Below are 54,854 nucleotides of genomic sequence, written 5' to 3' on the forward strand. Positions count from 1 at the left end.
GTGCGGGCGAACCGGCCTACGCCGCGTTCGCCCGCACGTCCAGCCGGTGAATCAAGCCTTGGCGAACGCGTCGACCGCGCTCAGGAACAGGCCCAGCCCGTCGTCCGACGGGCCGGTCAGCGCGTCGATCGCGTGTTCCGGGTGGGGCATGAGGCCGACGATGCGGCCGTTTGCGCTCCGAACGCCCGCGATGTCGTTGCGGGAGCCATTGGGGTTGCCGTCCACGTAGCGGAACACGACGCGGCCCTCCGCCTCCAGCATGTCCAAAGTGGGCTGGTCGGCCATGTAGCAGCCGTCGTTGTTCTTGAGCGGGATGAGGATCTCCGCGCCCTTGTCGTAGCGGCTCGTCCACGCCGTGGTGTTGTCGTCGACGCGCAGCCACTGGTCGCGGCACACGAAGTGCAGGCCGACGTTGCGGATCATCGCGCCGGGCAGCAGGCCGGCCTCGCAGAGGATCTGGAAGCCGTTGCAGATGCCGAGCACCGGCATGCCCTTGCGGGCGGCGTCGATGACCGAGTCCATCACCGGGGCGAATCGCGCGATCACGCCGGCGCGCAGGTAGTCGCCGTACGAGAAGCCGCCGGGGACGACCACGCCGTCGACGCCGCGCAGGTCGGCGTCGGCGTGCCACAGGGGCACGGCCTCGGCGTCGGCGTAGCGGACCGCGCGGGCGGCGTCACCGTCGTCGAGCGTGCCGGGGAAGGTGATGACGCCGATGCGCGCGCTCACGCGTCCACCCGGCGGATGGTCCACTGCTCGATCACCGGGTTCGCGAGGAAGCCCTCGGCGATCTTGGCGAGCGTCTCGTCGTCGACGGTGTCGTCGATCTCGAGTTCGAAGTGCTTGCCCTGGCGCACTTCCGTGACGCCGGTGAACCCCAGCCGCGGCAGCGCACGGGCCACCGCCTGGCCCTGCGGGTCGAGGATCTCGGGTTTCGGCATGACGTCGACGACGACTCGGGCCACGGCAGGCTGCTCCTTATTCACGCAGGTCGTGGGGTACGGGCCGAGCGTACTTGACCCGCGGCCCCTGGCGCCCGTCCGGTGCCGCGCACAGAAGCGCAGGTCACAACTGGCCCGCGCCGCGCGGGGAGAGGATGCTGCTCGCGGGGCCTTTCCCCGGCCCGCGTGCTGGGCCATGATGAGTCGTTGACAGCACGCCAACATGAGCAGCTGGAGGCATCGTGGCCGGTCAGGACTCGTTCGACTACGTCATCGTCGGCGCGGGCAGCGCGGGCTGCGTGCTGGCGGCCCGGCTGAGCGAGGACCCGGCCGCTCGGGTGCTGCTGCTCGAGGCCGGCGGCGAGGACACCGCCGACGAGATCCACATCCCGGCCGCGTTCGCGTCGCTGTTCAAGACGCGCTGGGACTGGAATTACGAGACCGTCGAGCAGAAGCACACCGGCAAGCCCGCCTACTGGCCGCGCGGCAAGATGCTCGGCGGCTGCTCGTCGATCAACGCCATGATCTACATCCGCGGCAACCGCGCCGACTACGACGGCTGGCGCGATTCCCACGGCGCCACCGGCTGGGGCTGGGACGACGTGCTGCCGTATTTCAAGCGCGCCGAGGGCAACCAGCGCCTCGGCGGACCGCTGCACGGCACCGACGGCCCGCTGCAGGTCGAGGACCGCCGCTTCACCCACGAGCTGTCGAGCGCGTGGGTGGACAGCGCTGTGGCCTGGGGCTTGAAGCGCACCGACGACTTCAACGGCGACACCCAGGAAGGCGCTGGCGTCTACCAGGTCACCTGCAAGCGCGGGCGGCGCTGGTCCACAGCCGACGCCTACCTGCGGCCCGCGCTGACCCGGCCGAACCTCACTGTCCACACCCACGCGCAGGCCACGCGAGTCGTGTTCGAGGGCACGCGCGCGGTGGGCGTGACCTACCTGCACAAGGGCGTCGAGGTCACGGCGCGCGCCGACGCCGAGGTGCTGCTCTCCGGGGGCGCGGTGAACTCGCCGCAGCTGCTGATGCTGTCCGGCGTCGGGCCGGCCGAGCACCTGCGTGAGCTGGGGATCGACGTCGTCGCCGGCTTGGCGGGCGTCGGTGCGAACCTGCACGACCACCCGGCGGCTGGGATCATCTGGTCGACCAAGGGCACCACCGACCTCGTCGACGCGGCCACGCCGGCGGGCCTCATCCGCTGGCAGCTGACGCGGCGCGGGCCGCTCGCGTCGAACATCGGCGAGGCCGGGGCGTTCTTCCCGACGCGCGACGGTCTCGCCGCTCCCGACATGCAGATCCACGTGGCGCCGACGTTGTTCTACGACAACGGGCTCCGCGAGCCCACCGTCCCCGGCTTCACCTCGGCGGCGACTCTGGTGGACGTCGCCAGCCGCGGCCGGCTGCGGCTGAAGTCGGCGAATCCGTTGTGGAAGCCGGAAATCGACCCGGCGTACTACGCGGAGCCGATCGACCTGGACACCATGAAGGCGGCGCTGCGGTCGCTGATCGACATCGGCAAGTCGGGGCCGCTCGCGCGGTTCCTGGACAAGCCCTTCCTGCCCACGACCCACGACCTCTCCGACGACGCCCTCACCGACCACATCCGCGAGAACACCCAGACGCTCTACCACCCGGTCGGCACTTGCGCGATGGGCTCGGACGAGCGCGCGGTGGTCGACCCGTCGCTGAAGGTGCGCGGGGTGGAGGGCCTGCGGGTCGTCGACGCCTCGGTCATGCCGGTGGTGCCGCGCGGCAACACGAACGCTCCGACGATCATGGTGGCGGAAAAGGCCGCCGATCTGATCCGCGGCCGTTCGGCTTAGGTCGGGCCTCAGCGGTTGTTCCCAGTTGCGCGCAGTTGGGCCGGACCCAAGCAGGAATTCCCCACCAGGTCTGGGGCGGCCAGTTGTCCCCAACTGGGCTGAACCCAAGCAGGAATCCCCCGCCGGGTCCGGGTCGGCCAGTTGCCCCCAGCTGGGTCGGACCTAGGAACGTATCCCCCGCTGGGGCCTGGTCAGCCAGGTGTCGCAGCTGGGTCGAACCAAAGCAGGAGGAACCCCAGCGGGATCCGACTGAGGTGGTTGACCCAGCTGAGTCAGCCCTCATCAGTTGTCCACAGGTAGGCCCGGCCCAACGCGCCATCCATTGGCTGCGTCACACCCAAGCGCCTATCCACAGCTGGGTCGGTCATAGCGAGCTGTCCACAGGCCGTATTCACCGGTAATCAGGTTCGGCCCGAGTACTTGCCCCCAGCCTCCCTGGACCAAGCGGTTCCCCTGGCTGGGTCCGGCCCAAGCAGTCATCCCCACTTGGGTCGGACCCATTCAGCTGTCCCCCGCCAGGCCACAACTCAGGCTCGACCTAACCAACTTTCCTCAGGCTGTCGCGCGTGAGGTCGGCGAGCGTCGGGTAGCCGTCGACCGCCATGATCAGGTCGGCTTCGGCGAGGAGGCTGCGGAGGACGTGGACGGCGCCGTCCGCGCCGCCCAACGCGAGGCCCCAGACGTAGGGCCGGCCGACCCCCACGGCCCGCGCGCCCAATGCCAGCGCCTTGACGATGTCCGCGCCCGAGCGAACCCCGGAGTCGAACAGCACCGGCGTGTCACCGGAGGCGTCGACCACGCCGGCGAGGCAGTCGAGCGCCGGAAGCCCTCCGTTGGCCTGTCGCCCGCCGTGGTTGGAGCAGTAGATCCCGTCGACGCCGCCGTCGATGGCGCGGCGCGCGTCGTCCGGGTGCTGGATACCCTTCACGATCAGCGGCAACGACGTCAGCGAGCGCAGCCACGGCAGGTCGTCCCACGTCAGCGGGTTGCCGAAGAGCTGGGCCCACAGCCCGACGGCCGCCATCGGGTCCTCCTCGGGCGCCTTGCCGAGCAGCCGCCGGAACACGGGATCCGTGAAGTAGTTCGCGAGACAATGGCCGCGCAGCTGCGGGAAGTTCGCTGTGCTCAGGTCGCGCGGGCGCCACCCGGTCACCCACGTGTCGAGCGTGACCACGATCCCCTTGAACCCCGCCGCCTCGGCGCGCTGCACCAAAGACGCGGCCAGCTCGCGGTCAGTCGGTGTGTAGAGCTGGAAGAACCCCGGCGTTTCCCCGAACTCGCCCGCGACCTGGTCCAACGGGTCGACCGAGAGCGTCGACGCGACCATCGGCACACCCGTGCGCGCGGCGGCGCGGGCGGTGGCGAGGTCTCCGTGGCCGTCCTGCGTGCAGATGCCGACCACGCCCACCGGCGCCATGAACAGCGGCGCCGCCAGCTTCAGACCGAACAGGTCCACCGAAAGGTCGCGTTCCTTGGCCCCGACGAACATGCGTGGCACCAGGCCCCAGCGCGCGAACGCGTCGACGTTGCCGCGCTGGGTCGCCTCGTCACCGGCACCGCCGGCCACATAGGACAACACCGAGGGCGGAAGTGCCTGCGCGGCACGGGCTTCGAGCTCGGCGTAGACCATCGGCATGGTCGGGACGCGGCCGGTGAGCCCGGCGAAGTAGATCTCGTTCTGGAAATCGCCGTAACGCGTCATGCGGGCTCTTTCTGGGCTCGGGGAGGACCGCACCCCGGCGTTCCGGGGCGCGGTCCAGACCCTAGCGCTTGCCGTGCATGACCGTGATGAGCTTGGCGACCAGCGCGTCGGTGGATTCCTTGCGGCTGAAGGAAGTCAGGGTGATCGGAGCGGTGAAGCGCTGCCGCGCGACGGCCTTGGTGCGGGCGAACTCGCGCAGGCCCTCCGGCCCGTGGATACGGCCGAAGCCCGAGTCGCCGACGCCGCCGAAGGGCAGCGACGCGATGCCGGCGAAGGAGAGCGGCGCGTTGATCGAAGTCATGCCCGTGCGCAGGCGCGCGGCGAGCTCGACACCGCGGGACTTGGAGAACACCGTGGAGCCGAGGCCGTACGTGGTGGCGTTGGCTTTGTCCACAGCCTCGTCCATGTCGCGGACCTTGGCAATGGTGACGGTCGGGCCGAACGTCTCCTCGCGCACGGCTTCTGAGTCCTCCGGCACGTCGACGAGAATGGTGGGCTGGGCATAACGATCGCCGATGCTGTCCACGCCACCGAGCACCGCGCGGCCGCCCCGTTCGATCGCGTCGGCGATGTGGCGGCGGATCACGGCCAGCTGCGAGGGCATGGTGACGGGGCCGTACTGGGCGTCCTCGTCGGAGCCGGCGCGCACGTTCTGCGACTTTTCCACCACCTTGGCGACGAACTCGTCGTGCACGCGCTCGTGGACGTACACGCGCTCGACGCCGATGCAGGTCTGGCCGGAGTTGGAGAAGGCGCCCCAGACGGTGGCGTCGGCGGCGGCGTCGAGGTTGGCGTCGGCATCGACGAGCACGGGGTCCTTGCCGCCGGCCTCGATCACGACGGGGGTGAGCGTGTTGGCCGCCGCGGCCATGATCTTCTTGCCGGTGGCCGTGGAGCCGGTGAACGCGATCTTGTCCACGCCCGACGTCACGAGCGCGCCGCCGGTCTCGCCGAACCCGGTGATCAGCTGCAGCACGGGCTGCTCCGGCACGACCTCGGCGAACGCGTCGACCAGCCACTTGCCGACGCCCGGGGTGTACTCGCTGGGCTTGAAGACCACGGCGTTTCCGGCGGCCAGCGCGTAGGTGACCGAGCCGAGCGGCGTGTACACGGGGTAGTTCCACGGGCCGATCACGCCGACGACGCCGAGCGGCCGGTACTCCACCGTCGCCGCCTGGTTCGACATGAGCAAGCCGGCGCTGCGGCGCTGCCGGCCCAGGTACTTGCGGGCGTGCTTCGCGGCCCACGCGATGTGCTCGATGGCGAGCACGGACTCGAGCTGGGCGTCGGCGATCGGCTTACCCGTCTCGTCGCGCACGACCTGGCACAGCTGCGGCAGGCGGCGCGTGATCACGCCCTTCCACTGCCGCAGCCGGTCGGCGCGCCCCGCGAAGCCCAGCCCGTCCCACCACTCCGCCGCCACGCGCGCCCGCTCGACGGCCGCGCGCACGTGTTCGGCGGTGTGCACCGGGTACGTGCCCACGACCTCGTCGGTCGCCGGGCTGAGCGAATCGAAGGTCTCGCCGACCGAGGTCGGCTTCGGCTGGACGGCGGTCATCGGCGTCTCCCCTGCTCTTCGGCGTTGTGGTTCAGGCTACGAGGTTGCTGACGCAGTGCCAATAGTCGCCCGACGCTCCCGTCAGCATCGCACCGGCGGGCACCACCGGGAAAGGGTCGCCAGGACCACCCGATCGAGAGCGCGGCCGCGACGCCCAGCAGCGGCGCCAGCCACAGCGGCAGCACCCCCACGGCCAGCGACCCGAGCCCGAACCCGCACGACTGCACCGTGAACGACACCGAGAACCCTTCCGACCTGCGGTCCTCCGGCAGCAGGCGCTGCATGTTGACGGACGCGATCGTCACGAGCGGTCCGGTCGCGCCTTCGGTTGTCCACAGCTCCCCACACCCTGTGGGTAAGTCCTGAAGCGAGCCAGAACATTCGGCCAGAGGCGAATCAGTTCCGGCGAAGGCGGCCGCCGAACCAGGCTGAGAAGTATGTTCACCACCACGTATTGGCGCTGGTCAGCAGGGGTGCAGTTGGCCCGGTTGCCCTCGGCGATGGCGCCGCTCGCGTTCACGACGGTGGCGGCCGCGGTGACCGGGTCGTATCGGCTCGGGGGTGTGTTGATGGCGGCGTTCGTCGTGGTCGAGATGGCGGGGGGCGGTGCCCGTCGGGAGGTTGCTGGATCGAGTCGGGACGACGCGCGGCCTCAGGACTCTGCTGATTGTGGTCGCGGTGGGGCTTGCCGCCGTGGCGATGGCGGCCGAGGCGAGGGTGCAGAGACGAGCACGAGCGCGGCCGCAGTGGCAGCAGCGAGCGGACCCGGTGGCGAGCGCCGGCAACGAAACCCGCAGCTGAGCAGCATCAACCCGCCAACATTCGGGTATACCCGAATCCATGGTCGAGTTGGTCCTCAGCACCGCCGGCGTCCGGTTCGCGATCTCGCCGCTCGAGGAGGTCATCGGGTGGTGCGCGGGTGGCTGGGAAGGCGGCGATTGCCCGGTGGGGCCGGGTGGCTGGGCGAGGAACGGCTGGACGTGCCGGAGCTGGCGGCGGTGCTCGGGGCGCGGCACTACATCACGGAGTTCCTCTCGCCGCCGCCGGTGACGGCGGAGACGACGGCGGCCGAGCAGTTGCGGACCGTGCGGGGGACGCCGCCGCGCCAAGTGCGGCTCGAGCTGGGGATGGTGGACGCCGACCTGACCAGACTCCCGCCGCAGCCCGCCGAGGCGAGGGACCTGCTGGCCGATCAGCTCGAGGCCGTGTGGCACCACATCGTCGAGCCGGAGTGGCCGCGGATGCGGGAGGTGCTCGCGGCGGACATCGCCTACCGGACGCGGCGGCTGGGTGAGCAGGGCGTGGCGGGGGTGTTCGACGGGCTGCACCCGCGGGTGCGGCTCACCCAGGACTCCGTGCTGGTCGACCTAGCGGCACGCCAACGGCTGCAGCTGGACGAGCGGGGCCTGCTGCTGGTGCCGAGTGTGTTCGCGTGGCCGTCGGTCGGGGTGGTCACCGTGCCGCCGTGGCAGCCGACGTTGCTGTACCCCGCGAGGGGCGTGGCCGGCCTGTGGACGGAGCCGGTGGCGGCGCCGGGCGCCTTGGCCGGGGTGGTGGGGCGGACGAAGGCGATGTTGCTCACCACATTGGGCCGGCCGGCCGCGACCACGGAGCTCGCCACGCGGCTCGGGCCGGCGAAGGGCACCGTTTCCGCGCACCTCACGGCGTTGCGGGCCGCCGGCCTGACCGCGACGACGCGCCGGGGCCACCGCGTGCTCTACCGGCGGACCGAGCTTGGCGACGCGCTCTGCGCGGGCATAAGGTGAATGTGACCATGTGTGAAGGAGAATCCTGATGCGGATCGTCCATTTCGGACACGCCTGTGTACTTCTGGAAACCGACGGCGAGCGGATCCTGATCGACCCGGGTGCGTTCTCCACCGACTTCGAGCGCGAGCGCGAGCTGTCGGCCGTCCTCATCACCCACCAGCACTTCGACCACATCGACGGCGAGCGCCTGCCGAAGGTGCTGGCGGCGAACCCGGACGCGAAGCTGATCATCGACCCGGGCTCCGTCGAGACCGTGCAGAAGCTGAACCTGCAGTACGAGGTCGCGAACGTGGGCGACGCCTTCGAGATCGGCGGCACGGCGGTGAACGTGGTGGGCGGCGAGCACGCCGTCATCCACAGCGATATCCCCGTGATCCCGAACATCGGCTACGTGCTGGACCACGGCGCCTTCTACCACCCGGGTGACTCGTTCTTCGTGCCCGAGCAGAAGATCGACGTGCTCGGCCTGCCGACGGGCGCGCCGTGGCTCAAGGCCGGCGAGGCGGTGGACTTCCTGCGGGCGGTCGCGCCGCGCAAGTCCGTGCCGATCCACGAGGCGGTGCTGTCGAGCCCCGCGCTGCACTACGGCTTGTTCGAGAACCTCGCGCCCCAGGGCACCGAGGTGCAGGTCGTGGAGCGCGGCGTCGCCACGCAGCTGTGAACGACCCGGGGTGGCCGCCCAGGCAGTGGCGGCCACCCCGGGAGCCGGTCAGTTGTTCAGCACGAACGGTCCCGTGTGCGCCATCACCCGCACCAGATCCGCCACGTTCTGCTTGATGCCCGGCTTGTTCGGGTCGAGCATCACGGCCGCCAACCGCCCTGCACGGTGTAGATCGGGTCGACCCAGTTGCCCGGGTTGAACGCGGTCAGGCCGCCGACCGGCCGGTGTACTCGAAGCCGTGCTTGATCGACGTCACGATGTCCAGGCATGGTGAAGAAGTGTCGGCCGCGCCAGCCCCCGCCGTACGTCATGTCCATCGGGGCGCTCGGGATCAACGGCTGGTCGATCTCCTCCTTGAGCCCATTGAGCCCGACGATGTCGTACCAGGGCGCCGAGTTCACCCACGTCTGGTTCCCGAAAGCCCGGGTTCGCCCCCATCCCGTGCCCGCCTTGCGCATGGCAACGAGAACCGCACGGTGCGATCGGTCGCATGTGGAGCCCGGCGGACCGCTCATACCCGTACTTCTGCACGGCCGCTGGGCGGTGACGGATCGGTGCACCGCGTCGCCAAGTCTGCGCCGCCGCAGGAACTTTGAAAGACATTAACTACAGGGTCAAATACTCACCGATGCCCGGTTTGCGAACCCACGATCTGCAACGCGTAGCGGCTGTACTCCTCGGCCACGTCCTGGGCCACCATGGCGCCGTCGTCCCGGAACCAGCGCGCAATGCTCACGCACATCTCGCGGATCGCGAATGACGCGAGCGCCGGGGAGTCCACGTGGAACACGCCCGCGTCGACGCCGCACGCGATGATCGCCCGGAAGGCGTGCTCGTGGCGCCGGCGGCGGGCCTGGAACCGCGTGCGGTGCGGTTCGCCGAGGCAGTCCGTGTCGCGGTTGACCACCAGGGCTTCGCGGCGGTGGGTGGCGTGGCGGAAGGCGTACACGCGAGTGGCGCGCGCCAGCTGCGCCGCCCAGTCGTCGTCTTCGCCGGTCACCCGCTCGAAATCCTCGAGCACCGCCGCGGTGGTGCGGTCCACGATCGCGCGCAGCAAGTCCTCCTTGGACCGCATGTGGTTGTACAGGCTCGGGGTGCGGATCTGCAGCACCTCGGCGATCTGGCTGAGCGCGGTGCCGTGGTACCCCCGCTCGGCGAACAGGGTGAGCGCCGTGTCCAGCACAACCTCTTCGCTGACCGCGCTCCGCACCGCCGTCACCGGTTCCTCCCCGTCACGCGAACCACCCGGCGCCGAGGAACTCGGCACCCGTCAGCGGCCGATCGACCGGCAGCACCACCTCGTCGACGGCGAACTCCGGCCGCCGCGCGCCGGTCACGACCACGGATCTCTCCGGCACCGGTCTGCCGAACTCCGCACAGCCGGCGGCCATCGCGTCCGGTTCGCCCGGAACGTCCGTGGTCTGCCAGCAGGTCGCGAACTCGGCCGCCAATCGCACGGTACCGCGCCCGGTCCCGGCCACGGTGATCGGCAAACCGCCCAGCACGGCCCGCACCTCCTCGGCCAGCCGTGCGAACGCCGTGACCGAGCCGAATGCGCCTTCGTCGTCATCGGCCGGCCGCAGCCCGAGCGTGAACCGCCCGTCGCTGAGGTACTGCACGGTCCGCGCACCCGCCAGCACGTGCTCGGGGCGTCCGGGCCGGACGAAACAACAGATGCGGGTGGAGTCTGTCGCCACCGCGAGCGCGGCGCACAGGCCGAGATCACCATCGACGTAGCAGGTCGAGCAGCCGTGCTCGTCCAGCTCGCGCCAGGTCCGGCGCGCGGCCTCCACCGACACGCCCGACAGGCGCAGCCAAGCGGCGGTCTTCATCGGCCGAGCTCGCGCGCGGCGGCCTCCACCGCGTCGATGATCCCGACGTACCCCGTGCAGCGGCAGATGTTGCCCGACATCTCTTCGCGGATGCGCTCTCGATTCGGCGCCGGTTCGCGGTCGAGCAGGTCGAGCGCGGTCATCAGCATGCCGGGCGTGCAGAATCCACATTGGAGCCCGTGCTTGCTGCAGAAGGCTTCCTGCAACGGGTGCAGCGTGCCGTCGTCGGCCGCGAGGCCCTCGACGGTGCTGACCGAGCACCCGTCCGCCTGCACGGCCAGCATCAGGCACGCGCGCGCGGGCTCGCCGTCGACCAGCACGGTGCACGCGCCGCACACACCGTGTTCACACCCGAGGTGCGTGCCGGTCAGGCCGAGGTCCTCGCGCAACGCGTCAGCGAGCGTGCGGCGCGGTTCGACGTCGACGTCGTAGCGGATGCCGTTGACGGTGAATTCGGCCTTCATGCGGCGGCTCGCTTCCCGTGGGAGATCAGGGCACGGCGGACGAACTCCTCCGTCATCGCCCGCCGGTACTCGGCCGACGCGTGGATGTCGCTCTGCGGCCGGGTTTCAGCCGCGGCGGCGGCCGCGACGGCGTCGAGGTTCGCTCCGTCGTTCAGCAACAGCTCGGCTTCCGCGGGCCGCAGCGGCACCCCGCCGACGCCGCCGATCGCCAGCCGCCACCGGCCCGCGACCTCCGCGGCGACGACGAGCACGAGTCCGAAGTCCCCGTGCCGCCGGGAGAACTCCGCGAAACCCCACCGCGACGGAACCGGCAGGTCGATCGCCGTGATCATCTCGTCGTCCGCGAGCGTGGTTTCCAGCGGCCCGGCGAAGAAGTCCGTGGCCACTTCGGACCGTCGGCCGCCCGTCCCGGCGATGTGCACGGTCGCCTCCAGCGCCGCGGCGACCACCGGCAGTTCGGCGGAGGGATCGGCGTGCGCGAGGCTGCCGCCGCTCGTCCCGCGCGTGCGGATCGCCGTGTGCCCGATCCAGCGCGCGGCCTCGGCGAGCAACGGGTGATGCGGCTGCTCCAGCAGCCGCGCGTGCCGCACCAGGGCACCGAGCCGCACGCCGTTGCCGGTCGGCGTGACCGTGGCCAGGCCAGGGATCCGGTTGACGTCCACGAGCACGCGCGGGCGGGCCATCCGCAGCGCGAGCACCGGCATCAGGCTCTGCCCACCGGCGAGGAGCTTGCCGTCCCCTTCGGCGTCGGCGAGCGTCCGCACGGCCTCGTCGACGCTGTGCGCCCGGACGTAGTCGAACGCGGCGGGTTTCACGTCGGCACCTCTTTCGGCCAGCTGTCCTCGAACTCGGTGTCCAAAGTGGCCTCCCAGGGCCCCTCGAACAACGTGTCCAGGGCGAGCTTCGAATACCGCACCGAAGACGCTGAGAATCCGGCGATCTCGCGCGCCCACTCCAACGCGGCGTCGAAGTCGCCGAGCCGGTCGACGAGCCCTCGGACGTGCGCGAGCGAAGCGTCGAGCCGGTCGCAGCCCAGCAGCATCGCGCGGGACGCACCGCCGCCGGCCAGCAGTGCGAGGCGTCGGACCGTCCAGGGGTCGACGACCAGCCCGTTGCGCGCGGTCGGCACCGCGAACACCGCGGCCGGTGCGGCCACCCGCAGATCACACGCGATCGCCAGCTGCGTCCCCGCGCCGATCGCCGGACCGTTGACGGCCGCGAGCACCGGAATCGGCAGCGTCGTGATGCTGTGCAGAGCCGCGTAGAGCGCGGTGCGGAAGCCGTCGCCGTGTACGCCACGCAGGTCGGCCCCGGCGCAGAAGCTCGTGCCCCGGCCGGTGATGACGAGCGCCCGCACCCGCGGGCCGACGTCCTCGACCGCCTTGCGCAGGTCGTCGAGGTGCTCGACGTCGAGCGCGTTGCGCCGTTCGTGCCGGTCGATCGCGACGATGCCGACGTCGTCGCGGACCTCGGACGTGATCATCGCAGCGCCTCCCAGATCGCGCCCGGCGTCAGCGGCAGGTGCGTGACCTGCACGCCGAGCGCGTCGGTGACCGCACCCGCGAGCACGGCGTTCGGCCCGAGCGTGCCGCCCTCGCCGACCCCGCGGACGCCGAGCGGGTTGTCCGCGGGGTGCGAGAGGTGGCCGATCACGAGCTCGGGCACCTCCGCGCTGGTCGGCATGAGGTAGTCCATCAGTGTGCCCGTGGACAGGTTGCCCCCCTCGTCGTAGATCAGGTGCTCGTACAACGCGCCGCCGATGCCCTGCGCGATCGAGCCGGCGATCTGGCCCTCGACGACCTGCGGGTTGATGACCGTGCCGGCGTCCTCGACGCAGACGTACTTGAGGATCTTCACCGCACCGGTCGCCCGATCCACCTCGACTACGGCCGCTTGCGCCCCGGCCGCGAACGCGCCGCGGATCGGGTCGTAGAACTGCGTGGCCTCCAGGCCGGGCTCGATGCCCTGCGGCAGCCGGTTGGACTCCAGGTAGGCAACGCGCGCCAGCTCGGCCAGCGTACCCACGGGTTTGGCCTGTCCGGCGACGCACACGTCCCCGTTCACTAGACTGAGATCGTCCACATTGGCCTCGTACAGCTCAGCCGCGAGCCGGAGGACCTTCTCCCGCACGGTGACGGCCGACCGGTGCGCCGCGCCACCGCCGATCACGGCCTGCCGCGAGGAGAACGCGCCGAAGCCCCACAGAGATTCGTTCGTGTCGCCGATCCGGACCTCGACGTCGGCGTACGGCACTCCGACCGCGTCCGCGACGATCTGTGCCACGGTCGTCTCGAGGCCCTGTCCCTGCGACGTCACGCCGGACAGCACGGTGACCCGGCCGTCGGGATTCACGCGCACGGTGCACGCGTCGTGGCCGGTGCGGAACGGCATCCGCGGCCCGGCCGCGGCCGCGCGGCCCAGGCCGGTCAGCTCGTTGTAACAGGCCAGCCCGAGACCGATCGGGTTCTCACCGGCCGACCGTCGCCGGGCTTGCTCAGCACGGAAGTCGTCGTACCCGATGGACGCCACAGCCTTCTCCAGACACTCGCCGTACCATCCCGAATCGTCGACCAGCCGCGACGGCATCCGGTACGGGATCTCCTCCGGCGTGATCAGGTTCCGCCGCCGAATGTCCAAAGCGGACAGGCCGAGCTCAGCCGCCGCCGCGTCGAGCACCGACTCCATCGCGAACACGCTCGCCGGCCGCGCCACTCCACGGTAGGGCCCGGACGGCGCCGTGTTCGTCGCGACACCGCGAACCGTGCAGCGGTAGTGCTGCAGCCGGTACGGCCCGGTCAACAGGCCGCCCGCCATCAGCGGCTCGATCCCGGCCGTCCACGGGTACACCGAATACGCGCCGACGTTGCAGGTCACGTCCGCGTCGAGCGCCACCAGCTCACCGTCGGAGCGGAACCCCGCCTTCACGACGTAACGGTGGTCACGCGCGTGCGTCGCCGCGAGCAGGTGCTCCGCGCGGTCCTCCACCCACTTCACGGGTGTGCCGCGCAGCTGCCGCGCGATCACGCACAGCGCGACGTCTTCCGGGTACACCACGGCTTTCACCCCGAACCCGCCGCCGACGTCGGGTGCGATCACCCGCACATTGCCCTCGGGGATGCCGAGGAGCTCCGCGATCATGTTGCGCGCGATGTGGGGAACCTGCGTGCCCGACCACAGCGTGAGCTTGTCGTCGGCCGGGTCCCACAGCGCCACGCCCGCTCGGCACTCCATGGGATTGCCGGCATGGCGGTTGGTGATCAGCTCGCGTTCGACCACGAGGTCCGCACCGGCCAGCGCGTCGGGAACCTCGCCGGTGTCGAAGATCCGCTCCAGCAGTACGTTGTCCGGCGCCTCGGCGTGCAGCGGCTCGGTGGGCGGCAGCCACGCCGTGACGTTCACGGGCAGCGGCTCGTAGTCGACGTCGATCAGCTCCAGCGCGTCTTCGGCGCGGTAGCGGTCGGCCGCGACGACGGCGGCCACGGGCTCACCCGCGAACCGCACCTTTTCCCGCGCCAGCAACGGCTGTTCGGTCTCCACGTAGGACGGCAGAGCCGACAGCGCCCGCAGCGGCACGGCTGCGAACTCGGGCTGGTCGCCGGTGAACACGTCGGCCCGCTCGCGCGCGGCCGATGCGTCGAGGCCGGTGATCCGCGCGTGCCCGAACGGGCTGCGCAGGAACGCGACGTGCCGCATCCGCGGCAGCTGCAGGTCGGAGACATACCGTCCGCGCCCGGTGATCAGCCGCGCGTCTTCCTTGCGCCGCACGACCTTCCCGACGGCGCCGGCCGGGTTCTGTTCCACGGTCGTCATGGCATCGTGTAGCCGCCGTTGACCGACACGATCTGCCCCGTGGTCCAGGACGAGAGCGGGGAGGCCAGCAGCAGCACGGTCGGGGTGACGTCCTCGGCGCGCCCCAGACGGCGCAACGGGTAGGCCGACAGGATCTTCTTCATCTTGGCGTCGTCGGCGTGTCCGGTGTGGTCGTCCAAACTGGACGTCTGCACGAGCGCGATGGAGACGGCGTTGGCCCGGATCCCGTGCCGGGCCAGCTCCTTGGCGAGCGACTTGGTGAGGCCCACCGTGGTCGAGCGCGTGGTGGCCGTGACCAGCAGCCGCGACTCGCCGACGCGGCCGGAGTCGCCCATGAGGTTCACGATGGCGCCACCGCCACCGTCGACCATCTGCTTCGCGACGGCCTGCGTGATCCGCAGCGTGCCCTCCACCGTCACGCCGATCTGCGGCGCCCAGTCCTCTTCCGTGGTCTCGAGGAACGGCTTGCTCTGCGTGGCCGCCGCGTTGTTGACGAGCACGTCGATCGAGCCGAGCTGCCCTGCGACGTCGTCGACGGCCGTGCGCACCGAGTCGGCGTCACGCAGGTTCGCGCCCACGGCGATGGCCTTCACGCCGAGCGCGGCCGCTTCCTTCGCCGCGGCTTCGGCGCCGTCGGAGGAGGTGTTGTAGTGGAACGCGACGTTGGCGCCTTCGCCGGCGAACGCCATTGCGATCGCGCGGCCGAGCCCCTGGCCGGCACCGGTGACCAGCACGTTCTTGCCGCTGAGCTTGAGGTCCATGGATTCCCTTTCAGATGAGCTCGAACCGGCGCCCGCCGGAGACGGTCACGACACGGCCGAACCGCAGGCCTGGGAAGTGCGCGCCGGCCACCGCGTCGGAGCTGTCGGCAAGCTCCTCGATCAGCCCGGCGCGCACCTTTCGCGCGGCCGTGCGGTCGACGTCGAAGATCGCTTCCCACGTCGGGTCGGTCAGCTCCACTGTGGAGTGCGCGACGTCGCCGAGCAGCAGCGCGCGCTCGCCCTCACTGGAGACGACGAAGATCGTGGAGCCGGGCGTGTGGCCGGGCACGTGCCGCGTGTCGAGGCCGGGCGCGAGCGTGGTGTCCGCTTCGAACGGCTGGAGCCGTGCGGCCAGCGGCGACAGCTTGCGGACCGCGCCGGGTTCGGCGTCCGGGCTGTCGACGAAGTGCGCCCAGTCGGCCGCGTGCACGCGGTACGTCGCGTTCGGGAACACGACCTGGCCCCTCTTCGTGGCCCAGCCGACGTGGTCGAAGTGCAGGTGCGTGAACACGACGTCGGTCACGTCGTCGGGAGCGACGCCGTGTTCACGCAGGCTCTCGAGAAACTGGCCGCCGTGGTACTTGTCGTTGTCGATCGTGCCGACCCCGGCGTCGATCAGCACCACGCGGTCGCCGGTGCGCAGCAGGAATCCGCCGAGTGTCAGGTCGAGGTCGCCGCGTTCGTCGAGCAGGTGCTCGTGGCAGGCCCACGCGTCGGGCACGCCGGGTCGCCGGAGGACTTCCCGGGCGGGCTCGCGGCCGTAGCCGTCGTAGACCGGTTCGAGGGTGAGCGCTCCGACCTTCATGCCGGCACCACCAGCGTCCGCACACCCCGGCCGGCGGCCATGTCGGCCAGCGCCCTCTCGATGTCGCCGAGTCCACCGTGGCCGGTCACCATGGCCGCGAGGTCAAGCCGTCCACTTCGGACATATTCGAAGTAACGCGGCAGGTCGTGGCCCGCGTCGAGTGAGCCGGCGACGCAGCCGACGAGGGTGCGGGCGAAGTGGAACAGCTCCAGCGCGCTGAACGACACCTGGTCGTCCTTCCCGCCGACACCGACCACGCACGCCGTGCCGCCGCGGCGGGTCATGCCCCACGCGTCGCGGATCGTGCCGGCGGAGCCGACGCAGTCGAACGCGTAGTCCACGCCCTCGCCGCCGGTCAAGGCGCGCACGGCCTTCTTCGTCGTGTCGTCGGCCGGGACGAAGTGGTCGGCGCCGAGTTTCGTGGCGTAGGCCGCCTTGTCGGGGTTGCGGTCCACGGCGACCACGGTGCTCGCACCGGCGAGTTTCGCGCCCTGGATCGCGGCCAGGCCGACCCCACCGAGGCCCACGACCAGCACTGACGACCCGGGTGTGACCCGCGCGGTCTTGGTGACGGCGCCGACGCCGGTGGTCACCGCGCAGCCGAGCAACGCGGCGTCGGCGGAGCTGATGTCGTCCGGCACCTTCACCGCGGCCGCGGCCGGGACGACGGTCTGCTCGGCGAACGAGCCGACCGTGAGCCCGGCGTAAACCGGGTTGCCACCGGCGTCCTCCGCGTACGGCTCGGCTCCGCGCGCAGACCCGTTCACGCACAGGTGTGCCTCACCACGTCCACAGTGGACGCAGTCGCCGCACGGCGTGATCCACAGCAGGATCACCCGGTCGCCGACGCTCAGGTCCGCGACCTCCGCACCGGCCTCCAGCACCGTGCCGCACGCCTCGTGGCCGAGCACGGCCGGCAGCTGCTGCGCGAGCACGCCGCGGGCCAGCGACAGATCCGAGTGGCAGACGCCGGTCGCGTCGATGCGAACCCGCACGTCGCCGGGCCCGACGTCGCGCAGGCGGATGCGTTCGACGCTCATCGGGGCGCCGGTTTCCCGCAGGACCAGCGCGTTGATCTCGGTCACAGCTGCACCGCCTTGATCTCCAGCACGTCTTCGATCCCGTAGTCGCCGATCTCGCGGCCGACGCCCGAGGCCTTGTAGCCGCCGAATGGCGCGCGCGGGTTGAACGGGGCGGCGTTGACGTCGACCTGGCCGGTGCGGATGCGAGCGGCGTAGTCGAGGGCGTGGCCCGGGTCCCCGGTCCACAGCGCTCCGCCCAGCCCGTAACGCGAGTTGTTGGCGCTGGCGATGGCCTCGTCGTCCGACTCCGCGGCGAGGATCGCCAGCACGGGGCCGAAGACCTCTTCCTGCGCCAGCCGCGAGTCCGGATCGACTCCGCTGTACACAGTGGGCTGGACGTAGTACCCGCGGTCCGGCAGCTCGACCGGGCCGGTGATCGCCCTGGCCTCACCAGTGCGGAAGCTCTCGACCTCCTTGCGCTGCCCGGCCGAGATCAGCGGCCCGAGCCGCTCACCGGGCACGTACTTCGCCGATGCCGCGGCCGCCAGTTCCTCCACCTGCGCGACGCGGTTGGCCGGGACGATGAGCCGCGAGAGCGCGGTGCACGTCTGGCCGCCGTTGAGGTAACAGTTCGCCACGGTGACCTTCACGGCCTTGGCGAGCAGCGCGTCGTCCACATCGGACAGCACGACACTGGCGGATTTCCCGCCCAGCTCCAGCGTCACGCCCTTGATCGTCTCCGCCGCGGCGGCCGCGACCTGCGCGCCCACCGGCGTGGACCCGGTGAACGACACGTGGTCCACACTCGCGCTGCGCGTCAGCTGGTCTCCGACGTCGCGCCCGCTACCCGTGACCAGGTTGATCGTGCCGGCCGGGAACCCCGCGGCGTCGAAGGCGCGCATCAGCTCGAACGCGGTGAGCGGCGTGAGCGCGGCGGGCTTGAGCACCACGGTGCACCCGGCGGCCAGCGCCGGCGCGACCTTGACGATGATCTGGTGCAGCGGCAGGTTCCACGGCGTGATCGCCGCGACGACACCCACCGGCTCGCGCAGGATCACGGAGTTGCCGAGCTCGCGGCGGAATGTGAACTCGTCCAGCGCGTCGGCCGTGCGGGCGAGCACCGCCAGTGGCGTGTCGACGTGCAGCTTCCGCGCCACCGGCGGCGGTGAACCCTGCTCGAGCGTGATGAGCTCGGCGAACTTGCCGGCGCGCTCGGTGATCACGTCGTGCAAACGCCGCAACGCCGCGGCCCGCTCGGCGGCGGGCGTGGCGGACCAGCCGTCGAACGCCGCGTTCGCCGACGCCACCGCGAGGTTCACCACCGCGGACGAGGCCTGCGTGACGACACCCGCCGGTTGCTCGGTCGCCGGGTTCTCCACCTCGCACTCGTCGCCACCACCGGCGATCCACCGGCCGCCGACGTACAGGTGGGGCTCCCGCACCAGGTCACTCATTCAGCCACCTTTCCCTTGCGCGCCAGGAGGATCGCCAGCACGGCCAGCAGCAGGGCCACGGCCGCGGCGGGCAGCGCACGCTTCGCGATGGTGCCGCCGACGCTCGCCATCACGTCGAGTGGCTCGATGTCGTCGAGGTTCACGGCCTCGCCGTTGACCGGCTCGACACAACAACCCGGCTCGCCGGCGACCTCGGCTTCCAGCCGGTGTACGAACTGCCCGAGCAGCTTGCCGGTGACGTCGGCGATCACGCCGCTGCCGAACTGCGCGGCCCGCCCCGACAGGACGAGGTCCGTGCGCACGTCCACTTTGGTCCCGCTGCCCTGCGCGGTGAGGGTCGCGGTCACGGTGGCAGCCGCGTTGCCCTGGCCACCGACGTCCTTACCCTCGGCCCGCAGCACCGCGCGGTGGGCGCTGTCGTCCTTCTCGACGAAGCACGCGGTGCCCTGGTACTTCGCGGAAACGGGGCCCACCTTGATCTTCACCGCGCCCTGGTACACGCCGTTCTCGACGCCGAGCAGCGCGGCGCCAGGCAGGCACGGGGCCACGCGCTCGAGGTCGGTCAGCACGCGCCAGGCGTCGTCGACCGGGAGGTCGACGGTGAAGGTGTTGGACAGGTCCACGCACACCACCCTACTAATTAACGTTAGTTTGTAGACTACGAGCACCACCGTTCCCGGTCAACCCGGGCGGCGCGCGTCACGCGTCGATCAGGCGTTCCTGCAGGCGGAAGCGCATGATCTTGCCGGATCCGGTGCGGGGAATCGCGTCGATCTCGACGATCTGCTCGGGCACTTTGAAGTGCGAAAGCTCCTGCTTGCACGCGGCCAGCAGCGCCGGCTCATCGAGCTTGCCCGGCTGCTCGGGCACGACGAACGCGACGGGCACCTCACCCAGGTCGGCGTGCTTGCGCGCGACCACGGCGGCGTCGGCCACCCCGGGCGCCTTCAGCAGCACCGCCTCCACCTCGGCGGGGTAGATGTTCTCCCCGCCGCGGATGATGAGTTCCTTGGTGCGCCCGGAAATCGTGAGGAACCCGTTGGCGTCGCGCCGCCCGAGGTCACCCGTGCGGTACCAGCCGAGCCGCAGCACCTCCGCACTCGCTTCAGCGCGGTTGTGGTAGCCCTGCATGATGTTCGGCCCGCTGACCCACAACTCCCCCTCGTCGCCGACACCCACGTCCTCGCCGGTCACCGGGTCGACCAGCCGCACGCCGACACCGGGCAACGGCAGGCCGCACGAACCCAGCACGCGGCCGCCGCGCGGCGTGTTCATGGTGACCATTGTGGACGTTTCGGTGATGCCGTAACCCTCCAGCAGCTGCACCCCGAATTTCTGCTCGAACTCGGCGTTGAGCGCGGCCGGCATGATCGCGCCCGCGGACACGCACATCCTGAGCGTGGTGCTGTGAAAGCCCTTCCCGCGCGCGCCGTGGAGCAGGTACTGGAACATCGTGGGCACGCCGGGCATGAACGTGAAGGGCTCCTCGGTCAGGAGCTCAAGCACCCGCGACGTCGTGAACCGCGGAAGGATCCGCTCCGTGGCGCCGATGGCGAAAACCCCGAGCACACACAGGTCCAGTGCGTAGGAGTGGAACAGCGGCAGGGGGCACAGCACCCGATCGGCCGGCGTCAGACCGACGATCGGCGCCCAGCACGCGGCAACCACCCACAGGCAGCTGCGTTGCGTCAGCAGCACTCCCTTGGGCCGGCCGGTGGTGCCGGACGTGTAGAGCATCCACGCGACGTCGTCCAGGCCGAGGTCGTCGCGCGGCGAGCTTTTCGGTTCCGCGGTCGCGAACCGCTCGTACGACCGGGTGTCCGGCGGGACGGCCCCGTCGGTGACCAGCAGGACCAGTGTGTCGGCGCCGCGTGCCTCGACCATGGTGCGAACGTGGTCGAGGTGCGCGTCATCGGTGATCACCACACGGGCGGCGCTGTCATCCAGCTGGTAGGCCACCTCCGCCGGCGCGGCGTTCGGGTTCGCGCACACCCCGACGGCACCCAGGCGCGTCGTCAGCAAGTACGCCTCGGCCGTCTCCACGCTGTTGTCCAGGTAGATCAGCACGCGATCGCCATGCGCCACGCCCTCGTCCAGGAGGTTCCCGGCGAGCCGCCGCGTGCGCTCCGCCAGGTCCGCGTAGGTGACCGACCGGCGGTCGTCGTAGAACGCGACCTTGCCGCCGAAGCGTGCCGCGTGTTCGACCAGCAGCCGGGGGATGGGACGGATCAACTCGACTCTGAGCATCGGCATCTCCACCGCGAGGTTAACTAATGATAGTTAGTCGATGGAGTGTAGAGAGGGGCACGACCGAGGGCAAGCCGTGTTCGCTACGCCAAACCGGCGATACGCAGCGCGTACTCGCTGTACTTGGCCGCGACTTCTTCTGCCGTGAGGGGGCCGTCTTCGCGGAACCAACGGGCGATGCTCACGCACATCTCGAGAATCCCGAACGCGGCGAGCGTGGCGGACTCCCGGTCGACGCCGCCCGCTTCCTCGATGAGACCCCGGAACGCCTGCGCGTGGCGGCGGCGCAGCTCCAGCACGTTGCCGCGCGCGGGCTCTTCGAGGCTGGCGATGTCGCGGTTGACGACGAGGGCCTCGCGGCGGTGGGTGGCGTGGCGCAGCGCGTACACGCGCGTCGCGTTCCGCAGCCGCTCGGCGACGTCGTCGACGCCCTCGACCGCCTCCTCGTAGTCGGCCCAGACCTGCTCGGTGGTGTCGGCGACGATGTCGCGCAACAGGTCCTGCTTGGCGCGCATGTGGTTGTACAGACTGGGCGTGCGGATCTTCAGCTCCGCCGCGATCTGGCTGAGGGCCGTGCCGTGGTAGCCGCGCTCGGCGAACAGCGTGAGCGCGGCGTCCCGGACCGCGGCCGGGCTCACCGTCGTCTTCGCTTCGGACTTGCCGACCGCCCCTGGAGCCATACGTCCATGATTCCAGCCCTCCGCCGCGACGGGGCGTTCACCCGGCTGGGGCGAGAACCAACTTCGCGAATCGGACACCTGCGTTACTTACGAGCGTTAGCTAACCTCTGTCCTCTTTGAAAAGGCAGCCCATGCCGACTCCCTTATCATCCTCTTTGGACACTGAGTTTGCGCCGGTCAAGGCGACGTCTGCGGTCCAGACGCTCGTGCGATCGCGCCGCCGCTCCGTGGCCGTCGTGCTCACGGCCGGCCGCGGCTGGTTCACGCTGTTCCTCGTGCTCGTCGCGTGGCTGCGCGCGACCACGGGGTGCAGATCATCAAGGGGGCGCTGCGGATGGCGGCCGGGCTGGCCCTGGCGATCGGGATGCTCAGCCAGGTCGGCTGGAACCCGATCGGCCTGTTCGACCGCGCCGCCGCGGCCCACCCGCTCGGCGACGCGTACCTCGTGCCCGGTGCGTCGCACCGCACACCGCTGAACGCCGTGGCCGCGGCGGTCGCGTTCGTGCTCGGGACGGCCGCGCTGCCGCACATCCTGATCCGCTTCTTCACCGTGCGGACGCGAAGACGGCGCGCTCGTCGGTAGGCTGGGCAGTCGCGCTGATCGGCACCTTCTTCGTGCTCACGTCGCTCCGCGGGCGAGAAGCCGGCCGGGCCCGGGCGAACCTCGCGGCACCGCTGCTCGCGCAGCACCTCGGCGGCGGGCCGGACGCGTTCGGCGGCCAGGTGTTCACGGCGTTCGTCGGCGCGGTCGCGTTCGCGACGATCCTGGCGGTGGTCGCGGGGCTGGTGCTGTCGGCGTCGGGTTCGGCTTCGCACGATCTGTGGTCGAACGTGATCCGCCGCGGCGATGCCGACGAGCGGGAGCAGAAGCTCGTGGCGCGGCTTTCGTCCGCGGTGATCGGGGCGATCGCGGTGGCGGTGACGCTGGTGGCGGGGCCGAACTTCACCGTCGCGTTCCTCGTGGGGCTTGCGCTGTCCGTTGCGGCGAGCGCGAACTTCCCGGCGCTCGCGCTGGCGTTGTCGTGGCGCGGGTTCACCACGTGGGGCGCGTTGACCGGCATCGCGAACGGGCTGGTGAGCTCGGTGGTGCTGATCGTGCTGAGCCCCGCGGTGTGGCCGGGCGGGGCGGCGTGCGCGCCGTTCCCGCTGGGCTACCCTACGCTCGTGTCAATCCCGCTCGGCTTCCTCGGCTGCCTCGTCGGTTCGAAGCTGAGCCGAGCAAGCGTGGACGACACCAAGTTCACGTAACTGTGCGTGCGGGCGGGGACGGGCCTCGGTGCGGAGTGATCAGGCGGCGGCCGCGCGGCGCAGGGAGCTGTAAGTGCTGCCGAAGGCGCGGTTTTCGACGGCGACGTCGACCGCGTCGAGCAGGGCCTGGCGCAGGCCGGGGCGGGTGAGGTCGGCGGCGTCGATGCCGAGGCGCACCAGGCCGCCGCGGCGGGCGGCCCGGGCCGACGCCAGCACAAGGGCGAAGCAGCGGACCGTCTCCGTGCGGTGCGACTGACTCGTGAACTCCTGCACGCGCGCCCGGAGCACCTCGCCCGTCACGAGGTCACGGACGGAACCCGCGTCGGCGCAGAGCGTGAAACCGTGCTCCCGCAACGCTTGCAGCGTGCCCTGCGAGGCGAGCCAGCGCGGCGGCGCGAACCCGTCGACGGCGACGCCGGTGGTGTCGAGCGCGGCCTTCGCGGCGATCAGGCGCAGGCGCGCCTCGTGCGCGGGCAGCGCGGCGAACTCCGCGCGGCGGCCGAGCTGGACGGTGCGGTGTGTCGGCGTGATGCGGTGGTCGTAGCCGTGCAGCAGCACCGAGTCGCCCGCGGCGGCGCGCGTGCGCACCCAGGCGGTCACCGGGCCGTCCTCGGTCCGCGCGGCGTGCAGGATCGACAGCGGCACCCGTCGCCGCTGCAGCTCCGACGCGAGGTCGGCGCAGCGGTGCAGCGTGCGCGGGGTGGCCCCGGACAGCGATACCAGCAGGCGAGCATCCACGTGTCCCATTGCGCCTCAGCCCGGTGGCGCCTGCCTGACAACGCCGTGAACTGCACAGAAAGGACATGTGAGAGTTGCGCAGTGTCAGGCGTTGGTGGCCGCCACCAGCCTGCTCACGGCCATCGCGATCCGGCCCCGCAGGTCGGGGTCGGTGATGACGCCGTCGGCCGCGGTGTGACGCGGGATGGGGATGCGCGCGCACGCGTCCTCGACGATGCGCGCGCCGGCGTAGGTGAGGACTTTGCGCAGGGATTCGTGGGCGTCCGCGCCGCCGGTCGGGGCCGCGACGGAAGACGCGTTGATCCACGACACGGGCTTGCCGTAGATCTCGCCGCCGCCGACGGTCCAGTCCAGCAGGTTCTTGAACGACCCCGGCAAGCCACCCGCGTACTCCGGCGTGCAGATCAGCACGCCATCGGCCGCACCGACCTCCGCGCGCAACGCGGCGACGGCCGGGTGCAGGGGGTCCAGGTCGTCGTCGGGGTTGAAGTGCGGGAGGTCGCCGAGGCCCGCGTAGACCTTGGACTCGGTGAACCCCGCGGCGGTCCCGATCACCGCCGCGTTCACCGAACCGCCCCGCAGACTGCCGCAGATGAGCAGGATCACGGGTGCCAGTCTGCCAGTGAAAGTCGGGTCGGCTGCCTGTTTTCCGTCTCACTCAAGAAGCGATCACGACCAGACGATCTCCAAGCCCTTCCCCTGCGCCCGCCCCGCCTCGGCGGCCGGCCGCCGGGTCTCCGGGTCGAGGGGGTTCTGGCCGATCGCCGCGAGGGAGGCCTCGTCCGGTTCCACCACGGCCACCGAAGCACCTCCGGCGCGCAGCGAGGCCACGACGTCGGCGAAGGGCTTCTCCGTCGGGAACACGTCGGCCGACCCCAGGGGCATCACCACGAGCACCCGGTCGTACCCCGCCGCGTAGTCGGCGTTGTCGGCGGATCGCACCCCGCCGTCGACGTAGCGGTGGCCGGCGATGGTGACCGGCGGCCAGATGCCCGGGACCGCGCAGCTGGCGGCCACGGCGTCGACCAGCGGCACGCCCGAGTCGTTGCGGAAGACGCGAGGCTCGCCGGAGAAGGCGTCGACCGCCACGATCGCCAACGCGCGCGTGGGCCACTCGTGCGACGGGAGCCGCGCCTCGATCACCGAGCGGCGGCGCGACTCCGGCACCGTCGGGGCCGACAGCGCGAACTCGCCGACCGCGCGCCGGACCTCGAGAACCGAGCCGGCCGAAACCGCGGCGCCGAACTGCTCGCCGAACTTCTCCAGGTCCACCTCCACCGGGATCTCCGGGGACTGGCGGGCCGGGTCCGTCTGCCGGACGTACAGCTCGCCCAAGCTCAACCCGCTGCCGATCTGCGCGGCGACGGTGGAGCCGGCCGACGTGCCGACGATCAGGTCCGCCCCGCTGACGTCGCGGCCCGCGTCGGCGAGGCCCGCCAGCAGGCCCGTCATCCACGCGATCCCCGCGACCCCGCCGCCGCCCAATACCAAAGCCTCGCTCATGTGATCCAGTCTGCCAGCGACCACCGACAGTTTCAGGCGCCCGGCCAGTCGGCCAGCGAAAGCCCGCTGATGCGCTCGTAAGCCTCGACGTACCGCGCGCGCGTGGCGGCCACGACGTCGTCCGGCAGCGGCGGCGGCTGGGTGTTCGACGCGCGGTCCCAGCCGGACGGGCCGGTGAGCCAGTCGCGCACGTACTGCTTGTCGAACGACGGCTGGGCGTGGCCGGGCGCGTAGCCGTCGGCCGGCCAGTAGCGCGACGAGTCGGGGGTGAGGACCTCGTCGGCGAGGACGAGGCGGCCGTCGGCGTCGAGGCCGAACTCGAACTTCGTGTCCGCCAGCAGGATGCCGCGCTCGGCCGCGAACTCGGCGCCGCGGCGGTAGATGGCGAGCGTCGCGTCGCGGACCTCGGTGGCGCGCTCGACGCCGATCCGCGCGGCGACCGTCTCGAACGATACGTTCTCGTCGTGCTCCCCCAGCTCGGCCTTCGTCGCCGGCGTGAAGATCGGCTCCGGAAGACGCGCCGACTCGACCAGGCCGCCCGGCAGCTCGACACCGCAGACCGAGCCGCTGCGCTGGTAGTCCGCGAAGCCGGATCCCGTGAGGTACCCGCGCGCGACGGCCTCCACCGGCAGCATGTCCAGGCGCCGCACGAGCAGCGCCCGGCCGAGCACCTCGGCGGGGATGCGCGGGTCGTCCCAGGCCACGAGGTGGTTCGGGATGAGGTCGGCGAGCTGGGTGAACCAGAACACGCTCATCGCCGTGAGGACGCGGCCCTTGTCGGGGATGGGCGTGTCCAGCACGAAGTCGTAGGCCGAGATGCGGTCGGACGTGACCAGCAACAGGTGGTCGTCCCCCACGGCGTAGAGCTCCCGGACCTTGCCGGCGGCGATCTTCGGGTATTCGGCGAGCGTCGTCACGGCTGCACCCTAACCCGAGGCGCCGGAAAGCGAGGATGATGCAGGTCATGCGCTACCGCTGGATCTCGTTCACCACCGACTACGGCCTGCGTGACGGCTTCGTCGCGGCCTGCCACGGGGTGATCGCGCGCCTGGCGCCCGACGTGCGCGTGCTCGACGTGACCCACCTCGTGCCGCCGCATCAAGTGCGTCCCGGCGCGGCGGTGCTGGCGCAGACCGTGCCCTCGCTGCCGGACGCCGTGCACCTGGCCGTGGTGGACCCGGGAGTGGGGACCGCCCGCCGCGGACTGGTCCTCGTCACCCCCAGAGGTCTGCTGGTCGGGCCCGACAACGGCCTGCTCCTGCCCGCCTCGGCGGCGCTCGGCGGCGTGACCGAGGCCTACGAGATCGACGTGCCCGACCCGGCGTCGGCGACCTTCCACGGCCGCGACGTCTTCGCCCCCGCCGCCGCGCGCCTCGCGCTCGGAGCCGAGCCCGCGAGCTTCGGGCCCGAGGTCGACGACCTGCTCCGGCTGCCGGAGCCGTTGATCGCCGCGTTCCCCGGGAAGCTCGTGTCGGACGTGCTGACGGTCGACCACTTCGGCAACGTCCAGCTCGCCGCCACCCCCGCCGACCTCGAGCTGACCGGCCTGACGGGCGGGGTCACGGTCCACAGCGAACGCGTCGCGGTGTCGGCGGCGATCGGGCGGACGTTCGGCGACGTGCCCCCGGGCGCGAACCTGGTTTTCACCGACTCCGCCGGCCACCTGGCCATCGCCGTGAACGGCGGATCCGCTGCTGCGGTGCTGAAATTGGGCGCCGCCGAGGAATGCACGATCACCGCTTCCCCCGCCGGCTGAGCAAACCCCGCCTTGTCAACGCCCGCACCGAGAGGCGAGTGCGGACGCAGAATGGGGAGGCACGAATGGTCGCGTTGGTTTCCCACGGCAACAAGGTCATTTCCGCGGGGTTCTTCCGCGACGACGAGCTGGATTTCGCCACGCGTGGAGTGCTCGGCCGCGCCGTGCGCGGAGCGAGTGAAGTCGGTGAGGTGCTGGCCACGATCGCCCGCGTCAGCCGGCCGGCGGACTGGGCACGCGAATGGGAGCGGACGGCGTCCCGGGTGCAGGAAGAAGCCGCGAAGGCGCGCGAAGCGGGGCACCTGGTCAGCGCCGGCTCCCACTACCTGCGAGCTGCGACGTACTGGGCCTGCGTCGTCGACGGACTGTCCACAGGGGACGACACGGCCGCGGTGAAAGCGGCGTTCAGGTCCCACCGGGAATGCTGGGAAGCCCTGGTGGACTGCTCCGACGGCGCCTTCCTCCATGTCCCGGTTCCCTACGAAGGCACGGAACTGCCCGGTTACCTCCTGCGCCCGGACTCGTCCGGAACCTCGCGCCCGACGCTCGTCGTCACCAACGGCAGCGACGGCGCCCTCAGCGACCTGTGGACCTCCGCCGCGGCCGGCGCGCTGGCCCGCGGCTGGAACGCGTTCCTCTACGACGGCCCCGGCCAGCAGTCGATGCTGTTCGAGCGCGAGACCTGTTTCCGCCACGACTGGGAAGCCGTGCTCACTCCGGTCGTCGACACGCTCGTCGACCGTCCGGACGTCGCCGAGCTGGCCGGCTACGGCATCAGCCAGGCCGGGTACTGGCTGCCCCGCGCGCTCGCGTTCGAGCACCGCCTGGCCGCCGCGGTGATAGATCCGGGCGTGGTCGACGTGTCGACTTCGTGGGTGCGCCCGCTGTCCAAAGGCATGCGGACCGCGCTGGAGCACGGCGAGCGCGACACGTTCAACCGCGACATGGGCCTCGCCGTCCGCCTGCCGCGCCTGCGCCGCACCCTGACGTTCCGCGCGCGGCCCTACTCCCACGAAGACTGGTACGACCTCTGCAAAGCCGTCGAGAAGTACCAGCTGGCCGAGGAGACCGTCGCCGCCATCAGCACGCCCCTGCTCATCACCGACCCCGACGACGAGCAGTTCTGGCCCGGCCAGTCCAGCCGGCTCGCCGAGCTCGTGCGCGGGCGCGGCGGCCGTGCGGACCTGCTGCGGTTCACCGTCGCGGAGGGCGCGAACGAGCATGTACAGCCGATGGGCCGGCTGCTCACCGAGAACCGGATGTTCGACTGGCTCGAAGAGCTGGTGCCAGCACGGCCGGCGCGAAGCTGAACACGTCGCCCGGGTCCCAGACGTCCTTGAGGCGCGCGAGCTCGGTGGCCGTGGCCGGTTCGTAGCAGGATGACGCATCGGTGTGGCCGGTCGGCAGGAACGTCCTCAGTGGACCGCCCGAGCTCCACTGCGAGACGGCTTCGTAGACGTGCGCCTGTGACCCCGGTGTGGCGCCGGGGTGACCCGACGTGAACAGGTTCAGCCGCGCCGCGCGGTGCCCGACGGCGTCCGCGACCTCGGGCTCGTCGGCCAGGGCGCCGCCGAGGTGCCGCAGCTCCAGCATGAACGGCGCACGCGGGTCCACGAGCGACGGCACGACCTCCCAGCGCGTCCTCACTGGTCAGCGCGACGCTCTCGCTGTCGACCGGCAGCGGGCCCACCGGGTCGGCGTGGATTGAGCCGAGGTCGGTCAGCGGCATCAGCTTCACCGTGTCGAGGAAGGGGCCTGCCGTGACCAGGGGCTCGACGAACCGCCGGCCGGCGTCCGCGTCGCCCAGTTAGGCCACGCGCAGGTGGCAGCAGAACCGGCCCCGCAGCGGATCGGGCACGCCCGGCACGTCCGGGAAGGCGAGGAACGCGAGCGACAGGCTCAGCTCCCGCGGCGCCGTCGCCAGGCTCGAGCGGAACCGCCCGATGACCACCGGTGCGCGCTCGGCGGTGAAGAACAAGCTGCCGCCGTAGAGCTCGCGCAACGGCACCGGGGTGGTTTCCAGCGCCGTGACCGCGGCGAGGTTGCCGCCGCCGCCGCGCAGGGCCCGGAACAGCTCGGGGTGCTGCTCGGCCGTCACGGTGAGTTCGCGACCGTCGGCGGTGACGATCTCGAAGCGGCGCACGTGGTCGGCGGCGTACCCGTGCCGTCGGCCGAGCATGCCGAGGCCGCCGCCGAGTCTGTAGGAGACGTAGCCGACACCGGGCGCGGACCCGACCGGCGCGGTCAGGCCGTGTGCGGCGGTGGCGACGAGCACATCGCCCGCGGTCGCGCCGGCCGAAACCCGCGCGACCCGCCGCCGCGGATCGACCTCGACCCGGTTCAGGCTCCGCGTGGTGACGAGCAGGCCGCCGCGCATCGAGCGGTGCGCGCCGTGACCGGTCGACTGCACGTCGAGGGCCAGCCCGTGCTCCGCGGCGAAGCGCACGCCCGCGACCACGTCGGATTCGGCCCCGGCCGCCACCACCACCTCGGGCCGGTGGTCGAGCGCGAGGTTGAACCCGCCCCGTTCCCGGTCGTACCCCACATCACCCGGAAAATAGACCCCGCCCTTGACCCGCGCGGTGAGCTCCCCGGCTCGACCCATCTCGACTTCCTCGCTCTCGGCTCGAGCGTGAATGCGATGAAGTGCGGGCCTGACCTTACGTTCACGAATTCCCCGGTCAAGTCATCGAATTTCGTGATACGTGCGAACAATTCGGGGAACTTGCCGAGAGCGCTCAGAGCACCTGCGAAAGGAACTGCTGCAACCGTGGGCTGCGCGGGTTGTCGAAGATCTGGTCCGGACTGCCCTGCTCCACGATCCGGCCCGCGTCCATGAACGCCACTTCGTCGGCGACGCTGCGCGCGAAGCCCATTTCGTGCGTCACCACGATCAACGTGAGGCCCCGCGAAGCCAGGCCCGCCATCAGGTTCAGCACGCCCTTGACCAGCTCGGGGTCCAGCGCGGAGGTGGCCTCGTCGAACAGCATCACCTCGGGGTCCATCGCCAGCGCCCGCGCGATGGCCACGCGCTGCTGCTGTCCACCCGACAGCGCCGACGGCCGGTACGGCGCCTTGTCCTGCAGGCCGACCTCGGCCAGCCGCGCGTGCGCGATCGCCGTGGCCTCCTCTTTGGACAGACGCTTCACGCTCCGCAGCGGCAGCACGATGTTGTCCAGCACGCTGCGGTGGCCGAACAGGTTGAAGTGCTGGAACACCATGCCCACGCGCTGGCGCAGCGCGTCGGGGTTCGAGTGGATTACACTGGTGCCGTCGAGCAGCAGGTCGCCGCTGTCGGGTTCCTGCAGGCGGTTGACGCAGCGCAGCAGCGTGGACTTGCCTGAGCCCGAGGGACCGATGACGCACGTGGTGCGGCCGCTGGCCACGCTCAGGTCCACGCCGCGCAGGACCTCGAGCGTGCCGAAGCTGACGTGGATGTCGCGCAGCTCCACACTGGACGAACGCACGGCGGTGGTCACAGGCTCACCCTCTCGGTGTTCACGAGCGACAGGTCGCTGTCGCCGGGATCGGCGCGGACCTTGCGGCCGGCCTGCAGGCGCTTGTCGATGTAGTTCACCAGGTGCGTGAGCGGCACGGTGATCACGAGGTACACCGCCCCGGCCGCCACCAGCGGCGAAAGGTTGCCCGTGTTGGCCGCCAGGTCCTGGCCGATGCGGAACAGCTCGCGCTGCGAAGTGAGGAACCCGAGGAAGTACACCAGCGTCGAGTCCTTCACCAGCGCGATGAACTGGTTCACCAGCGCGGGCAGCACGCGGCGCACGCCCTGCGGGATCACCACCAGCAGCATCGCCTTGGTGTAGGTCATGCCCAACGCACGGCTGGCCTCCAGCTGTCCTTTTTCGACGCTCTGGATGCCCGCCCGGAAGATCTCACCGATGTAGGCGGCGGCGATGAGGCTCAGCGCCGTGATTCCCAGCGGGTACGGGTTGTGGCCGACGAGTGGCCGCGCGAGCGTGCCGAGGCCCTGGCCGATGACGAGGATCGTCAGGATCGCCGGCAGGCCGCGGAAGATGTCGGTGTACACCCGGGCGGGCCAGCGCAGCCAGACCTTCTGGGACAGTCCCATCACGGCCAGCACCATGCCGAGCACGGTGCCGATGATCGCCGACACCCCCGCGAGGATCAGCGTATTGACCAGGCCAGTCTTCAGCAGGTCGGGGAAGACCTGCCAGATGTAGTCCCAGTTGAGGAACGTGTCGAGAAACTGATCCATTGTGGACTACTGCCCCGTGGCGAAGCCGGTGGGCACCGGCTCGTTGGGCTCGAACTGCTGGTGCACCTTCTTCCAGGTGCCGTCGGCGACGACCTTCTTGATGCCGTCGTTGAGCTTGTTCAGCAGGTCGGTGTTGCCCTTCTTCACGGCGTACCCGTGCGGGATCGTCGTGGTGATCGTCTTGGTGACCTTCAGTCCCGGGTTCTTCGCCGAGTAGTCCTCGGCAGAGGCCGCGTCGAACACCGCGCCGTCGATCGCCGACGACTTCAGCGCGCTCAGCGCCGCCGCGTCGTTGGGGAAGCGCACGGCCTGGGCCTTGGGCGCGTTGGCCGCGAGCCAGGTGTCGGAGACGGTGCCCTGCACCACGCCGATCCGCTTGCCCGCCAGGGAGTTCTCGTCGGTGATACCCGCCGTCTCCTTGGCCTCGATGCCGAGCGACTGGTAGTTGTACGGGTCGGAGAACGCCACGGTCTGCTTGCGCGCGTCGGTCTGCGCGATGCCCGCGCTGCCGAGGTCGAACGTCCCGTTGGCGACCTGGCCCAGCAGTGCGGAGAAGTCGACCGCCACGAACTCGACCTTCAGGTTCTCCTTGGCCGCGATATCCTTCAGCAGCTCGTTGTCGAACCCGGTGAACTGGCCGTTCTCCTGGTATGCGTTGGGCCGCGAGTCGCTCAGCGTGCCGACGCGCAGGGTGTCACCATCGCTGCCGCTACCACCACCGCACGCGGTGAGCGTGGCGAGCAGGGCCGCCGCCGTGACGGCTGTGACCAATGTCTTCTTCATGTCACTCCTCAGCTTCCCGGCCGGAACCGTCGATGCAGGATAGGACAGTCACGCGTTCTTCACCGGCAGGCCGGGACCGCCCTTGGCGAGCTCCGGGGCCACGGGCGCCTGCTTGAAGAACTGGGCGTGCAGGCGGGCGACGGTGCCGTCCGCGACGGCCTTCGCGAGGCCGTCGTTGAGCTTGTTCAGCAGGTCCGGATTGGACTTCGCCACCGCGTAGGCCGAAGGCGTGTCCTTGTCCAGCACGGTGTAACCGAACTCGAGCGGCACCGTCGGGTTCTGGTCGAGGTACTTCTGGCCGATGTCCTTGGGCACGACCCAGCCGTCGAGCGAACCGTTGCGCAGCTGGGCGAAACCGGCGTTGTAGTCGGGGAAGCGCACGACCTCGGCGCCCGCCAGCTTGCCCGCGAACTCGTCCTGCACGGAACCCTGCACCACGCCGAGGCGCTTGCCCGCGAACGCGTTGGCGTCGGCCAGGTTCGCGCCCTTCTTGCCGACGACCGTGGTGTAGCTGGTGTCGTAGCCATCTGTGAACGCGACGGTCTTCTTGCGCGCGGTGGTGGCGGAGATCGTGGAGCTGCCGATGTCGAGCTGGCCACCCGCGACCTTGGCGAGCAGGCCGGAGAACTCGGTGCCGACGAACTCGACCTGGAAACCTTCGCGCTTGGCGATGTCGCGCAGCAGCTCGTTGTCGTAGCCGGTGAACTGGCCGTTTTCGAGGTAGATGCTCGGCGGCGCGTCCGTGAGGGTGCCGACGCGCAGCGTCTGACCCGACGCGTCCGACGAGCCGCACGCAGTGAGTGTGACGGCGGAGGCGACTACGGCGAGGGTGCTGAGGAGCTTGCGCATGACTTCTTCCTGGCTCACGGACATGAAAAGCGCCAGGCCGCGGGGTGCGGCCTGGCGCTTTCCGGGTTCAGTGTCCGAGATTAGGGATTTCGCCCGATCGGGTAACTTCGTCTCAGTAGGTGGACTTCGTGCGCGCGGTCACAGAAAGGCGCGCCGGCGCAGGTCGAGCCGGAACCGGTCTCCCGTTGAGCGGGACTCGCAGGCTCCCGGCGCGCTCGCGAATGAGGTGGATCACGGCACCGGGCCGGTCTCCGCGCACTGCGCTTTGCCACCGCCGAAGGTGGTTCGCAGCCACGACAGGTACAACGCGTTCGCCTCCGGCGCGGCGAGCTCCTCCTGGATCGCGTGCCCGCTGCCGGCGACCAGGTGTGTGGCGAGGCACGCGTTCGGCAGCAGCTTCTTCTCGTAGCTCTGGAACGCCGGCGCGCCACCGCACTGCGGAGTCGGTGCCGGCGGCGCGCCGACGGGATTGTCCTCGCAGTAGTGGCGGTCGAACTGACCGACCGCGACCAGCGCCGGCACTGTGATCCGGGCCGCCTGCGCGGCCGCGGCGGCGCCCTGCGGCCGGGACGACAGCTCGGTGTCGGACAGGATTCCCTGGTGGGCGCCGAGCACCGGCAGCGCTTTCGGGTCGGTGCCCGGGCCGTGGACGAGGCCGATCTGCTCGACCTTGTCCGGCAGCACCGTCACGTACCCGTCGTCCAACCCTCGCCACCGGGTCCCGACGGTCCGCGCGGGCACCTGGTAGAGCTTGTCGAGCTGCAGGGTTTCCGGAGTCACGGCGGCGCCGTACCCGGTGAGGATCAGCGCGTCGAGCACTCCGGCGTGCTTGGCCGCGACGCCGGCCAGCGTGCCGGAACCCAGCGAGTGCCCGATGCCCACGACGGTCTGCCAGGTCGTGCCGAACACTTGAGCGTCGCTGTGCAACGCCGTCGCCACCTGGTCCGCAGTGGACACTTGTGCGTCGTAGGTCACCAAAGTGCTCGAAGCGGGCACGGTCGAGCGGCCGGTGCCGAGCCGGTCGAGTGCATACGTGGCGTAGCCCTGGGCCAGTGCCGCGCGGACGAGGCTGTTCGAGCGCAGCTCGGGCAAGTCCCAGTAGTCGGCGTTCTCCCCGCCCCCGGCGACGAGCAGCAGCACGGTGCCGTTGCCGCTCGAGGGCGTGCACAGATCGCCGGTGAGCTGTCCCGGCGCGGCCACGCCGGGGATCGAGACCGGGGTCTTCACGACCCGGCACGCCGGCGCCGGGCTTCTGCCGGGAGCGGCCGGCGGGCTGCTCGAACACGCGGCCGCCAGCACAGCGGTGAGCAGCAGAACCAGGGCACGGCGGGCGAGGGGCATCGTCGACTCTCTTCTGTCGCCAGTGCCCAGAGGCTAAGAAGCCACCTCGCTCCGCAGTAGCCGGATTTTCCGACAGGTCCCGTCAGCTCCGCTTACAGGATCGGCCCCGGCGCGTACTGCGCCGCTTCCGGGAAGCGCTCCAGCACGGTCTCCACGCGCTGCGCCACCTCCTCGACCTGCGCCGGCGCCACGCCCGTGAACGAGATCCGGTCGGCGAGGAGCTTGTCCAGGTCACCGCGGTCCAACGGCAACCGGTCGTCGGCCGCCAGCCGGTCGAGCAGATCGTTCTCGGCGCCACGCTCGCGCATGGCCAGTGCCACGCCGACGGCGTTCTCCTTGATCACCTCGTGGGCCGTCTCCCGCCCGACACCGCCACGCACGGCCGCCATCAGCACCTTCGTGGTGGCGAGGAACGGCAGGTAGCGATCGAGCTCACGCTCGATCACGGCCGGGAAGGCGCCGAACTCGGCCAGCACCGTGAGGAAGGTCTCCAGCAGGCCGTCGAGCGCGAAGAACGCGTCGGGCAGCGCGACGCGGCGCACGACCGAGTCGGACACGTCGCCCTCGTTCCACTGGTCGCCCGCGAGCTCGCCGATCATCGACAGGTGCCCGCGCAGCACGACGGCCAGACCGTTCACGCGCTCGCAGGAGCGTGTGTTCATCTTGTGCGGCATGGCCGACGAGCCGACCTGGCCCGGCTTGAAGCCCTCGGTCACGAGCTCGTGGCCCGCCATCAGCCGGATCGTCTTGGCGAGGCTCGACGGCGCCGCGGCCAGCTGCACCAGCGTGGACAGCACGTCGAAGTCCAGCGAACGCGGGTAGACCTGCCCGACGCTCACGAAGTGGTTGCGAAACCCCAGGTGCTCGGCGATCTTCGATTCGAGCAGGTCCAAAGTGGACTCGTCGCCGAGGAGGTCGAGCATGTCCTGCGCCGTGCCGACCGGGCCCTTGATGCCCCGCAGCGGGTAGCGCTCGATGAGGTTGTCCAGGCGGGAGAACGCGACCAGCAGCTCGTCTGCGGCGGTCGCGAACCGCTTGCCCAGCGTCGTGGCCTGCGCGGCGACGTTGTGCGAGCGCCCGGCCATCACCAGGTCGGAGTGCTCCACGGCCAGCGCGGCCAGGCGCGCGAGCACCGCGGCGACGCGGCTGCGCATGAGCTCCAGCGACCGCAGCTGCTGCAGCTGCTCCACGTTCTCCGTGAGGTCGCGCGAGGTCATGCCCTTGTGCACGTGCTCGTGGCCGGCGAGGGCGTTGAACTCCTCGATGCGGGCCTTCACGTCGTGGCGTGTCACGCGCTCGCGCTCGGCGATCGACTCCAGGTTCACGTCGTCGATCACCCGCTCGTAGTCCGCGAGCACGCCTTCGGGCACCTCGACGCCCAGCTCGTTCTGCGCGCGGAGCACGGCGAGCCACAGCTGCCGCTCCAGCACCACCTTCTGCTCGGGCGACCACAGCCGCACCAGCTCGGGCGACGCGTAGCGGGCGGCGAGCACGTTGGGAATCCGGGGCTTGTCCGTCACGCGGCCACGATACCCGTGCAGGTCAGAGGTGGGCGGGGCCGGTGGGATCCAGACGGCTCCCACCGGTTCGGCCTCGCGAAGGCCTCGGCACCCCGTGCACCGAGCCGGCGGAGAGCCTGGCACAACCGCCACGGGGGACGCGACGGATTTATCGCGCGGAGGCCTCGCGGTGCCGAACCGGCCGGAACCACGGGCCCAGGATCATCGATCCGGGCGCCGGGCGTCGCTACGGGCGAGCGGACTTCGGCCGAAGCGGCATGGCGGGCACGCACCTTCGTGGCAAAGTCGCGCTCGTCAGCGGCGCCGGCCGGAGCTGGGCGCCGCGGCTGCGCGGCAGCCGGCGGCTGCGGGCGCCGACGTCGCACTCGCGTACGTGCAGCCGGCCGGCAAGGCGACGTTCGTCCGAGGAGGTGCGGCGGCTCGGGGTCCAGGCCGAAGTCTTCCAGGCCGACGTCGAGCAGGTCACCACCATGGTCGACGCGGTCGCCGAGCGGTTCTGCCGCATCGATCTCCTGATCAACAGCGCAGGCACGCTCATCGGCGACACAACGGGCACCATCGCGCAGGCCGACCGCGACCGGATCTGGGCGGCGGTCCACGTCCTCGGCCTGGTCCACCACTGAACGCGGGCTCGCCCGCATGCCTGATGTCGGCTGCGTCATCAGCCTCGGCTCCATCGCCGGCGAACGCGCCCACACGGCCGGCCTGGCCGGCCACGGCGCGACCCACACGGCCGGCCTGGCCGGCTACGGCGCGACCCAGGCGGCCGTGAGCACCTACAGCCGCTCGTGGGCCCACCGAGCTCGCACCGCGCGGCAGCACCGTCAACACAGTCGTGTCGGGCTTCGCCGACACCGACATCGCTCCCGGCCGCGACACCCCGCTCGGTCAGCGCCTGCTCGGCGACTTGCCCTTCGGCCGCTACGCCACCGCGGACCAGGTCGCCGCCCTGATCACGTTCCTCGCGCGGCTCGACGCGTCCTCCCTCACCGGCACCGACCTGCGCGTCGACGGCGGCAGGAACGACTTGGCCCTCAGCCCGAAACGGTTCCGGTCACGGTCAGCGACGTCGTCTCACCGGGAGCGAACGTGGTCAGCGGGCCGAGGGCCTCCAGCTCCACGATGCGCGCCGGCGGGTCGAGGTCGCCCAGTTCGGCGAGGGGTTCCGGCAGCGGGTGTTCCAGCCAGATCTCCAGCGGCGAGCCCGCGTCGGGGTACTCCGCGGCCAGTTCGACGTCGAAGGACAGCGTGAGCGTCGTCGCGCCGACGGTGCATGAAACCCAGCCCGCGCTGTCCGGCACGCCGAGCTTGCCGACGACGTCCTGCGGCGGCACCACGAGCGTGTCACCGTCCACTTTGTACTCGGGGTTTCCGGTGCCCGCCACGAGCTCGACGACGGCCGGCGTGCGCGCGCCCGCGAGCCCGGCCGTGACGGTTCCGCCGCCGGGGAGCTGGGTGACGTTCCACAGCGCCCAGCGCACCGGCGCCGGAGAAGCGTTTTCGGCGGTCAGCCGCAGCGTGTACGAGGGGCCGGAGCCCAGGGTCAGCTCCCTCGTGAACCGCAGGCCCGTGCGGGGTTCGACACCGCTGGTCAGCGTGACCGACCGCTCGGTGAGCCCCGAGACCGAGTACGGACCCGAGTCCAGCACGGGGTCCGGTGGCCCCGCCCACTGGCCGGGCCCGTCCCAGCCCTGCGGCGCGGGCCAGGTCTTGTCGCCGCCGTAGTTGACCCAGTCGCCCATCCGGCCGGCGTTCGGCGCCAGGACGTGGCCGCCGAGCGGCTGCAGATCGGGACCCAGCAACGCCGGGTTGCGCCACAGGAGCTCGATGCCGTGATGCACCAGCGACAACAGCCGCCCGCCCAGCGCCGGAACGACGCCGAGGCGCAGCACGCCGTTGTCGAGCCACACGACGTCGGTCACCATTCGGCGAGCCCGCCGTCGTCCATTCGCCACACCGGCGAACGCCAGTGGTGGCCGACCTCGTCGGCGCGGCGCACGGCCGCCTCGTCGACCTCGATGCCGAGGCCCGGGCCGGTCGGCCGCGCGGCGTAGCCGTCGGTGAAGCGGAACAGCGCGGAGTCCGTCAGGTAGCTCAGCGCCTCGGTGCCCTGGTGGTAGTGCATGCCCAGACTTTGTTCCTGGATCAGGAAGTTCGGCGTCGCGAACGCCACCTGCATCGACGCCGCCAGTGAGATCGGGCCGAGCGGGCAGTGCGGGGCCATGCTCGCGCCGTAGACCTCGGCCAGCGCGGCGATGCGCCGCAGCTCCGAGATGCCGCCGGCGTGCGACGGATCCGGCTGTACCACGGCGACGCCCGCGTCGAGCACCGGCTTGAACTCCCAGCGCGAGTACAGCCGCTCGCCGACCGCGACCGGCACCGTCGACGCGGAGACAACCGACGCCAACGCGCCGCCCTGCGTCTCCGGCAGCACCGGCTCCTCGACGAACATCGGCTGGACCTCTTCGAGCATCTTCACCAACCGCCGCGCCATCGCGGGCGAGACGCGGCCGTGGAAGTCGATGGCGAGGTCGCGCTCCGGGCCCAGCGCCTCACGCGCCTCGCGCGCCCGGGCCAGCGCCGCGTTGGCTTCGGCGGGCGACGCGATGGGTGCGAGCGGTCCCGCCACGTTCATCTTCACCGCCGTGAAACCGGCCTCCACCTGCGCGGACACGGCGTCGAAGATGCCTGACGGCCGGTCGCCGCCCACCCACGAATACACACGCACGCGATCGCGCACGGGCCCGCCGAGCAGCTCGTGCACCGGCACCCCGTGCACCTTGCCCGCGATGTCCCACAGCGCGTGGTCGAAGCCCGCGAGCGCGCTGGAGAGCACCGGCCCGCCGCGGTAGAACCCGCCGCGGCGCAACGTCTGCCAGTGGTCCTCGATGCGCAGCGGGTCCTGGCCGACGAGCAGCTCGGCCATCTCGTGCACCGCCGCGCGCACCGTCTCGGCGCGCCCCTCGACCACGGGCTCGCCCCAGCCGGAGATGCCCTCGTCGGTGTTCACCTTCAGGAACAACCAACGTGGTGCGACGAGGAACGTCTCGATACCGGTGATCTTCACCTGGCCCCCATTTCCTAAGCGGAATCCTTGGCGGCCGACCAGCCGCCGTCGACGGTCAGGTCGGCGCCCGTGACGAACGAGGCCTCCGGCGAGAGCAGGAACGCGATCACGGCGGCGACCTCTCCCGGGTCGCCCAGCCGCCCGGCGGGCGTCGCCCGCGCGCTGCGTTCGATGTCCTCTTCGGTGAGCCGGTCCCACGCCTGCGTGCGCACGGGACCGGGCAGCACCGAGTTCACGCGCACGTCCGGCGCGTACTCCACGGCGAGCTGGCGCGCCAGCGAAACCAGCGCGCCCTTGCTCGCCGCGTACGCCGGGTGGCCCGGCAGGCCGAACCGCGCGTGCACCGAAGACACCAGCACGACGGAACCCCGCCTGGCCCGCAGCGACGGCAGGCACGCCTTCACCGCGAGGTAGGAACCGGTGAGGTTCACGTCGAGCTGGTGCTGCCACTGCTCCCGCGGCATCTCGTGCAGCGGGCCGGTCGTCGGCACGTACGCGTTGCTGACCAGGGCATCTACCTCGCCGGCCAGCTCGACGACCTGCGCCCAGGTCTCGTCGGCGGTCACGTCGCCGCGCACGCCGGTGAGGTCGTCGGGGAGGGGAGCGAGGTCCACACCCACGACGCGGTAGCCGTCGGCCTCCAGGCGCCGGGCCGTCGCCGCGCCGATGCCTGACGCGGCACCGGTCACCACGGCCGTCGGGTTGTCTGGTGTGGACATCGCCAAATCCTCCTCGTGCTCAGAGCCTGGTACTCAGAGCTTGTCTACGCGGACATGGTCGTCAGGACCACGCACCCCGAGCCAGACGCCATTCGCGTCAGCCGCACCGCCGAGGGTGCCCACGACGCTGCCGGACGCGTACTTCTGCTGCTTGAACCAGCCGGCCCACGTGGTGCCGTTGCGGTCGTTCTGCCACAGCGTGTAGTCGCTGGCCAGCGCGAACACCGACACCTTGTCGCCCTGCGCGACGAGCGTCGGGCTGCTGGAGACGGTGCCGCCGATCGACGTCCAGTCCGACCACGTGCCGTCGGTCCCGCGGGTGCGGACCCACACGCCGTCGTCCGGCGTGCGGACGGCGACCGTGGTGCCGGCAGTGGAGGTCGCGGCGCCGGGGCGGCCGTAGATCTGCGCGCCGTTGGGCGAGCCGAGCGAGGACCAGCGGCCGTCGGTCGTGCGGGTCCAGACCTTGCCGTCGGTACCGCGGGTGTAGAGCGTGCCGTCGGCGGTCACGGACGGCGAGTCGGTGAGGTTGCCGCCGAGCCGGTGCCAGGCGCCCCAGCGCTTTCCGTCGTAGGTCAGCTGCCACACGGCGTTGTCCAGACCACGGACGTAGACGTCGATGGTCGAGCCGTGCGCGTTCGCCGCCGGCTGGCCGAGGAACGGGCCGCCGATGACCGAGGTGCCCGTGCCGAGGCCCTGCGTCTCCAGCACGCCGAGCGGACCGCGGGTGAACGTCACGGTCTTGTCGCCGGTGCGTACCACGGCCGGGCTGGCCGAAGCGCCGCTCGCGACGCTGGTGCCAGGCACCAGGTCCGTGCCGTGCAGCTTGAGGAACGCCGTGCCGTGCGCGGGAACCGTGACGGTGTACGTGCCGGTCGCCGTGCCGCGGTCGGCGCGGGCGCGCAGGTCGCGGATCGAGACCTTGCCGGTGAGGCCGGCGTCGGCGAAGTTCAGCGTCATCTGCGTGTCCGCGTCACCGCGGTTGAGCAGCACGACCGCGCGGTCGCCGTCCTTCGACAGCCGCTTGCTGTAGGTGTCCGTGGAGCCGTTCGACGCCACCCGGACCCCCTGGATCCCGAGCTTGTCCTGGTCGACGGCGATGATCTCGGGGTTCTTCAGCGTGTCGATCATCGACTGCGGCAGCGTGCGCGGGTCCGAGCCGATGATGAGCGGGGAAGCCATTTCCGCCCACAGCACCAGCTGGGTGGTCGACTCCTCCTCGTTCATCTCGAGGGTGCCCTGCTCGGTCTTGCGCATCGGGATCAGGAAGTCGGGGTCGTTCCAGTGGCCGGGGCCGTTGGCTTCGGGGTGCGCCGCGTTGACGTCCGCGTTGCGCAGCATGTCCTTGTAGATGCCCTCGTACGGGGTTCCGAAGGCCACGTCGGTGTTGGTGCGCCAGGAATCGGCCACGAGCGGGCCGAAGGTGTAGGAGACGCCGGCGGTCTGGCTCGGCGTGTGCGGCACGCCCCAGTCGTCAGTCACCGGGTTGCAGATGTTCAGGATCATCTTGCGGCCCGCCTTCTGCAGGGCCGCGCTGAACTCGGTGTACGCCTTCGCCGGGTCGAGGTTGTTCGCGATGCCGCAGAGGAAGTCGACCTTGATCGCGTCGAACTTCCAGGTGGCGAAGCGTTTCGTGTCCTGCTCGTAGTAGCCCTGGCTGCCCGCGGCGCAGTTCTTGCCGTCGGAGGGGCCCGCGTCGGTGTAGATGCCGGCGAGCAGGCCGCGGTCGTGGATGTACTTGACCAGCGCGGACATGCCGGACGGGAAACGCTCGGGGTCGGGCACGAGGTTGCCCTGCGCGTCGCGCGGGACCTTGGCGTTCCAGCCGCCGTCGATCCAGACGTACTTGTAGCCGGCCTTGGCCAGGCCGCTGGACACGAGGTAGTCGGCGACACCCTTCACGCCGGCCTCGGTCACGGTCGGCATGCCGAAGTAGTTGTTCCAGCCCATGTAGGGCGTCTGCGCCAGACCGGAGTTGTAGTAGTCCGGTGCGCCCTGGTCGGCCGCGGTGGTCTGCTGCGGGAAGAGCGCGGCCGGGGCTGCGGAAGCGGGGGTCGCGAGCCCGAGCACGGTGGCGGCAGCCGCGGCCGCCGCCGTGATCGTGAGTGCTCTGCGGGATCTGCGTGGGGAGCGCGGGAGCATGTGGCGACACCTTTCGTCGTCGAAACAGCGCCGATCGAGGCCGTGATCGTCCGGCCCGCGAGCAGCATGCCGGGGTCGCGGAGGTCGCGTCAAGAATAAATCCTAAATTAAGATTTCACGCGGTATGCTTCCCGCGATGAACGACATCGAAGTCCTCACCTTGGGCGAAGCGATGCGGCTGCTGCTCGCGGAACCCGGCGTCGCGCTGCGGCGCGCGCACACCTTCACCGCATCCGTGGCCGGGGCCGAAGCCAACGTGTCGGTCGGCCTCGCGCGGCTCGGCCACCGCGTGCGCTGGCTCAGCCGCGTCGGTGACGACTCGTCCGGCGCGGCCGTGCTGGGCGCCCTGCGGGCCGAGGGCGTGGACGTCTCGGGCGTCGAGGTGGACCCGGCCGGGTTCACGGGGCTCCTGCTGCGCGACGACACCCCCGGCCGTGGCATCGACGTGCAGTACCACCGCGCGGGTTCAGCGGCGTGCTCGCTCTCCGCCGACTACGTCCGCGCAGCCGGCCTCGGTGGCGCGCGGCTCGCGCTGGTCTCGGGGATCACGGCGATGCTGTCGCTGTCCGCGCGCGACGCCGTGCTGGCGTTGTTCGAGCTGGCGCGCGCGGAGGGGGCGACGATCGCGTTCGACCCCAACGTGCGGCTCAAGCTCGCGTCGCCGGCGCAGTGGCGCGAGACCGTGGGACCGCTGCTGCACCAGGCGGATCTGGTGTTCGCCGGCGAGGACGAGCTGGAACTGCTCGACACTTCGGCCGCCGAGCTGATCGCCAAGGGGGTCGGCACGGTCGTGGTGAAGCAGCGCGACAAGGTGGCGCGCGCGATCACGGCCGAGTACGAGTGGAGCCAGGAAACCCTGGTCACGCACGTCGTCGACCCGGTGGGCGCGGGCGACGCGCTCACGTCCGGCTACCTGTCGTCCTGGCTGCGCGGCGGCTCGCCGGCCGAGGCGCTGCTGGCCGGCGCGGCGTCGGCGGCGCTGGTCGTCGGCACGCGGACGGATCTGGAAGGACTGCCCGACCGGGCCGAACTGGCCCGCACGAGCGCCGCCCTCGGTGGCGGCGAGGAGGTACACCGATGAGCTACCGCTGGGAGATCACGCACGCGGCCCTTCGGCAAGGGGTCGTGGGCATCGTGCGGACCGCGGATGCCGCGTCCGCCGTGGTCGCGGCTCGAGCGGCCGTGGACGCAGGCCTGCGGTCGATCGAGGTCCCGCTCACCAACTCGGGCGCCCTGGCGGCGATCGAGGAGCTCACGGCCGCGTACCCCGACGCCACGATCGGCGCCGGCACTGTGCTCGACGAGGCCTCGGCCGTGCTCGCGATCCGTGCGGGCGCGCGGTTCCTGGTGTCGCCGAACGTCGAGGCCGCCGTGATCCGCACCGCTCACCGGTACGGCACGGCCGCGTTCCCGGGCGCTGGTTCGGTGACGGAAATCGTGCGCGCGCTGGAAGAAGGCGCCGACGCGGTGAAGGTTTTCCCGGCCACGGCGCTGGGCCCGCGGTGGGTCAAGGACGTGCGTGCGGCGCTGCCGCAGGCGCCGCTCGTGCCGACGGGTGGAATCGCCCCCGAGGACGTGCCAGAGTGGCTCGCGGCGGGCGCGGTGGCGGTCGGCATGGGTTCGGCGCTCACGCGCGGGACCGCCGAGGACATCCGCGCCCGTGTGGCCGCGATGGTGAGGGAGGGCTCGTGACGGACGTCGTGCTGGTCGGCTGCTACACCGCCGAGATGGGCGGGAAGGGCGGCGGGATCTCCACGTTCCGCCGGGACGCCGCCGGTCTGGTCTTCGACTCCACGCTGGAGCTGCGGTCGCCGTCGTGGCTGGTCAGGCACCCGACGTTGCCGGTGCTGTACACGACCAACGAGACCGACTCCGGTGCCGTGTCCTCGGTGTCGCTTGTGGACGGTGCGCTGTCCGTGCTGGATTCCGAGGTGCCGAGTGGCGGCGCACACCCGTGCCACCTCGCCGTGACGCCGGATGGCCGGTTCCTGCTCTGCGCCAACTACACCGGGGGCAGTCTCGCGGTGTTCGGGCTCTCGGCCGAAGGCCGGATCACGGGCCGGACGGCTCTGGTGCAGCACAGCGGCACCGGGCCGAACGAGGTGCGCCAGGAGGCCGCGCACGTCCACATGGCGGTGCCGAGTGCCGACGGGTCCGTGGTGAGCGCCGTGGACCTGGGGACGGACGAGATCCGCAGCTACACGCTGTCCGACGCCGGTGAGCTGACGCCGCTCGCCGTGTCGAAGCTGCCGGCGGGGAGCGGGCCGCGGCAGCTCGTGCGGATCCCCGGGTCGGACCTGGCCTACGTGGCTTGTGAGCTGTCCAATGAGGTGCTGACGGTCCGGGAGACGTCACCGGGGGCGTTCGAGGTGGTCGCGTCAACGCCGGCCACGCACGGTGCGCTTGAGGGCGAGAACATCGTGGCGCACCTGGAGATCCTGGACTCGGGGGTGTACCTGTCGAACCGTGGTGCGGACTGCGTAACGTCGTTCTCCGGTTCTCCGCTGGCCGCCGTCGCGGACCAGGCGTGCGGTGCGCACCCGCGGCACTTCGCCGTGGTGGCCGGGGTTTGTTACGTCGCGGCGCAGTTCGACGACAAGATCACGGCCTTCCCGCTGGATGAGCTGGGCAAGGCCGAGACCGTGGAGTACCCGACGGGTTCGCCGAGCTTCGTGCTGCCGCTGAGTTTCTGATCCGACACGAAAACGCCCTGCCGGCCCAGTGAAGCCGGCAGGGCGTTTCGCTGTGTTCAGACCTGGGTGAGGACGAACACGTCCGCGTCGTGCTGCGCGGTCCACTCGACCGGCAGACCCACGTGCACGAGGTGCGCACCGGAGTACTCCACGCCGGCCTCGTCGCGGTAGGTGGCGGCCGGGTCGAGACCGTGCAGCTTGATGCGCGACGAACGGCCCGGCACGAGCGACGTCCCCACCAGCTGTCCGGTGCTCCACGCCAGCACCACGGTCTGGCTGCCGAGCGTGTACTGGCTGGCCGCCGTGGGGTGCGCCGGCCCGGAAAGGACCCGGCACCGTCCGGTGTGGAGGATCGGCCGCAATTCCTTGTACCGCACGATCAGCTGCGCGGCTTCCGCCCGCTGGTCGGCGGTCCAGTGCGACAGGTCCGCCCCGATGCCCAGCACGCCGGCCATGGCGAGCACGAACCGGAACCGCAGGGAACGCGGCCGCGGGTCGAACACGCCAGGCGCGTCGGTCACCCACGAGCTCATCAGGTGCGGCGCGTGCATCAGCAGGAAGCCGTCCTGGATGCGCAGCCGGTCGAGCGGCGCGGTGTTGTCGCTGGGCCACACGACATCGCTGCGCGAGACCGTCGCCAGGTCCGTGCGGCCACCGCCGCCGGCGCACGACTCGACGATGAGGTCGGGGTACGTGGTGCGCAGGTGGTCGAGCAGCCGGTGGTAGTTGGCGACGTGCTCGGCATCCAGGTCCGCCGTCGGCGCGCCGGGGCGGCCGCGTTCGGTCGGCGGGCGGTTCATGTCCCACTTGAGGTATGCGATGGGGTATGCGGTGAGCAGCTCGTCGAGCACTCCGCGCACGTACTCGAACACCTCGGGCTTGCCGAGGTCGAGCAGCAGCTGGTTGCGGATCAGCGTCGCGGGACGGCCGTCGAGACGGTAGACCCAGTCGGGGTGTTCCGCGTAGAGCTTCGACTTCGGGCTGATGGCTTCGGGCTCCACCCACAGGCCGAAGTCCAGGCCCAGCGAGCGCACGGAGTCGACGAACGCGCCGAAGCCGCCCTCGAACGACGACTGCTCCGGGGTCCAGTCGCCCAGGCCGCCGGTGTCGTCGTCGCGGCCGACGAACCAGCCGTCGTCCACCACGAACAGCTCCACGCCCAGGTCCGCGGCCTGCTTGGCGAGGTCGAGCTGACGCGCGCCGTTGACCTCGAAACCCGTGGCTTCCCAGCTGTTGTACAGCACCGGGCGGCGCTTTTCGAGCCGCGGCCCGGCGAGCTTGCGCGAGTACGCGTGCCACACGTCGGCCAGCCCGGCCAGTCCGTCCACACTGGATGCCAGCGCGAGCTCCGGAGTGGACAGTTCGGCGCCGGGTTCGAGCCGGATCGGACCGGGGTTGGCCAGGCGGCCCGCGCGCACGCGCGTGAGACCGCTCGGTTCGATCTCGGCGTCGAGCTCCCACGAGCCCGACCAGGCCAGGGAAACTCCGTACGCGGGATTGTCCGGCGCGCCCGCGTCCTGCACCGCCAGCCACGGCACGTACTGGTGGCCCGGCACGCCGAAGCGGCTGTCCATGCGGAACCCGCCGGCTTCGAGCACGGTCGAGCGGCGCGTGAACTCCTGCGACCACTGGCCCGTGAGGTAGGTCAGCCGCGCACCGTCGAGCCCGGTCGGCACGCACACGCCCGCCGAACCGAGCCGGTCGATCTCGACGGCCGCGTCGCCGGTGTTCGTGAACTCGACCCACCGGCACAGCACGTCGGTACCCGGTTCCGCGCGGTAACACTGCACCGCCCGCAGCCCGGTCACCTCGTCGACGAAAGCCAGCCGCAGCACGGTTTCGGTGGACTCGTCGGCGTCGAACCGCCACCACGAATCCCCGGCCACCACCAGGTCGGCGCCCGAGAACGGCCGCAGCCCGCGCGGCGCGTACTCGACCGGCGCCGCGTCCGCGTCGGTGATGAAGTGCACGTCACCGCGGTTGGCCAGCGGGGACGGACCACGCTCGACGCCGCGCGGACCCCACGCGACGAGCTCCAGCCACCGGTTCCCCGGCTCCAGCCTGACGGTGTACGAAGTGGACTCGAGTTCGAGCGTCCACCGCATGCTCACTTGATCGCCCCGATCGCGAGTCCTGAGATGAAGTGCTTCTGGAACCGCAGGAACACGGCCACGGTCGGCACGGCGGCGATCACCGAACCCGCCGCGATCACGTTCCAGTTGGACACGTACTGGCCCTGCAGGCCGAGCAACGCCGGCGTCACCGGCATCACGGTTTCGGTGCGCAGCACGGTGATCGACCACAGCAGGTCGTTGAACGTCCAGGTGAACGCCAGCGCGCCGAGCGCCGCCAGCGCCGGGCGGGTCATCGGCAGGATGATGCGCCAGAAGATGGCGATCGGCCCGGCACCGTCGATCAGCGCCGCCTGCTGGATCTCGTCCGGGATGGACCGCATGAAGCCCTGCAGCACGAACGTGTAAAAGCCCAGGCCGAAGCCGACCTGCACGATGATCAGCGCAGTGAGCGTGTCGTAGATGCCGAGCAGCTCGGACAGCTTCGACACCGGCACCAGCAGGATCTGCGGAGGCAGGAGGTTGCCCGACAGCATCACCAGGATGATCGTGCGGCGGAACGGGATCTGGAACCGGCTCAGCGCGAACGCCGCGGCCGACGCGAGCAGCAGCGACAGCAGCACGGTCGGGATCGTGACGATGAAGCTGTTGAGCATCGCGTGGCCACCGCCGCCGACGCCCCATGCCTCACCGAACGAGCTGAGGTCGAACGAGTGCGGCAACGCGCCGAGGCCGTTGCTCGCGATGTCCGAAAAGGACCGGACGCTGGTCGTGATGACCAGCACGATCGGCAGCAGCCACAGAACGGACAGCCCGCCGGCCACCAGGTGGAAACCGAACGTGCGGCGTGCGCGCTTGTGGTTGCGCTTGGCGGGAACTCGTTCCTCCGGTGCGGCAGGGGGTGCCGGCCGGGTCGTGGTCACGCTCACTGGTCCTCCCGGAACGCTCGCACGAGGTAGGTCACGATCACGCCGAAGGCGAGAACGAAGATCACCACGGCCAGCGCGGACGCGTAACCGAGCCGCAGCGATTGGAACGCGGTGGAGTACATGTAGGTGCTCAGCAGCTCGGACGAGTGGTACGGCCCGCCCTTCGTCATCGACCACACCACGTCGAACGACCGCAGCGAGTCGATGATGATCACCGACAGGACCACCGAGTTGACGCTGCGCAGCTGCGGCCACGTCACGTGCCGGAACTGCTGCCACGCCGTGGCACCGTCCAATTTGGCCGCTTCGTACAGCACCGGGTCGATGCCCTTGAGGCCGGCCAGGTACAGCACCATCACGTAACCGAGCTGGCGCCACAACGCCGGCACGAGCACCGCGTACAGCGCCGTGTCGGGATCGGCGAGCCACGAGTGCTTCCAGCTGTCCAGGCCGATCGCGCCGAGGACGTTGTTGAACACGCCGTCGGGCTGGTAGATCGCCTGCCAGATCAGCGCCGTGGCGACGAGCGAGAACACCACGGGCGTGAACAGCGCGGCCCGGTAGAACCCGACGCCCTTGCGCTCGCGGTTGAGCAGCATGGCGAGTCCGAGCCCGCCCGCCGCCGACAGGCCGCCGAACAGCACGATCCAGATCACCGTGTCGAGCGCGGCCGTGCCGAAGATGTCGTCGGACAACATCTCGGCGTAGTTGTCCAGCCCCACGAACGTCGGCGCGGAGACCCCGTCCCACTTGGTGAGCGACAGGTAGAAGCCCTGCAGCGCCGGCCAGAAGACCCAGAAGCCCTCGACGGCCAGGGGCACGAGCACGAACAGGAGCAGCGTCGGGGGCACGCGGCGGACCGCGCGCCTCCGACGCTTCACCGAGGCAGCCGGAGCTGCGAGCACCGCCATGTCAGGACTGCCCCTGGAAGACCTTCGCCGCGGCGGTCTGCCAATCGCTCAGGATCGAGTCGAGCTCGTTCGGCTTCTGGATGAAGCGGATGAGCGCGACGTCAGCCGTCGGCTGCAGCGCGTCAGAAGAGTCGCGGTTGAAGAACTGGGTGAGTTCCTTGGCCTCGTCGAGCATCTTCTTGCCCTTCAGGACCAGCGGCGTGCCGGAGTTCTTCGCGGACGGGTTCGCGGGCAGGACCGTGCCGGAGGAATTCTTGATGTAGAGCTCCTGCGCCTCGGGCGTGGCCACGTACTTGAACCACTCCTTGACCTCGGCCTGGTGCGGCGTGCGAGCGCTGGCGAAGAAGCCGTCGGTCGGGCCTTCCTCGGCGACGGGCACGCTCGGGTCGAGAATCGGGAACTGGAAGAAGTCGAGGTCGTCGATCGCGTCCTTCGGAGCGGCGTCGGCGAAGTAGGTGCCGGTCAGCACCATGCCGGTCTTGCCCTGCAGCAGCACGGTGGTGGCGTCCTGGAACGCGAGCGCCGTGCCGTTCGGGTCGGTGTAGGGCAGCACCTGGCGCCACGGGTCGAAGATCTTCTTGACCTTCGGGTCGTCGAAGCGGCCGCGGCCGGCCAGCAGGTCGCGGTGGAACTGCGCGCCGTTGATGCGGATGTTGAGGTAGTCGAACCACGCCGAGGCGGTCCACTGCGTGCCGCCGCCCGCGCCGAGGCCGATGGGCGAGATGCCCTTGCCCTTCAGCGTCTCGCACAACGTGAGGAACTCGCTCCAGGTGCTCGGCGGCGTCACGCCCCACTTGGCGAAGTTGGACTTGCGGTAGAAGAAGCCGCACCAGTAGTACGTCATCGGCACGAACACCTGGTGGCCCGCGCCGTCGCCCGAGAGGCTGCGCATGGCCTGGGAGTAGTTGCCCATCGTCTGCCACACGTCGCCGACGTCGAGCAGCAAGCCCTTCTTGGCGTAGCCCGACAGCAGCGAACCCGGGTACCACGTGAACGTGTCTGGCGGGTTCGCCGAGGTCAGGTAGCTCGGCAGCTGGGTGCGGAAGGTCTCCGACGCGACGGTGTTGACCGTCGCGGTCGCGCCGCCCTTGTCCCCGAACGCCTTCGCGAGCGCCTCGATGGCGACCTTCGCCTGCGGCGAGGAGAGGTTCGACTGGACGGTGACCGCACCGGCGGCCTGTTTCACCGGGCCGTTGGAGGCCGAGGTGGCGCACGCGGCGAGGAAGCTGCTCGAACCGAGTGCCCCCAGGCCGACGAGGCCGGCGTTGCGCAGGAAATGACGGCGGGACAGGCCTGCTGCAGTCGTCATCGCTGTGACCCCTTTGTCTGAATGGAGCGTCGCTCCCCTGCGGGGGAGTGACTGCTGGCACAGACTTGCAACCGGGCTGGCGGCTGTCAAGATGTATTCATAATTTATGACGTAATCGCGTCCGAGGTAGGATGACTCCGCACTGCCGACTGAGGGGACCTCCATTGACCGAACACCGGCCCCGCGGTCTGCACGGACAGACCGTCGAGACGCTCGCCGCCCGGATCCTGTCCGACGAGTGGGGCGAGGGCACCGTGCTCGACCTGCCCGCCCTGCGCGAAGAGCTCGACATCAGCCTCACGGCGTTGCGTGAGGCCCTGAAAGTGCTGGCAGCCAAGGGAATGATCGACGCCCGCCAGAAGCGCGGCACCTTCGTCCAGCCGCGCGACCAGTGGAACATGCTCGACACCGACGTCATGCGCTGGCAGACCGCGGCCAGCGACAACCCGGGCCTGCTCGACGAGCTGACCGAGGTCCGCACCGTCGTCGAACCCGCCGCCGCGCGCATCGCCGCGGAACGCGCGGACGACACCGACCTGCTGGCCCTGCAGGCCGCCCTCGCCGACATGACCACCGCCGGCGACGACCCCGAAGCCAGCGTCCGCGCCGACCTGACCTTCCACCGCGCCCTGATGACCGCGACACACAACAACTTCCTCCTGCAGGTGGAACGCGTCATCGCCATCGGACTGGCGGAGCGCGACAAGCTGGTGCACGGGTCGGGGCCCTCGGACAACCCGGTGCCATCCCACCGGAAGGTCCTGGACGCGATCTTGGCGCGCGACCCGGGGGCGGCGGAGAGCGCGATGTTCGCGTTGGTCACGAAGTCCCGGGACGACTTGGACAAGGCGAAGAAGTCGCGGCGCTAACCAGGTCAGCTTTCGGCGAGCGCGGCCTGCAACATCCTCGCCGCCGCAGCCCGGGGCGCCGGGTCGATCGCGATCAGCGCGTTCACCACCGCGCCGTCCACCAACGCCACCAGCTTCTCCAGCTCCGCGCCGTCCACGGGCGTCCCCGAGCGGGTGAAGATCTCCAGCAGCAGCTCGTTCAGCTGATCCGACAAGGTCCGCATCAACGGCCTCAGATACGGCCGTCGGCCGGTGGCCACCAGGCGTTCGTAGCGCAGCAGCACCGCCTCCGCGTCGGCCTCCGGGTCGCCGGAGGACGGGCCCAGCAGGAGGTCCAGCACCAGCTCCACCGTCGCCGAAACGCCGCGGTTGCGGGTGGCCAGCTCCTCCAGCTGCTGCCGCCCGTTGGCCAGCTCCACCTGCGAGTGGTGCTCGACCGCCGCGGTCACCAGGTCCTCGAGCGAGTCGAAGTAGTACGTCGTGGACGCGAGCGGCAGGCCGGCCCGCTCGGCGACGGCTCGGTGGCGCACCGCGTCGAACCCGCCTTCGGCCAGCAGCTCCGCCGCGGCTTCGACGAGGGTGGCTCGCCGGCGCTCGCCCTTCGGGGTGGTTGCTGCTGCCGTCATGGCCGGTCATTCTGCCAGCCGCGCCATCAACAGGCCGTCAGAACCGGGGGGCGAGCGAGGCGGCGAAGCGCGCCAGGTCACCGGAGTACGGCGCGGGGTGCCCGAACGTCCCCGGCACACTCACCAGCACGAGGGTCCCACCCGTACCGGTGACAGCACGCGCGGTCACCGCACCTGCCGACTGCGCCGGGTACGTCACCGGCGCCCCGCGCGGGAACACGGCCGCGGAGATCGAGCCGTCCGGCACGGGGAATCCGGCGCCGCGGGAGCCGGTCGTACAGATGCTGCCCTGGGTGGCGTTCGTGGCGGTGAAGTGGCCTGGGAGCTCGCCAGCGAGGGCTGTGGCGAGCTCCCAGTCCACCTTTTCGCACCCGGAGGCGCCTTCGACCCGAGGGCCGGTCCTCCCGTCTCCACTGCCTCCCTGCTGAGGCGGCAGAGCCGGGAAGTTCCCCTCCCCAGTACCCCAAGGACGCGCAGCCGACCCGCCGGGTTGCGCGGGAGCTTCGGCCGAATTCATGACAGCGGCGGAATCGGGCTGACCGCCCGTACCGGCCACGAGGCCGTAGGCGCCGAAGCCCACCAAGGCCAGCGCAACAGCGCTCCCACCAGCGGCAATGCGGTTGCGGCGGCGCAACGTGAGCCGGCGCGCCTCGCGGACGACGTCGTCCTTCGTGAAAGACGGAGGCGGCACCGCACCGGGCAGACCGGAGAACAACGACTCCGCGTCACGCTCATCCATTGGCCTCCACCTCCCGTTCCAGCACCTCTCGCAAATTCGCCAGCCCCCGTGCGGTCTGGCTCTTCACGTTGCCCTCGCTGCAGCCCAGCGCCTTCGCCGCGGCTGTCACATCCAGGCCCTCGAAGAACCGCAGCACGAGCACCGCGCGTTGCTTCGGCGGCACTTCCTTCAGCGCCGCCAGCAGGTCTTCCCTGGTCGCGACGCGTTCGGCCAGGCCAGGCGCGTCCGACATCGGTTCCGGCATGACCTCGGCCTGCCACTCCCGGCGCCACGGCCGGCGCGACTCGTCGATGACGGCGCGCACGAGCGTTTTGCGCACATACGCGTCGGTCGCGGCGCGGTCCCTGATCTTCTTCCACCTCCGGTGCAGGGCGACGAACGCCGTCTGGGCGAGGTCGTCGGCCTTGTGCCAATCGCCACAGAGCAAGTACGCGGTCCGGCGCACGGCATCCCGCTTCGCGGAGAAGTACTCCGCGAACTCGTCTTCGTCGCGCTGGTCCACGCGGTCTGCTGCTCCGCTCTTCTGCTCATCCGTCCTCAAGGACGGATCCGGGGGCGTCCACGGTTGCACGAGACCGCCGATTCCCTCCACCCCCCGCCGCATTGATCGCGCGGGTGGCGGTGTGATGTGATCGCGGCGTGACCTCGACTCCGCTCGATTTCCGCTCCGACACCGTCACCCGCCCGGATCGGCGCATGCGGGCCGCCATGGCCGAGGCCGAGGTCGACGACAACGTGATCGGCACCGACCCGACCATCGCCCAGCTCGAAGAGCGCGCCGCCGCGACGCTCGGCATGCCCGCCGCGCTGTGGACCCCGAGCGGCACCATGGCGAACCTCATCGCCCTGTCCGTGCACCTCGAGCGGGGCGACCGGTTCCTCGCGACGCGCGGTGCCCACGTGCTCACCAACGAGCTCGGCTCCGCCGCGTGGCTCGCCGGCGGCATGCCCGACATCCTGGAGCACGACGCCGGCCCCGGCCGCCCCACACCCGACCTGCTGCGCGCGTCGATCGGCAATCCCGGCCCATACTTCACGTTGCGCACCACGCTGCTGTGCCTGGAGAACACGCACAACGCGGCCGGCGGCGCCGTCACCCCGCCCGAGGAGCACGCGCAGCTGGTCGCGGTCGCGAAGGAGGCCGGGCTCAACGTCCACCTCGACGGCGCGCGCATCTGGCACGCGTCCGTCGCGCTGGGGGTGCCGCCCGCCGCGCTGACCGCCGGCGTCGACAGCGTGAGCGCGTGCTTCAGCAAGGGCCTCGGCGCGCCGGTCGGGTCGGTCGTCGCGGGCAGTGTCGAGTTCGTGGAGCAGGCGCGCCGGATGCGCCAGATGCTCGGCGGCGGTGTGCGCCAGGGGGGCATCCTCGCCGCGGCCTGCCTGGTCGCGCTGGAGAACGTCGGCGAGCTGGCCAAGACCCACGAGCACGCCCGGCGCCTGGCCGCGGGCCTGTCCGAGCACGGCTGGGGCGTCGCCACGCCGGACACCAACATCGTGCTCGCCGAGGTGCCCGACCTGGGCGTCGCGCTGGAGTGGCTCGGTTCGCTCGGCATCCAGGCGCTACCGATGGCCGGCAAGGTGCGCTTCGTCCTGCACCGCGACCTCGAACCCACCGCCGTCGAAGACGCACTGCAGCGCATCAAGGCGGGCGCGCGATGAACTGGATCGTCTTCGACTACGGCGAGGTCCTCTGCACGCGCACCACCGCGCTGCCGAAGCTCGCCGCCACGATGGGCGTGCCCGCCGAGGAGTTCGAGCCCGTGTACTGGGCGGTGCGCGAGCCGTACGACCGAGGGTCGAGCGACCTCGAGTACTGGACGTCGATCGGTGACCGCTTGGGTGCGCGCGTGGACGACACGATGTCGGAGGAGCTCACGGCCATTGACGTCGCGGGCTGGTCGAGCCTGGCACCGTCGGCGCTGGAGCTGCTCGAAGCGCTGTCGGAGGCCGGGGCCGCGCTGGCGCTGCTGTCGAACGCGCCTTCGTCGTTCGGCAAGTGGGTGCGCGAGCAGGAGTGGGCGAAGCTGTTCCGCGTCACACTGTTCTCGGGTGACGTGAACCTCGCGAAGCCCGACGCCGAAATCTTCCAGCTGCTGCTGGAAAAACTCGACGCGAAGCCACAGGAGTGCCTGTTCTTCGACGACCGCGAGTCCAATGTGGATGGTGCGCGCGCCGTCGGCATCCGCGCGCACCTGTGGGACGGCGCCGAGGCCGCCCGCGCCGCGCTCGACTGAAGCCTCACCCTCGCGACACGGCCGCCAAGCCGGCGTGAACCCGGTCGCCCAAGCTGAGCGCCTCCTGGCCGGGAACGCACACTGGCCAACCCGGACGTGACGGCTCACCTGGACTTCGAGCCCTCATCCTGTGTGCGGTGGTGCACCACATCCCCGACTTCGGCATGGCGCAGGCGGTGGTGAAGGCCTACGTCGACGCGCTCGCGCGCGGCTCGTACCTCGTCCACGACGCTGGCCGGAGCGGCGCGGGTTCCTTCGTCCACTGTGGTCAGTTTCGCCGGAAACACGATTCGACGAAGTCGAAGATCAGCTTTTCCAGCCGGTCCTGGGATTTGGGGTCGCGCAACATGTCCGTGCCGTGGGTCCCGCCGGGCAGGATCTCCAGGTGCTTGCCCGCCGGGGGCACGCCGGACGCCTCGTACAGCTTCTTCACCTCGCCGATCATGTTGCCGCTGTAGTCGTCCGGCTCGACGGCGAAGAACGCCGGCTTGGTGACCCTGCGGATGGCCGCCACCGAGTCGCCGCCGCAGCTGCTGGGCGAAGCGCGGCGCTGGTGTCGGTGTCGAACGTGTCGAGCGGCCCCGCGCTCTTCCGCGCGGCGCCGAGGCCGCGGTACTCGAACACCATCACGTGGTAGCCCTTGGCGACGAGCTTCTCCGCGGTGTCCAGCCACGAGCAGATGTAGTAGCCGGACTCGTGGTCGAGGAGGATCCCGCGGTCACCGGATCCCAGCTCGATCGCCGGCAGGTGGAAGCCGTCCGACGTGGTGAGGCTGAGTACCTGCGGGTCGAGCCGGTCGGGCACACAGGCGTTGAGGGGGAAACCCTGCGCGGTCTTGCGCGTACGCTCCGGCACCGTGACCTCGTACGGCGGCGGCGGGGTGGCGAGCAGCCGCCGCGTGGAGGTGACCGGCGCTGTCGTTGAGGTCTGCGGCGTCGAGGTCTGCGGCGTCGGCTGGTCAGGGGCGGTGGCGGTGGCGGTGGCGGTGGTGTCGGCCGAGCACGCCGTGGCGAAAAGCGCACACAGCAGAGCCGGCAGCGAACCGGCGGTTCGAGTGG

General features: G+C 70.8%; 57 protein-coding genes and 3 pseudogenes (1 of these 60 only partly in view). 16 read left to right on the top strand and 44 right to left on the bottom strand.

Going from position 1 to position 54,854, the window contains the following annotated elements; translation table 11 throughout:
• Positions 1-51: 51 nt before the first annotated feature.
• Positions 52-729, bottom strand: a complete 678-nt coding sequence (gene purQ, locus AB0F91_RS15105; protein ID WP_360597949.1) for a phosphoribosylformylglycinamidine synthase subunit PurQ — start codon at positions 727-729, stop codon at positions 52-54.
• The gene (gene purS, locus AB0F91_RS15110; protein WP_360597951.1) at positions 726-965 is read right to left on the bottom strand and encodes a phosphoribosylformylglycinamidine synthase subunit PurS; all 240 of its coding nucleotides are present in this window, start codon (positions 963-965) and stop codon (positions 726-728) included. The genes purQ and purS overlap by 4 nt, the downstream gene beginning before the upstream one ends.
• A gap of 218 nt (positions 966-1,183) precedes the next feature.
• On the opposite strand from purS, the gene AB0F91_RS15115 reads away from it, so the two are divergent.
• Positions 1,184-2,770: a GMC family oxidoreductase N-terminal domain-containing protein gene (locus AB0F91_RS15115; protein ID WP_360597953.1), complete on the top strand. Its 1,587-nt coding sequence runs from the start codon at positions 1,184-1,186 to the stop codon at positions 2,768-2,770.
• A 538-nt stretch (positions 2,771-3,308) separates the two neighbouring features.
• Here the strand turns inward: AB0F91_RS15115 and AB0F91_RS15120 are convergent.
• The 3 genes and pseudogenes from AB0F91_RS15120 to AB0F91_RS15130 form a co-directional block, all read right to left on the bottom strand.
• The gene (locus tag AB0F91_RS15120) at positions 3,309-4,472 is read right to left on the bottom strand and encodes an alpha-hydroxy-acid oxidizing protein (RefSeq protein WP_360597954.1); all 1,164 of its coding nucleotides are present in this window, start codon (positions 4,470-4,472) and stop codon (positions 3,309-3,311) included.
• A 61-nt stretch (positions 4,473-4,533) separates the two neighbouring features.
• A complete protein-coding gene (locus AB0F91_RS15125) occupies positions 4,534-6,030 on the bottom strand; it encodes an aldehyde dehydrogenase family protein (protein WP_360597956.1) in 1,497 nt (498 codons plus the stop codon).
• Positions 6,031-6,170: 140 nt separating this feature from the next.
• Positions 6,171-6,347 (bottom strand): annotated as a pseudogene (locus AB0F91_RS15130) (MFS transporter); the annotation flags it as partial.
• Between the two features lie 183 nt (positions 6,348-6,530).
• On the opposite strand from AB0F91_RS15130, the pseudogene AB0F91_RS15135 reads away from it, so the two are divergent.
• The 3 genes and pseudogenes from AB0F91_RS15135 to AB0F91_RS15145 all read left to right on the top strand — a co-directional run.
• Positions 6,531-6,735, top strand: a pseudogene (locus AB0F91_RS15135) (MFS transporter); the annotation flags it as partial.
• Positions 6,736-6,941: 206 nt separating this feature from the next.
• Positions 6,942-7,796 carry a DUF5937 family protein gene (locus AB0F91_RS15140; protein WP_360597957.1) on the top strand — a complete coding sequence of 285 codons (855 nt, stop codon included), beginning with the start codon at positions 6,942-6,944 and terminating at the stop codon, positions 7,794-7,796.
• Between the two features lie 28 nt (positions 7,797-7,824).
• Complete coding sequence (locus AB0F91_RS15145; RefSeq protein ID WP_360597959.1) at positions 7,825-8,460, top strand: MBL fold metallo-hydrolase; 636 nt, start codon at positions 7,825-7,827, stop codon at positions 8,458-8,460.
• A gap of 140 nt (positions 8,461-8,600) precedes the next feature.
• Here the strand turns inward: AB0F91_RS15145 and AB0F91_RS15150 are convergent, their stop codons facing one another.
• The 14 genes from AB0F91_RS15150 to AB0F91_RS15215 form a co-directional block, all read right to left on the bottom strand.
• Positions 8,601-8,861 carry a hypothetical protein gene (locus AB0F91_RS15150; protein ID WP_360597961.1) on the bottom strand — a complete coding sequence of 87 codons (261 nt, stop codon included), beginning with the start codon at positions 8,859-8,861 and terminating at the stop codon, positions 8,601-8,603.
• Positions 8,862-9,082: 221 nt separating this feature from the next.
• Positions 9,083-9,679 carry a TetR/AcrR family transcriptional regulator gene (locus AB0F91_RS15155; RefSeq protein ID WP_360597963.1) on the bottom strand — a complete coding sequence of 199 codons (597 nt, stop codon included), beginning with the start codon at positions 9,677-9,679 and terminating at the stop codon, positions 9,083-9,085.
• Positions 9,680-9,692: 13 nt separating this feature from the next.
• Positions 9,693-10,292, bottom strand: coding sequence for a hypothetical protein (locus AB0F91_RS15160; RefSeq protein WP_360597964.1), 600 nt, complete (start codon positions 10,290-10,292; stop codon positions 9,693-9,695).
• Complete coding sequence (locus AB0F91_RS15165; RefSeq protein ID WP_360597966.1) at positions 10,289-10,756, bottom strand: (2Fe-2S)-binding protein; 468 nt, start codon at positions 10,754-10,756, stop codon at positions 10,289-10,291. The genes AB0F91_RS15160 and AB0F91_RS15165 overlap by 4 nt, the downstream gene beginning before the upstream one ends.
• Entirely contained in the window at positions 10,753-11,571 is an 819-nt protein-coding gene (locus AB0F91_RS15170) for an FAD binding domain-containing protein (protein WP_360597968.1), read from the bottom strand. The genes AB0F91_RS15165 and AB0F91_RS15170 overlap by 4 nt, the downstream gene beginning before the upstream one ends.
• Entirely contained in the window at positions 11,568-12,239 is a 672-nt protein-coding gene (locus tag AB0F91_RS15175; RefSeq protein ID WP_360597969.1) for an enoyl-CoA hydratase-related protein, read from the bottom strand. The genes AB0F91_RS15170 and AB0F91_RS15175 overlap by 4 nt, the downstream gene beginning before the upstream one ends.
• Positions 12,236-14,566, bottom strand: coding sequence for a xanthine dehydrogenase family protein molybdopterin-binding subunit (locus tag AB0F91_RS15180; protein ID WP_360597971.1), 2,331 nt, complete (start codon positions 14,564-14,566; stop codon positions 12,236-12,238). Before AB0F91_RS15180 ends, AB0F91_RS15175 begins: the two co-directional genes overlap by 4 nt.
• On the bottom strand, positions 14,563-15,327 hold the full coding sequence (locus AB0F91_RS15185) for an SDR family oxidoreductase (protein WP_360597972.1): 765 nt from the start codon (positions 15,325-15,327) through the stop codon (positions 14,563-14,565). The genes AB0F91_RS15180 and AB0F91_RS15185 overlap by 4 nt, the downstream gene beginning before the upstream one ends.
• A 10-nt stretch (positions 15,328-15,337) precedes the next feature.
• On the bottom strand, positions 15,338-16,132 hold the full coding sequence (locus AB0F91_RS15190; RefSeq protein ID WP_360597973.1) for an MBL fold metallo-hydrolase: 795 nt from the start codon (positions 16,130-16,132) through the stop codon (positions 15,338-15,340).
• On the bottom strand, positions 16,129-17,217 hold the full coding sequence (locus AB0F91_RS15195; protein WP_360597975.1) for a zinc-binding dehydrogenase: 1,089 nt from the start codon (positions 17,215-17,217) through the stop codon (positions 16,129-16,131). The genes AB0F91_RS15190 and AB0F91_RS15195 overlap by 4 nt, the downstream gene beginning before the upstream one ends.
• On the bottom strand, positions 17,214-18,608 hold the full coding sequence (locus AB0F91_RS15200) for an aldehyde dehydrogenase family protein (protein ID WP_360597977.1): 1,395 nt from the start codon (positions 18,606-18,608) through the stop codon (positions 17,214-17,216). The genes AB0F91_RS15195 and AB0F91_RS15200 overlap by 4 nt, the downstream gene beginning before the upstream one ends.
• Positions 18,605-19,276, bottom strand: coding sequence for an SRPBCC family protein (locus tag AB0F91_RS15205; RefSeq protein WP_360597979.1), 672 nt, complete (start codon positions 19,274-19,276; stop codon positions 18,605-18,607). Before AB0F91_RS15205 ends, AB0F91_RS15200 begins: the two co-directional genes overlap by 4 nt.
• Positions 19,277-19,307: 31 nt before the next feature.
• Positions 19,308-20,855, bottom strand: coding sequence for a class I adenylate-forming enzyme family protein (locus AB0F91_RS15210; RefSeq protein ID WP_360597981.1), 1,548 nt, complete (start codon positions 20,853-20,855; stop codon positions 19,308-19,310).
• A gap of 83 nt (positions 20,856-20,938) precedes the next feature.
• Positions 20,939-21,535, bottom strand: a complete 597-nt coding sequence (locus AB0F91_RS15215) for a TetR/AcrR family transcriptional regulator (RefSeq protein ID WP_360597983.1) — start codon at positions 21,533-21,535, stop codon at positions 20,939-20,941.
• A gap of 286 nt (positions 21,536-21,821) precedes the next feature.
• On the opposite strand from AB0F91_RS15215, the gene AB0F91_RS15220 reads away from it, so the two are divergent.
• Complete coding sequence (locus AB0F91_RS15220; RefSeq protein WP_360597985.1) at positions 21,822-22,118, top strand: hypothetical protein; 297 nt, start codon at positions 21,822-21,824, stop codon at positions 22,116-22,118.
• Between the two features lie 32 nt (positions 22,119-22,150).
• Positions 22,151-22,783 carry a hypothetical protein gene (locus tag AB0F91_RS15225; RefSeq protein WP_360597986.1) on the top strand — a complete coding sequence of 211 codons (633 nt, stop codon included), beginning with the start codon at positions 22,151-22,153 and terminating at the stop codon, positions 22,781-22,783.
• Between the two features lie 39 nt (positions 22,784-22,822).
• Here AB0F91_RS15225 and AB0F91_RS15230 read toward each other — a convergent pair whose 3' ends face one another.
• The 4 genes from AB0F91_RS15230 to AB0F91_RS15245 form a co-directional block, all read right to left on the bottom strand.
• Positions 22,823-23,530 (bottom strand): DUF2334 domain-containing protein, encoded by a 708-nt coding sequence (locus tag AB0F91_RS15230; RefSeq protein ID WP_360597988.1) that lies wholly within the window; start codon positions 23,528-23,530, stop codon positions 22,823-22,825.
• Positions 23,531-23,605: 75 nt separating this feature from the next.
• Positions 23,606-24,127, bottom strand: a complete 522-nt coding sequence (locus tag AB0F91_RS15235; protein WP_360597989.1) for an NADPH-dependent FMN reductase — start codon at positions 24,125-24,127, stop codon at positions 23,606-23,608.
• Positions 24,128-24,190: 63 nt separating this feature from the next.
• Positions 24,191-25,024, bottom strand: coding sequence for a patatin-like phospholipase family protein (locus tag AB0F91_RS15240; protein WP_360597991.1), 834 nt, complete (start codon positions 25,022-25,024; stop codon positions 24,191-24,193).
• Between the two features lie 32 nt (positions 25,025-25,056).
• Complete coding sequence (locus AB0F91_RS15245) at positions 25,057-25,941, bottom strand: phosphoribosylaminoimidazolesuccinocarboxamide synthase (protein WP_360597993.1); 885 nt, start codon at positions 25,939-25,941, stop codon at positions 25,057-25,059.
• A gap of 47 nt (positions 25,942-25,988) precedes the next feature.
• On the opposite strand from AB0F91_RS15245, the gene AB0F91_RS15250 reads away from it, so the two are divergent.
• Positions 25,989-26,780, top strand: coding sequence for an SAM-dependent chlorinase/fluorinase (locus tag AB0F91_RS15250; protein WP_360597994.1), 792 nt, complete (start codon positions 25,989-25,991; stop codon positions 26,778-26,780).
• Between the two features lie 65 nt (positions 26,781-26,845).
• Complete coding sequence (locus AB0F91_RS15255) at positions 26,846-28,090, top strand: hypothetical protein (protein ID WP_360597996.1); 1,245 nt, start codon at positions 26,846-26,848, stop codon at positions 28,088-28,090.
• Here AB0F91_RS15255 and AB0F91_RS15260 read toward each other — a convergent pair.
• From AB0F91_RS15260 to purB, 8 genes are all read right to left on the bottom strand, one after another.
• Complete coding sequence (locus AB0F91_RS15260; RefSeq protein ID WP_360597998.1) at positions 28,026-28,427, bottom strand: hypothetical protein; 402 nt, start codon at positions 28,425-28,427, stop codon at positions 28,026-28,028. The two genes, AB0F91_RS15255 and AB0F91_RS15260, sit on opposite strands and share 65 nt — an antisense overlap.
• Before the next feature lie 160 nt (positions 28,428-28,587).
• A complete protein-coding gene (locus tag AB0F91_RS15265) occupies positions 28,588-29,385 on the bottom strand; it encodes an FAD-dependent oxidoreductase (RefSeq protein WP_360597999.1) in 798 nt (265 codons plus the stop codon).
• A 133-nt stretch (positions 29,386-29,518) separates the two neighbouring features.
• On the bottom strand, positions 29,519-30,259 hold the full coding sequence (locus AB0F91_RS15270; RefSeq protein WP_360598000.1) for an amino acid ABC transporter ATP-binding protein: 741 nt from the start codon (positions 30,257-30,259) through the stop codon (positions 29,519-29,521).
• On the bottom strand, positions 30,256-31,014 hold the full coding sequence (locus AB0F91_RS15275) for an amino acid ABC transporter permease (protein WP_360598001.1): 759 nt from the start codon (positions 31,012-31,014) through the stop codon (positions 30,256-30,258). The genes AB0F91_RS15270 and AB0F91_RS15275 overlap by 4 nt, the downstream gene beginning before the upstream one ends.
• Before the next feature lie 6 nt (positions 31,015-31,020).
• Positions 31,021-31,797 (bottom strand): ABC transporter substrate-binding protein, encoded by a 777-nt coding sequence (locus AB0F91_RS15280; RefSeq protein ID WP_360598003.1) that lies wholly within the window; start codon positions 31,795-31,797, stop codon positions 31,021-31,023.
• Between the two features lie 48 nt (positions 31,798-31,845).
• A complete protein-coding gene (locus AB0F91_RS15285; protein ID WP_360598004.1) occupies positions 31,846-32,646 on the bottom strand; it encodes a transporter substrate-binding domain-containing protein in 801 nt (266 codons plus the stop codon).
• Between the two features lie 231 nt (positions 32,647-32,877).
• Entirely contained in the window at positions 32,878-33,987 is a 1,110-nt protein-coding gene (locus tag AB0F91_RS15290) for an alpha/beta fold hydrolase (protein WP_360598006.1), read from the bottom strand.
• 92 nt (positions 33,988-34,079) lie between these two features.
• Positions 34,080-35,507, bottom strand: a complete 1,428-nt coding sequence (gene purB, locus AB0F91_RS15295) for an adenylosuccinate lyase (RefSeq protein ID WP_360598008.1) — start codon at positions 35,505-35,507, stop codon at positions 34,080-34,082.
• A 257-nt stretch (positions 35,508-35,764) separates the two neighbouring features.
• Between purB and AB0F91_RS15300 the strand changes: the two genes are divergently transcribed.
• Positions 35,765-36,130: an SDR family NAD(P)-dependent oxidoreductase gene (locus AB0F91_RS15300; RefSeq protein WP_360598009.1), complete on the top strand. Its 366-nt coding sequence runs from the start codon at positions 35,765-35,767 to the stop codon at positions 36,128-36,130.
• Positions 36,131-36,318: 188 nt separating this feature from the next.
• Positions 36,319-36,516: pseudogene (locus AB0F91_RS15305) on the top strand (SDR family oxidoreductase); the annotation flags it as partial.
• Between the two features lie 25 nt (positions 36,517-36,541).
• On the opposite strand, the gene AB0F91_RS15310 reads toward AB0F91_RS15305, so the two are convergent.
• Genes AB0F91_RS15310 through AB0F91_RS15325 form a run of 4 tightly spaced genes read right to left on the bottom strand, consistent with a single transcriptional unit; the run spans position 36,542 to position 41,435 of the window.
• Positions 36,542-37,432, bottom strand: a complete 891-nt coding sequence (locus tag AB0F91_RS15310) for a DUF4380 domain-containing protein (RefSeq protein WP_360598011.1) — start codon at positions 37,430-37,432, stop codon at positions 36,542-36,544.
• Positions 37,426-38,574: a galactonate dehydratase gene (gene dgoD, locus AB0F91_RS15315; RefSeq protein WP_360598013.1), complete on the bottom strand. Its 1,149-nt coding sequence runs from the start codon at positions 38,572-38,574 to the stop codon at positions 37,426-37,428. Before dgoD ends, AB0F91_RS15310 begins: the two co-directional genes overlap by 7 nt.
• Before the next feature lie 14 nt (positions 38,575-38,588).
• Positions 38,589-39,293, bottom strand: a complete 705-nt coding sequence (locus AB0F91_RS15320) for an SDR family oxidoreductase (RefSeq protein WP_360598014.1) — start codon at positions 39,291-39,293, stop codon at positions 38,589-38,591.
• A gap of 33 nt (positions 39,294-39,326) precedes the next feature.
• Entirely contained in the window at positions 39,327-41,435 is a 2,109-nt protein-coding gene (locus AB0F91_RS15325; protein ID WP_360598016.1) for a hypothetical protein, read from the bottom strand.
• 136 nt (positions 41,436-41,571) lie between these two features.
• Here AB0F91_RS15325 and AB0F91_RS15330 point away from each other — a divergent pair, with 136 nt between their 5' ends.
• From AB0F91_RS15330 to AB0F91_RS15340, 3 genes are read left to right on the top strand one after another with little or no spacing between them, the layout of a single operon-like run.
• On the top strand, positions 41,572-42,516 hold the full coding sequence (locus AB0F91_RS15330; protein ID WP_360598018.1) for a sugar kinase: 945 nt from the start codon (positions 41,572-41,574) through the stop codon (positions 42,514-42,516).
• Positions 42,513-43,127 (top strand): bifunctional 4-hydroxy-2-oxoglutarate aldolase/2-dehydro-3-deoxy-phosphogluconate aldolase, encoded by a 615-nt coding sequence (locus AB0F91_RS15335; protein ID WP_360598020.1) that lies wholly within the window; start codon positions 42,513-42,515, stop codon positions 43,125-43,127. Before AB0F91_RS15330 ends, AB0F91_RS15335 begins: the two co-directional genes overlap by 4 nt.
• Positions 43,124-44,128, top strand: coding sequence for a beta-propeller fold lactonase family protein (locus AB0F91_RS15340; protein ID WP_360598022.1), 1,005 nt, complete (start codon positions 43,124-43,126; stop codon positions 44,126-44,128). The genes AB0F91_RS15335 and AB0F91_RS15340 overlap by 4 nt, the downstream gene beginning before the upstream one ends.
• A 56-nt stretch (positions 44,129-44,184) precedes the next feature.
• On the opposite strand, the gene AB0F91_RS15345 is transcribed toward AB0F91_RS15340, so the two are convergent.
• From AB0F91_RS15345 to AB0F91_RS15360, 4 genes are all read right to left on the bottom strand, one after another.
• Positions 44,185-46,233: an alpha-galactosidase gene (locus AB0F91_RS15345; protein WP_360598024.1), complete on the bottom strand. Its 2,049-nt coding sequence runs from the start codon at positions 46,231-46,233 to the stop codon at positions 44,185-44,187.
• Between the two features lie 2 nt (positions 46,234-46,235).
• A complete protein-coding gene (locus AB0F91_RS15350; RefSeq protein ID WP_360598026.1) occupies positions 46,236-47,123 on the bottom strand; it encodes a carbohydrate ABC transporter permease in 888 nt (295 codons plus the stop codon).
• A gap of 2 nt (positions 47,124-47,125) precedes the next feature.
• The gene (locus AB0F91_RS15355; protein WP_360598027.1) at positions 47,126-47,980 is read right to left on the bottom strand and encodes a sugar ABC transporter permease; all 855 of its coding nucleotides are present in this window, start codon (positions 47,978-47,980) and stop codon (positions 47,126-47,128) included.
• A gap of 61 nt (positions 47,981-48,041) precedes the next feature.
• Positions 48,042-49,349, bottom strand: coding sequence for an ABC transporter substrate-binding protein (locus tag AB0F91_RS15360; RefSeq protein WP_360598028.1), 1,308 nt, complete (start codon positions 49,347-49,349; stop codon positions 48,042-48,044).
• 164 nt (positions 49,350-49,513) lie between these two features.
• On the opposite strand from AB0F91_RS15360, the gene AB0F91_RS15365 reads away from it, so the two are divergent.
• Entirely contained in the window at positions 49,514-50,218 is a 705-nt protein-coding gene (locus tag AB0F91_RS15365; RefSeq protein WP_360598030.1) for a FadR/GntR family transcriptional regulator, read from the top strand.
• 5 nt (positions 50,219-50,223) lie between these two features.
• Here the strand turns inward: AB0F91_RS15365 and AB0F91_RS15370 are convergent, their stop codons facing one another.
• From AB0F91_RS15370 to AB0F91_RS15380, 3 genes are read right to left on the bottom strand one after another with little or no spacing between them, the layout of a single operon-like run.
• On the bottom strand, positions 50,224-50,823 hold the full coding sequence (locus AB0F91_RS15370; RefSeq protein ID WP_360598032.1) for a TetR family transcriptional regulator: 600 nt from the start codon (positions 50,821-50,823) through the stop codon (positions 50,224-50,226).
• 37 nt (positions 50,824-50,860) lie between these two features.
• On the bottom strand, positions 50,861-51,562 hold the full coding sequence (locus AB0F91_RS15375; protein WP_360598034.1) for a hypothetical protein: 702 nt from the start codon (positions 51,560-51,562) through the stop codon (positions 50,861-50,863).
• Positions 51,555-52,064 (bottom strand): SigE family RNA polymerase sigma factor, encoded by a 510-nt coding sequence (locus AB0F91_RS15380; RefSeq protein ID WP_360598036.1) that lies wholly within the window; start codon positions 52,062-52,064, stop codon positions 51,555-51,557. The genes AB0F91_RS15375 and AB0F91_RS15380 overlap by 8 nt, the downstream gene beginning before the upstream one ends.
• Before the next feature lie 137 nt (positions 52,065-52,201).
• Between AB0F91_RS15380 and AB0F91_RS15385 the strand changes: the two genes are divergently transcribed.
• Both AB0F91_RS15385 and AB0F91_RS15390 read left to right on the top strand, forming a co-directional pair.
• Entirely contained in the window at positions 52,202-53,221 is a 1,020-nt protein-coding gene (locus AB0F91_RS15385) for a GntG family PLP-dependent aldolase (RefSeq protein ID WP_360598038.1), read from the top strand.
• Positions 53,218-53,796, top strand: coding sequence for an HAD family phosphatase (locus AB0F91_RS15390; RefSeq protein ID WP_360598039.1), 579 nt, complete (start codon positions 53,218-53,220; stop codon positions 53,794-53,796). Before AB0F91_RS15385 ends, AB0F91_RS15390 begins: the two co-directional genes overlap by 4 nt.
• Positions 53,797-54,064: 268 nt before the next feature.
• Here AB0F91_RS15390 and AB0F91_RS15395 read toward each other — a convergent pair whose 3' ends face one another.
• Both AB0F91_RS15395 and AB0F91_RS15400 read right to left on the bottom strand, forming a co-directional pair.
• Positions 54,065-54,241: a hypothetical protein gene (locus AB0F91_RS15395; protein WP_360598041.1), complete on the bottom strand. Its 177-nt coding sequence runs from the start codon at positions 54,239-54,241 to the stop codon at positions 54,065-54,067.
• Positions 54,238-54,854: the 3' portion of a hypothetical protein gene (locus AB0F91_RS15400; protein ID WP_360598043.1), read on the bottom strand. Its footprint extends 7 nt past the window's final position; only the last 617 of its 624 coding nucleotides appear in the window; the start codon falls outside the window, past its right edge; its stop codon occupies positions 54,238-54,240. The genes AB0F91_RS15395 and AB0F91_RS15400 overlap by 4 nt, the downstream gene beginning before the upstream one ends.

The sequence above is a fragment of the Amycolatopsis sp. NPDC023774 genome (assembly GCF_040639695.1).
Classification (GTDB): Bacteria; Actinomycetota; Actinomycetes; order Mycobacteriales; family Pseudonocardiaceae; genus Amycolatopsis.

Coding starts and splice junctions, on each gene's coding strand:
- AB0F91_RS15120 (WP_360597954.1), bottom strand. CDS start 4,472: ATGACGCGTTACGGCGATTTCCAGAACGAGATCTACTTCGCCGGGCTC.
- AB0F91_RS15125 (WP_360597956.1), bottom strand. CDS start 6,030: ATGACCGCCGTCCAGCCGAAGCCGACCTCGGTCGGCGAGACCTTCGAT.
- AB0F91_RS15145 (WP_360597959.1), top strand. CDS start 7,825: ATGCGGATCGTCCATTTCGGACACGCCTGTGTACTTCTGGAAACCGAC.
- AB0F91_RS15160 (WP_360597964.1), bottom strand. CDS start 10,292: ATGAAGACCGCCGCTTGGCTGCGCCTGTCGGGCGTGTCGGTGGAGGCC.
- AB0F91_RS15165 (WP_360597966.1), bottom strand. CDS start 10,756: ATGAAGGCCGAATTCACCGTCAACGGCATCCGCTACGACGTCGACGTC.
- AB0F91_RS15175 (WP_360597969.1), bottom strand. CDS start 12,239: ATGATCACGTCCGAGGTCCGCGACGACGTCGGCATCGTCGCGATCGAC.
- AB0F91_RS15180 (WP_360597971.1), bottom strand. CDS start 14,566: ATGACGACCGTGGAACAGAACCCGGCCGGCGCCGTCGGGAAGGTCGTG.
- AB0F91_RS15185 (WP_360597972.1), bottom strand. CDS start 15,327: ATGGACCTCAAGCTCAGCGGCAAGAACGTGCTGGTCACCGGTGCCGGC.
- AB0F91_RS15190 (WP_360597973.1), bottom strand. CDS start 16,132: ATGAAGGTCGGAGCGCTCACCCTCGAACCGGTCTACGACGGCTACGGC.
- AB0F91_RS15200 (WP_360597977.1), bottom strand. CDS start 18,608: ATGAGTGACCTGGTGCGGGAGCCCCACCTGTACGTCGGCGGCCGGTGG.
- AB0F91_RS15210 (WP_360597981.1), bottom strand. CDS start 20,855: ATGCTCAGAGTCGAGTTGATCCGTCCCATCCCCCGGCTGCTGGTCGAA.
- AB0F91_RS15215 (WP_360597983.1), bottom strand. CDS start 21,535: ATGGCTCCAGGGGCGGTCGGCAAGTCCGAAGCGAAGACGACGGTGAGC.
- AB0F91_RS15230 (WP_360597988.1), bottom strand. CDS start 23,530: ATGGGACACGTGGATGCTCGCCTGCTGGTATCGCTGTCCGGGGCCACC.
- AB0F91_RS15240 (WP_360597991.1), bottom strand. CDS start 25,024: ATGAGCGAGGCTTTGGTATTGGGCGGCGGCGGGGTCGCGGGGATCGCG.
- AB0F91_RS15250 (WP_360597994.1), top strand. CDS start 25,989: ATGCGCTACCGCTGGATCTCGTTCACCACCGACTACGGCCTGCGTGAC.
- AB0F91_RS15255 (WP_360597996.1), top strand. CDS start 26,846: ATGGTCGCGTTGGTTTCCCACGGCAACAAGGTCATTTCCGCGGGGTTC.
- AB0F91_RS15265 (WP_360597999.1), bottom strand. CDS start 29,385: ATGGGTCGAGCCGGGGAGCTCACCGCGCGGGTCAAGGGCGGGGTCTAT.
- AB0F91_RS15275 (WP_360598001.1), bottom strand. CDS start 31,014: ATGGATCAGTTTCTCGACACGTTCCTCAACTGGGACTACATCTGGCAG.
- AB0F91_RS15280 (WP_360598003.1), bottom strand. CDS start 31,797: ATGAAGAAGACATTGGTCACAGCCGTCACGGCGGCGGCCCTGCTCGCC.
- AB0F91_RS15285 (WP_360598004.1), bottom strand. CDS start 32,646: ATGCGCAAGCTCCTCAGCACCCTCGCCGTAGTCGCCTCCGCCGTCACA.
- AB0F91_RS15290 (WP_360598006.1), bottom strand. CDS start 33,987: ATGCCCCTCGCCCGCCGTGCCCTGGTTCTGCTGCTCACCGCTGTGCTG.
- AB0F91_RS15300 (WP_360598009.1), top strand. CDS start 35,765: ATGGCGGGCACGCACCTTCGTGGCAAAGTCGCGCTCGTCAGCGGCGCC.
- AB0F91_RS15310 (WP_360598011.1), bottom strand. CDS start 37,432: ATGGTGACCGACGTCGTGTGGCTCGACAACGGCGTGCTGCGCCTCGGC.
- AB0F91_RS15320 (WP_360598014.1), bottom strand. CDS start 39,293: ATGTCCACACCAGACAACCCGACGGCCGTGGTGACCGGTGCCGCGTCA.
- AB0F91_RS15325 (WP_360598016.1), bottom strand. CDS start 41,435: ATGCTCCCGCGCTCCCCACGCAGATCCCGCAGAGCACTCACGATCACG.
- AB0F91_RS15330 (WP_360598018.1), top strand. CDS start 41,572: ATGAACGACATCGAAGTCCTCACCTTGGGCGAAGCGATGCGGCTGCTG.
- AB0F91_RS15335 (WP_360598020.1), top strand. CDS start 42,513: ATGAGCTACCGCTGGGAGATCACGCACGCGGCCCTTCGGCAAGGGGTC.
- AB0F91_RS15345 (WP_360598024.1), bottom strand. CDS start 46,233: ATGCGGTGGACGCTCGAACTCGAGTCCACTTCGTACACCGTCAGGCTG.
- AB0F91_RS15360 (WP_360598028.1), bottom strand. CDS start 49,349: ATGACGACTGCAGCAGGCCTGTCCCGCCGTCATTTCCTGCGCAACGCC.
- AB0F91_RS15370 (WP_360598032.1), bottom strand. CDS start 50,823: ATGACGGCAGCAGCAACCACCCCGAAGGGCGAGCGCCGGCGAGCCACC.
- AB0F91_RS15375 (WP_360598034.1), bottom strand. CDS start 51,562: ATGGATGAGCGTGACGCGGAGTCGTTGTTCTCCGGTCTGCCCGGTGCG.
- AB0F91_RS15390 (WP_360598039.1), top strand. CDS start 53,218: ATGAACTGGATCGTCTTCGACTACGGCGAGGTCCTCTGCACGCGCACC.
- AB0F91_RS15395 (WP_360598041.1), bottom strand. CDS start 54,241: ATGATCGGCGAGGTGAAGAAGCTGTACGAGGCGTCCGGCGTGCCCCCG.